Raw genomic sequence first — 56,511 nt, forward strand, 5'->3', positions numbered from 1 at the left:
GCGCGAGCACGAGCGCATCCTGGCCTCCTATGGCGGCGCCTATGACGATCCAAAACTCGCGACCCTGATCGGCAAGACCGTCGACCGCCTGGTTGCGGCCTCCGACCGCCCCGACCAGGCCTATCGTGTCACCATCCTCAATTCCGGCGCGGTCAATGCCTTCGCGCTGCCGACCGGGCAGCTCTACGTGACGCGCGGGCTGATCGCGCTCGCCAGCGACACCTCGGAACTGTCGTCCGTGCTCAGCCACGAGATGGCGCATGTGCTGGCCAAGCACGCCTCGATCCGGGAAGACCAGGCGCGGCAGGCGGCGGTGGTGACGCGCGTCGTCACCGACATGAGCAACGACCCGGATCTGACCGCGCTGGCGCTGGCAAAGACCAAGCTGACGATGGCGAGCTTCTCGCGGCAGCAGGAATTCGAGGCCGACGGCATTGGCGTCGGCATTGCGGCCCGCGCCCGTTTCGATCCCTACGGCGCGGCGCGTTTCCTCGCGGCGATGGAGCGTAATGCGGCGCTGAAGGCCGGCAAGACCTCGCTCGATCCCCGTACGCAGGACTTTCTGTCCTCGCATCCGGCAACGCCCGAGCGCGTGCAGAACGCGCAGGCCACCGCCCGGCAATATACTTCGCCGCAGGGCGGCGAGCGCGACCGCGAGACCTATCTCGCCGCCATCGACAATATCGTCTATGGCGAAGATCCCAGCGAAGGCTTTGTGCGCGGACGCCGCTTCCTGCATCCCAAGCTTGGCTTCACCTTCCAGGCGCCCGAGACGTTCACGCTGGATAACACCGCGCAGGCCGTGATCGGCGTACGCGAGGGCGGCACGCAGGCGATGCGCTTTGACGTGGTGCGCGTGCCGGCCGAACAATCGCTGTCCGATTACCTCAATTCCGGCTGGATGGAAGGCGTCGACAAGGGCTCGACCGAAGATCTCATGATCAACGGCTTCCCGGTAGCTTCAGCATCCGCGAACGGCGATCAGTGGCAGTTCAAGGTCTATGCGCTGCGTTACGGCAGCGACGTCTACCGCTTCATCTTCGCCGCCAAGCAGCGCAACACCGAAAGCGAGCGCAATGCGCGCGAGACCGTCAACTCATTCCGCCGCCTGACGCTGGAAGAAATCCAGGCCGCACGTCCGCTGCGCATCAAGGTCATCACCGTGCAGCCCGGCGACACCGTGGAATCGCTCTCCCACCGCATGTCCGGCGTCGACCGCCCGACCGAGCGCTTCCGCATCCTCAACGGCCTCGACCAGCACGCCCAGGTCAAGCCGCGCGACCGCGTAAAGATAGTGGTGGATTGAGGCGGCTTGAGGCGTTACCGCTCCAATCAGAAGGACGGCATCACGAGCCCCAGCGCGTTCGCAGAAACGGCCGATAAGTCCACCCAACGCCGGATCGTGCCATCGAACACATCGGCGCCGTAAAGCGAGCCGTCGCGCCCCTTCTGCAGGTCAACGATGCCGGCTATGCCCGAATCGACCACCTGGATGTTGGTGACCTGCCGGCTGGCGTTCAACGTGGCCGCGTAGATATTGCCATTAAGAACGTCGTCGAAGATCAAAGTGTTCAGATTATAGAAATCTCCTGCCGTGATCGCAGAGGCATTATCCGGGCTGCCGTGACTGCGCGACACGATGGGGAAAACGGCAGGTTCGTCCGTGGCATTGTTACGGTTGCCGTTGTTGTAGAAAGTGATTGCCTGCGGGAGGTCCTGGTAACTGCCGGTCCTGCCTGGGCCTTCTAGGTAGGGCCAATCGAAATTGGTTCCGGGTGGGCCGGTGTTGATCTCCTCCCAGCTGGTCCAACCGACATCTCCCGTGGCGTTTGCGATGTTACTCCATGTTCCGTTGATCAACTGCTGCCAGCGATACGTGATGGTCACGTTCGCCAATCCGTCCAGATCGGTAACGCCCGCTGTCAGCGTCTGCCCTGAACCGCCGTACCAGTGATGCTGGCTATGCCCACGTCGTTGACGTTGCCGACGGACGCAGTTGCGGGGCTGAAGGCTTGCTCTGCATTTCCCGCGGCATCGATGTAGCTCACGACGGCTCGGACGAGCGTGCCGACGTATGCCTGCTGCAGGCTTAGAGAGTCAGTGGCTGCCCCCGCGATCCCTGTCCAGGTCACGCCATTGTCGGTGCTCTGCTGCCACTGGTACGCGATGGGTGCTCCCGCCGGGATGCCATCGACGTCTGTGACGTTGACCGCCAGAGCTTGATTCTGAGTGGGTGTACCGCTGAGAGAAACGACACCTGCAGCCATAGCTGCACCATCGAGATTATGAATTGGGCATGAAAGACAGATCAGAATTAAAGACAGATCGGAATTGAAACGAGAAAAACAGACTAGCTGCATTCTGTGCGATTGGAAGCGGACGGCTGTGCCACAATTGATATATGACCGCGGCACTGACACAAATTGGCCCGCTGCTCAGACCCTTAAGGTCTGCGACAGGATAAGAGGTAGAGTGGTCGCATGCGATGCGCTTCGACGTGGTGCGCGTGCGCCGGCCGAACAATCGCTTTCCGATGACCTGAATCCGGCTGGATGGAAGGCGAAGCGAACTCGGGATCTCGACCCGCAGAACAAGAAGCATCAAGCCACGTTTCTCACCCTCCTCTGGAGGGGAGGGTCGGCTCACAGCGAGCGAAGCGAGATGTGAGGCGGGGTGGGGTGATCTCTCAACACGGGCAGCGCCCGATACGAAAGACTGTCATCCCACCTCGGTTCGCATTTCATGCGAACCGGTCCTCCATCCAGGGGAGGATAAGACGGTGAGCGCATCACGCACCGGTCCATCCGGCACTTGCTTAGCCTCACCTACTCAATCGTCACGCGCGCGCGCCAGCGCGCTTCGAACGTATTGTCGTCGTCGAGCATGCGCGCCTGCGCGTTCATCGGATCGGTGCGCATCTCTGTGACGACACTGCGCGTCTCCGGAGCAACGCTGACCGGGGTCGCTTCGGCTTTGGCTTGCGCCGGCGTCGGCGCCGCGGCGGGCCAGCGCAACGCTGATTTCGGGATCACGGCCTTGCCCGCGTACCAGCATTTGCGGCCATCGATCAGGCGCCAGGACCATTGTCCTTGCGCTCTTGCGGGCACGGAGGCGCGGCACTCCTTGGTCGGCGCGGCCGGCGCGCTGATCGGAAGAAGCGCGGCCGAGAGAGCTGCCACGACAACGGCGAAGAAGATGTACTGCCCTTTCATCGAATCCCCCTTGCGGTAGATCTAATGTCGGCCGGGACAATCTCCTTCGATTCTGGTCACAAGACGTCGAAAACTGGCCGTTTCCGGGTAAAGGAATGGAACTGGAACCCTCGCCGAAGAATCGAGTCCAGCAGCAGGCTGGAAGCTTCGGTCGTTCACGTCGCTGCTTCCTGTGAAGATGCATCGCGGCGGGTTCCGCTTGAGAAGTCACATTGCGTTTGCAGCAAATCTGCCCCGCTGGCGCGGACGCCGGGAACGGATTTCGGGCTCAAACGTCGACTGATCAGGCGACGGAGTTTCCTGCATGGAGAACTTTCTTCTTTTCGTCCTGTCGAGCAGCTTCTGCGCGCTTGTTGCAAGCGTGATTCTTTTGTTGCGATCGTTGCTGACCTTCCCGTGATGCACGTACGCGACATCATCATGCCAGCATGCCCGCATCCATAGCTTCTCGTTGCCGCGGGAGTTCGGCATGCAAGAAACATCACTTGAGTCGCCGACGAGCCGAGAACTGGATCTGATTGACCGATACTGGCAAGCTGCGAATTATCTTTCGGTTGGGCAAATTTATCTGCTGGGCAATGCCCTTCTTCGCGAGCCGCTTCGGGCCGAACACGTCAAGCCGCGCCTGCTAGGACATTGGGGCACTACGCCGGGGCTGAATTTCATTTATGCCCATCTCAATCGCTTAATCCGCGCTCACGATCTCAACATGATTTATGTCTGCGGCCCAGGCCACGGCGGGCCTGGCATGGTTGCGAACACCTATCTGGAAGGCAGCTACAGCGAAATCTATCCCGACATAACCGCTGACGCCGACGGAATTGCAAAACTGTTCCGGCAGTTTTCCTTTCCCGGCGGCATTCCGAGCCACGCTGCGCCCGAGACTCCCGGTTCGATCCACGAAGGCGGCGAACTGGGGTATGCGCTGGTCCACGCTTTTGGCGCAGCATTCGACAATCCGGACCTGATCGTCGCTTGCGTAGTCGGTGACGGCGAGGCCGAAACGGGCCCGCTCGCGGCATCCTGGCATTCCAACAAGTTCCTTGACCCCGTGCATGACGGCGCGGTCCTGCCGATCCTGCACCTCAACGGCTACAAGATCGCCAATCCCACCTTGCTGGGGCGAATGAGAGATGACGAACTACGAAATCTCTTCATAGGCTATGGTTATGAGCCGCTCTTCGTTGAAGGCGACGATCCGCGTGCGATGCATCAGTTGATGGCCGATGGGCTCGCCGTCGCGCTCGCCAGCATCCGTTCGATCCAGCAGAACGCGCGCAATCATACAGGCGGCTTTCACCGGCCAACATGGCCCATGATCGTGCTGCGCAGTCCTAAGGGCTGGACAGGACCGAAAGAGATTGATGGACTGAAAGTCGAAGGGTTTTGGCGCGCACATCAGGTGCCGATTGCCAATCCACGCGGCAATCCCGATCATCTGAAACTGCTTGAAGACTGGATGAGGAGCTACGAGCCTGAAAAGCTGTTCGATGTGAATGGCCGGCTCATGCCTGAGCTACAGGGGCTCGCGCCGACAGGCGAGCGCCGCATGGGAGCTAACCCCCACGCCAATGGCGGCCTGCTCAAACGCGAGCTCAAGCTGCCGGACTTCCGCTCATATGCCATCGACGTCCCCAGCCCCGGCAGTGTTGTCGCCGAAGCCACGCGGGAGCTGGGAAAGTTGCTGCGGGACGTCGTCAAGCTCAATGCGGATGCGCGCAATTTCCGGATCATGGGACCCGACGAAACTTCATCCAACCGGCTGGACGCGGTATTCGAGGCGACCGATCGCGTTTGGATGGAGGGAATCGAACCCGATGACGTCCACCTTGCCCATGACGGTCGTGTGATGGAGGTCTTAAGCGAGCATCTCTGCCAAGGCTGGCTTGAAGGCTACTTGCTCACCGGCCGACACGGCCTGTTCTCCTGCTATGAGGCCTTCATTCACATCGTCGATTCGATGTTCAACCAGCATGCCAAATGGCTGAAGGTCGCGCGCGCATTACCATGGAGACGCCCGATCGCTTCGCTGAATTATCTCCTCACTTCCCACGTCTGGCGCCAGGATCACAACGGCTTCAGCCATCAGGACCCCGGCTTTGTCGACCTCGTCACCAACAAGAAAGCCGATGTCGTCCGCGTTTATCTGCCTCCGGATGCCAATACGCTGCTCTGCGTCGCGGATCATTGCTTGCGTACCTACAATCGCATCAACGTGATCGTTGCCGGCAAGCAGTCCGCCCCGCAATGGCTGTCGATGCACGAAGCGATCGTCCACTGCGAAGCGGGCATCGGCATTTGGAAGTGGGCCGGGACGGAAACATCCACTGCCGATCCCGACGTGGTCATGGCCTGCGCCGGCGACGTTCCAACGCTGGAGACCCTGGCAGCGGTCGACCTGTTGCGCAAGGCGCTGCCGGAATTGAAGATCCGCGTTGTCAACGTGGTCGATCTGATGACGCTGCAGCCGAAGGAGCAACATCCGCACGGCCTCTCCGATCGCGATTTCGACACGCTCTTCACCCGCGATAAGCCGGTGATCTTCGCCTATCATGGCTACCCCTATCTGATCCACCGCCTGACCTATAAGCGCGCCAACCATGCCGGCATGCATGTGCGCGGCTATGCGGAAGAAGGCACGACCACGACGCCGTTCGACATGGTGGTATTGAACGAGCTCGATCGCTTCCATCTCGCGATGGAAGCAATCGAGCGAGTCCCGGGGCTCGGCACCGCGGCCGCCCAAATCAAGCAGGAATTCCGCGATGCGTTGATCGAGCATTCGCGCTACGTGCGCGAACGTGGTGAGGACATGCCGCAAGTGCGGCAGTGGGTGTGGCCGAACAGCGCGGCAGGCACGACGCCGCGCGAGGCGGGAGACTAGATCCTGCGTCCGCAGCGAAGGCGAGGGAGGCCCTCATGTCAGATGCCGTCCTGGTGCTCAACGCCGGCTCCTCCAGCATCAAGTTTGGCCTGTTTGACATCGCCTCGTCCGAACCGCAGTTGAAATGCAAGGGCCTGCTCGACGAGCAGGAGAAAGCACCGCGCCTGGTCGTGACCGACGCATCCGGCAAGCAGCTTTTCGAGAAACGCGGAAACACCGGCGAAGGCGAGGACCACGGCCTGTTCGCCGACATACTTGCCTGGACCGAGGACCATCTCGGCCGAGGCGGACTTGCCGGCGTGGGCCATCGCATCGTGCATGGCGGCCGCGACTTTTCGGGCCCGGTCGTGATCGACGACGAAACTCTCGCGGCGCTGGAAAGATTGACACCGCTGGCGCCCCTGCACCAGCCACGCTGCCTGGCGCCCTTCCGGGCGGTGAAATCGCTGCGGCCGAAGCTGACGCAGATCGCTTGCTTCGATACCGCTTTCCATCACGGCCTGACGCCGCCGGCGAGCCGCTTCGCGATTCCGCGACATTTTGAAGAGCGCGGCATCCGCCGCTACGGCTTTCATGGGCTTTCCTTCGAATATATCGCAAGCCGCCTTACCGCACTTGCACCGGAATGGGCCCAAAAACGCACAGTGGTGGCTCATCTCGGCAATGGGGCAAGCCTCTGCGCCCTGCATGAGGGAAGAAGCGTGGACACCACGATGGGTCTGACCCCGCTCGATGGTCTGGTGATGGGGACGCGCTGCGGGGCCATCGACCCCGGCGTGCTGCTGTTCTTCTTGCAGGAAGAAGGCATGTCGGCCGATGAGGTGCAGCATCTAGTGTACGAAAGATCCGGGCTTCTTGGCGTGTCTGGCGTGTCGGCCGACATGCGCGCGCTGCTGGCAAGCCGAGAGACTGCGGCGCGAGAAGCCATCGATCTATTCACCTTCCGCGTCGCGGGCAAAATCGCCGAGATGGCGAACACGCTCGCCGGACTTGATTGCTTGGTGTTCACCGGTGGCATTGGTGAGCACGCCTCCGAGATCCGGCAACAGATTTGCGATCGTCTCGCCTGGCTGGGTGTTCGCCTTGACGACGCTGCCAATGCAGGCGGAGAGCAAAGCATTGCAGCGGCGCACAGCAGCGTAGACGTACTGATCATCGCCACCAGCGAGGAGACGACTATTGCGCGGCAATGTCGCAGAGTTCTTAAGTCACAAGCGGAACTCTGACGCGGGGATCACGGTAGCCAGCGTGCGATCGTCATGGAGATTGCCGGGCAGCGACTTCACATGGGTGACGAACTGTCCGCCCCGGGCGAGGACAGTCGTGGTGGCGATGGAGGTTTTGACGCCGAACTCGTAAGACCGATAACAAACAAAAAGCCCGGTCTTGCGACCGGGCTTTTCGTTTCAATCCTTGGGATCCTTTCAGGCGGCTTCGTCCGCCACGGCCGCATCGTCGCCATCGGCATCGACATCAGCCTCGTCGGCTTCGGCATCGGCCTCGGTCGCTTCGGCCTTGGCGCCGCGGCGCGGGCTCTTGGCGAGCTGGCTTTCGATTTCCTTGACCGCTTCGGTCTCCGTCGAGTGCTGGACGACGGCGATCTCGCGCGACAGCCGATCGAGCGCCGCTTCATAGAGCTGGCGTTCAGAGTAGGACTGCTCGGGCTGCGATTCCGAACGGTAGAGATCGCGGACCACTTCGGCGATCGCGACGATGTCGCCCGAATTGATCTTCGCTTCGTACTCCTGCGCCCGGCGCGACCACATGGTCCGCTTGACGCGCGCACGGCCCTTCAGCGTCTCCAGCGCCTTCTTGACCAGCGCCGGCTCGGACAGCTTGCGCATGCCGACATTGGCGACCTTGGCGGTCGGCACGCGGAGCGTCATCTTGTCCTTCATGAAATTGATCACGAACAGCTCGAGCTTGGCGCCCGCGATCTCCTGCTCCTCGATCGCCAGGATCTGGCCGACACCGTGGGCGGGATAGACCACGAATTCGTTGGCCTTGAAGCCCTGACGCTGGGTCACGACCTTCTTCGGTTCCTCGACGCGCGGCGCGGCGGCAGCCGGCTTGTGGGCGGGAGCCTTCGGCGCAACGGCAGCCTTCGCAGGAGCGGCCTTCACAGTGGTCTTTGCGGGAGCCTTGGCAGCAACTTTCGCAGCAGAGGTCTTCGAACCCGACGCTTTCGCGGCGGTCTTGGCAGTCTTTTCTGGCATTGCGCTTCTTTTGTTCTTGGAGGACTTTGCAGCCGAAACCTTCTTGGCGTCCTTCATGGGCGCCTTGGCACGGCCCTTGGTTGCGCTGCGGCTGGCCGGAGCGGCTTTTTTAACGGTCTTGGAAGCACTCTTTTTACGCGTTTTCTGTGACACAGCCTGCGCGCGGAACTGCCACGCCCCTGTTCGATGTTTTTTACGGAAACCCACCGGGGCCAAGGATACGCATGGCCGGGATCGGCTTGTAATGTGCCCAATATAGCACATTTTCCGCAAAAATCAATGATTTACGGCCGGTTCCGGGCCTTTACGGGGCCGTTTCCGCCATAAGACCGCTAACAGGGTTAAATCCGAGAAGCCGGTTCGGTTCAGATTGGGGCCGAAGACAGGCTCAATGAGCCGCTAAGTTATCCACAACCTAATCACCGCTGCCGGGTTCCTTGGAAAAATATTTCTCGAACTTGCCTTCCACACCCTCCCATTCTTTCGCGTCCGGTGGTGCGTCCTTCTTCTGGGTGATGTTGGGCCAGCTCTTGGCGTACTCCGTGTTGACCTCGAGCCACTTCTCCAGCCCCGGCTCTGTGTCGGGCTTGATGGCGTCGGCGGGGCACTCGGGTTCACAGACGCCACAGTCGATGCACTCGTCGGGATGGATGACCAGCATGTTCTCGCCCTCGTAGAAGCAGTCGACGGGGCAGACCTCAACGCAGTCGGTGTATTTGCATTTGATACAGGCTTCAGTGACGACGTAAGTCATCCAGCGCTCCGAATAAGACTCCGAACAAGGCAGCGAAACGGATCAGATTTCCGGGGTTTGCGTAGCGCATGCGGTGCGCTGCCGCAAGGGAAGCAGCAAGCCTCTGCTAGCGGTTTTTCAGCCGGCTCGCGAGCCGTTTACGGCCATTTACTGCTTGCCACTGTGCAATTCGTCATAGAGCACGCGCGCGGCCACCGCATCGCCCCGCCGCTCGGAAAACGCTACCACCTTTAGGATGCGCACGCCGCGATCGAGCCCGATCGTCAGGACGTCGCCGACCTTCACCGAATGGCCCGGCGCCATTTCGCGCACGCCGTTGATGCGCACATGACCGGCCTCGACCAGCGCGGCGGCCGAGGTGCGGGCCTTCACCACCCGCGCGTGCCACAGCCATTTGTCGAGACGCTGCCGCTCCAATCAGTCCTCTTGATTATTCCTTGCGGCCGGCAAGCTGTTCCTTCAGCGCCGCCAGCTTTGCAAACGGCGAATTCGGATCGATCGGCCGATCGCGGTCGCGCGGGCTCGCGCTGGTTGCCCACTGACGGTGCGAGGGACCAGACTCGCGCTTGTCGCGGCCGCCCTTGTCGCGTCCGCCGAACTCACGGCCGCCGCGCTCGCGATCACCCTTGTCGCGGCCACCCTTGCGATCCTTATTGCGATCGAATTTCTCGCGGCGCTCCTCGCGGTCGCGGCCCTTGCCCTCGAAGCGCTCGCGCGGCGGGCGGTCCTGACGCACTTCCGCTGCTGGCGCGCCCTCCGCGGCCGGCGCGCTTGCTGCTTCGCCAGCTGCGCCCTCGCGCGGTTTTCTGAAATCGCCATGGCGTCGTCCGCGGCGATGACGCTGCGCGCCCTCGCCTTCGGCAGCCTGTGCGCCTTCGGCCGCGCGGCCGTGATGGCGCTGGCGATCGTGACGCGGGCGGCGCTCGTCGGGGCGGCCGCCGGGCCGCCAGACTTCGACGAGCTGCGGCTCGGCCGGCGTTTCGGCTTTTGCTTCAGTTTCGGGCTTGGCCTCAGTGCTCGCGGCTTCTGCGGGAGCAGCTTCGGCGGCAGCGCCTTCCGACGGCGCTTCGCTCGCGGTGGCGGGCTCGGCCGCAGCTTCCGCGGCGCTGACCGCTTCCGGCGTCTCTTGCTCCGGCGGCGCATCCATGATCGCAGCTTCGGCGGGCGTGATCTCGGGGGCTGCGGGCTCTTCGGCAGCCTGCGCGATAGGCGTGACATCAGGCAGCAGTGATGCCGATGACACCGGCTCGCTCACAACCGGCACGTCAGTGGCGACTTCCTCAGCCGGCGTCTCCGACGTTGCTTCAGCGCTCGCCTCGACCGGCGGCGTTTCGGCAGCGACTGTCTCGACCACTTCCACCGGCTTGGGCGGCAGCGGCGGACGGCGCTCCATGCGATAGCCGAGCGCGCGCAGGATCGAGGCGAAATCTTCGCCGGCCGATCCCGTCAGCGAGGTCATCGCCTGCGTCACCACAAAGCCGCGGCCGTCGAACGCGCCGGCGGGCTTCTCGCCCGGCGAAGTCTCGCGCCACGCCAAAGCGGGCCGAATGAGATCGGCGAGACGTTCCAGGATGTCGACGCGCACCGCGCGCTCACCGCACTGGCGATAGCCGAGCACGCGATAGGCATCGCGCGGCAGCGCCTTGTCGACCGGGAACGAGGTGCGGCCCGAGCTCGCCAGATGCTGCGCGCCCGACAGCGCCGACATGTCGACATTGTCCTGCTTCTCGGCCCAGAGCAGCGAAGCCAGCGCGCGCGCGGCGGGCTTGAGCAGCGCGGGGAAATAGATGTGGTAGGCGCCGAACCGCACGCCGTACTTTCGCAAGGTCGCGCGCGAGGTCTGGTCGAGATCCTTCATCTCGCTCGCGATCTTGCTGCGCTCCAAGACGCCGAGCGCCTCGACGAGCTGGAACGCGATGCCGCGTCCGATGCCGGTGATGTCCTCGGCCTTCGACAGCGCAAACAGCGGGCCCAGCAGTTTTTCGATATGCGTCTTCAGCCAGAGATCGAGCCGCGCCTGCACGGCTTCGCGCGGCGCGCCGGAGAGGCGCTCGTCGGAAATGATGCGGATGCGCGGATGCAGCGCATCGTCAGCGGCGACGAGTTTTGCCACGGCATCACCGGTCCAGCGGATGGTGCCCTCGGAGGTCAGCACGAACTGGTCGTCGGGGGCTGCGGCAAGTTTGCCCGCGCGCGCGTCGATCTCGCTGGCCAGCACCTGCTGCGCGGCCGCCTGCAACGCTTTCGCGTCAGAACCTGCCTCCGCCGCATCTGGCGCAAAGGTAAATCCATCGAGCCGGCCGATCGTATGGCCTTCAACAATCACTTCGCCGGTTTTGCCAATTTCCGTATTCAAAACTGAGTTCTCCCGCAGGCGGCGCATCAATACACTGGTCCGCCGGTCAACGAAACGCTCCGTTAAGCGTTCATGCAGCGCATCGGATAATTTATTTTCGATCTCCCGCGTCATCCCCTGCCAGTGGTCGGGGTCCGACAGCCAGTCCGGCCGGTTGGCGACGAAGGTCCAGGTGCGGATTTGCGCGATCCGGCCCGATAGCGTGTCAATATCGCCGGTAACGCGGTCGGCCTGGTCGACCTGGGCGGCGAACCATGCGTCCGGTATCCGACCTTTCTTCATCAGGAATGCATAAAGCGTGGTCACGAGCTCGGCATGGGCAGCCGGCGCGATCTTGCGGTAATCCGGGATCGCGCAGGCGTCCCAGAGCCGCTCCACGGCGGCGGCGCCGTGAGCCATCTCCCGCACATCGCCGTCGCGGGCGGCATGATCGAGCACGCGCTGATCTTCCGCAATCGGCGCGCGGGTCAGCGCGTCGTGGCCCGGCGGCAGCGCCAGCGAGACCTGCAAGCTCCCGAGCGAGGAGAAATCGAGCCTCGAATTGCGCCATTGCAGCATTTTGACGCTGTCGAAGGTGTGGTTTTGCAGCGCGTTCACCAGTTCCGGCTCGAACGGTGCACAGCGCCCGGTCGTACCAAACGTGCCGTTGCGGGTGGCGCGCCCGGCGCGGCCCGCGATCTGCGCGAATTCCGCCGGCGTCAGCCGCCTGAACTGATAGCCGTCATACTTGCGGTCGGAGGCGAAGGCGACGTGATCGACGTCGAGGTTGAGGCCCATTCCCACTGCATCAGTAGCGACGAGATAGTCGACGTCGCCGTTCTGGAACATCGCGACCTGCGCGTTGCGCGTGCGTGGTGAGAGCGAGCCGAGCACGACGGCGGCGCCGCCATGCTGGCGGCGGATCAATTCGGCAATCGCATAGACTTCATCGGCCGAGAACGCGACGATCGCGGTTCGTCTTGGCTGGCGCGTGATCTTGCGGTCTCCGGCGAATTCGAGCTGCGATAGCCTCGGACGCGTGATGATGGATGCGCCCGGCAACAGCCGCTCGATGATCGGGCGCATGGTGGCAGCGCCCAGCAGCAGCGTCTCGTCGCGGCCGCGGCGATGCAGGATGCGGTCGGTGAAGACATGCCCGCGCTCGAGATCCGCGGCGATCTGGATTTCATCGACAGCGAGAAACGACACGTCGAGATCGCGCGGCATCGCCTCGACGGTGGAAACCCAATAGCGCGGGTTCTTCGGCTTGATCTTCTCTTCGCCGGTGACGAGCGCGACGCTCTCGCTGCCCGCGCGATCCGCGATCTTGTTGTAGACCTCGCGCGCGAGCAGCCGTAGCGGCAGGCCGATCACGCCGGAGGAATGCGCCAGCATCCGCTCGATCGCCAGATGCGTCTTGCCGGTATTGGTCGGCCCGAGCACGGCAGTAACGCCCGCGCCGGGCGCGCGATCAATCGCGAACTTGGAAGGAGAGAAAGCCATTATGTGCAGGTGTTTCTTTTAAGCGCTGGCGTTCAAGCCGTCATTGCGAGAAGCCACCGGGTCGCGCGAATGCGCGCCCGATGACAGGCTTCGCGACGAAGCAATCCAGCCATCCGCTATGCCGCGCCATGGATTGCTTCGCTTCGCTCGCAATGACGGATGCCTTTATCTGGTCGTCCGGCGTCGATTCCGCCAAATTTGTTTCACTTTGCGACGGCGATGCGGTCGCGGCTTAAGCTCTGGAACGAGTCTGGAACGAATCGCGTCCGAATCGCTGACTCCTCCCGAGACCCGATACGTTCACCGCAACATCTCGCGCTGAAGCGCACGGGGCGGCACTAGATCAAGTTTGTAGCGGCTCCACAAGCGGCGGTTTCGGTCCTAATTTCTTAAAGACGTGAGTCGAATCAGAAGTGGCGAAGAGTCAACATGATTCATGGCGGTTGCAGTGACGGTAACTGGCACCGGCGTCACCGCGAACGACGCTGCGCTCCCTCCCCCCTTGCGGGGGAGGGCTGGGGAGAGGGGTAAACCACACAACGAGCTCTGCCCGTGAAACCCCTCTCCCCAACCCTCCCCCGCAAGGGGGGAGGGAGCGATAGAATCTTCGTCCCTCACGTAATCTTCACAACGTGCGTCGGCTCATGTCCCCGGTCATTCGCGGATCTCTCCTCACGCGCCGCTGCGCTCCCTCGCCCCGCTCTTCGCGGGGAGAGGGTTGGGGTGAGGGGCTGTCTCCGCGAGTCGTGCGCGTGGAGAGAACCCCTCATCCGGCGCTTCGCGCCACCTTCTCCCGCAAGGGGAGAAGGGACTAAGCCTCAATTCGTCTTCGCCACCCTTGGCGGCGCCGCTGACGTCACGAACGATGTCGCCTCCAGCATCGCTAAGCCCAGCGGGGTTGGGATGGTCATGCGGAAGGGAACCAGGATGCGGGTTCCCGCGATCGGCACGAAGGTGACTTCGATCCGCCGCTCGGCAACGAGATATTTGATGACGGGTCGATCGGGGATGTAGCCCGCGACCGGCGTGAAATAGATGGCGCAGACCAGCGCCGGCCCGTGATAGCCGCGATCGGCCTTCACCGTTTCCATCCGCTTGTAATCGAGCTTGAGGTCGTAGCGCATCCGGCCATCGAAGATCCCCGCCCCGGTGCGGCAGGAATCCGGCGAAAGCAATTCGCCGTTACCCGGCACACGCAGCAGCGAGCCGGTCATGGGATCGAGCACGCCCTTGCGGTGCGCGTCGGTAACGGGAATGCGGTCGGGATCGACAGGCGGAGCCGGATCGATCGAAAAATCCTTCACACCGCCGTTTGCCAACGAAATCCGGATGGTCTCGGATTTCTTCTGCGTGGTGGTGGTCGCGGTATAGTTGCTTGCCACCAGCGCGCCGTTCACGATGCGGCCCACGCTCGCGCCGGAGCCAGAGCCGCCCGAAAACGCTTTGAGCAGCCCCGCGGTGCCGCCTTGCGCGGAGGCGGCAAAGGTGTCGTCGCCGATTTCGATGGTCCAGGCGCCCTTGCCGACCGCAATGCCCGCCAGCGTCGCCTCATATTGCGCATCCAGCCGCCCCTGCGCGGAAGCCTCATCCGGCGCGAGCGCCAAGAGCGCTCCGGCGCACAGGCCGAAGACGAGCCCAAGCCTTGAAGTGACGGCAGAGGAAGAAACGGCGCGAGGCGTGGTCACCAATGAAAAGTCCCGGGATCGGCGCGTGCTGATGTTCATTTAGGCAGAAATATCCGGCAAACAACGCGTGTTTTCGCGAAAACGACGCCTCACCCCGACCTCTCCTGGCTTCCCGCCGGTTGCGGGATGGCTGGGGGCCGGTTCTTTTTCGAAAGCCATGGTGTCGGCGCGGATTGCGCCCTTTATATGGTCCCCTAAGTGGCTGGAACCCCTCGCAAACCAGCCATTCCGGCCGAGATTACCGGGCCAACAACCTTGACCCCGCGGCCGTCTCCCCCTATACACCCGCGGTTCCTGGAAATGGACGCGATTTTGGACCCCCGCGCGAGGCCCGCGAGAAGCGGCTCGGCACTGGCGGGGATGGAAGAGGATTTTCGAAATGTCCCGGCGCTGCGAACTGACGGCCAAGGGCCCCCAGGTGGGCCACAAGGTGAGCCACTCCAACATCAAGACCAAGCGGCGCTTCCTGCCGAACCTTTCCAACGTCACCTTCATCTCGGACGCGCTCGGCCGCAACGTGCGCCTGCGCGTCTCGACCAACGCGCTCAAGAGCGTCGACCACAATGGCGGCCTCGATGCCTACCTGCTCAAGGCCAAGGCCGACCTGCTCTCCCCCCGCGCGCTGGAATTGAAGCGCGCGATCGAGAAGAAGGTCGGCAAGCCCGCGCCTGTGCAGAAGGCGAGCTGAGCAAAGCTTAGATCGGCGGATCGGAGTTCGAAGCGGCCGGGTCGATGACCCGGCCGTTTTGTTTGAGCATTACCGCTCCCTCCGTCATGGCCGGGCTTATCTCAGCCATCCACGTCTTTCTGTCTTGCACACACCGTATTTCCACGGGGAAACGCGCAGACACGCTTGTCCACGTCCTGCGGTTGCGATTGTATGACCGTAAGCTGGGGGCTGATTTCATGCGTAATCTGGGAATCGTAGCGCTTTGCGCTGCGTTGGGCGGCTGCGTTTCAACCGGCGAAACCGTCGCGTTTCGTCCTTCCAATCCACAACAGCAGGCGATGATGCGCGACGGGCGACCCGCGCTCGTCTCGCGTCAAAAAAATTCGCTGGTGCTGGTGCGTCCAGCGGCGCGTCAACTGCAGGCGAATGGGCGGCCGGTATTCGTCGTTGGCATCAACAACATCGGCAAACAGCCGACAGATTTTCGCGTCGGCCAGGTGGAGGCCGTCCAGCACGTCGGCGGCTCCGACTTCGCAATGCAGATCGTCACGTTCGAAATGCTGCAGCAGGAAGAGAAGAACCGACAGGTCGCTCGCGCCGTGCTTGCTGGCGTTGCCGGCGCCGCGAACGCCTACAGCGCCTCGCAAGCGGGCCACGGGACCTACACAACACCCAGCGGCCGCACGGGCACGTTCTACAGTCCGACAGCCGCCGTAATCGCACAGAACAACGGCCGCCATTCAGAACGAGGCGATGTTCGCCGCGGTCGTCGAAACGGGACAACGCAACATGGCCATGCTTGAGCAGACGGTCATCAAGGACAACACGCTCATGCCCGGTGAATGGTATGGCGGGCAGTTGCACCTTGCGCCGCCGACGGATCAGGCTGGCGGGAAGAAGAGCTATACGATTGTTATTACCGTCGGACAGGATCGGCACGTGGTGGATGTGAATCAGGGACCGGCGGGGACATAAATTCATGTCTCCGGCGCCCTCGCCGGCTTGCCAGTCGGAATGTTTTTAAGCGCCAGCGGCTAGCTGACGCGGGCGGCCCTCGAGTCTAGCCGTCCGGCGAAAGGGCTTGGATATTTTGTTGTGGAGAGATCCTCCCTCATCTTACAACTTGAAGGAGAGTAATAAAATATCCGCATAGGTGATGAGAGGAAACAATGGATAGCCCGTCCAAGGATCTCCTGCCGATAAAATGGAAGGGGCGCTTGATTACTCCTCATAAGGCGGTAACAGCTCCAGTTATTGGAGCTCGGAACGTTCTGACAAATAGTCCTTGGACCTACGTTGCGCTTTGGCTGAAAAGGGGACGTAAGGATAAGGCTCTACTTTACTGGCAGCAGGCACAGGAATTCTACAAGGTCTCTCTCGGATTGCCGCCGCAATCCGCTCCCCTCTTACTCTACTACGCATTCCTGAATGCCACGAAGGCGCTGCTGTCGGCCAAAGGAATTGTCTTCAACGAGCGCCACGGTGTTTCCGAGCACAGCTCTCAAGGAACGAGTGCGTCGCTGAACCACCTCGGAATACGAGTGCAGCAACACGGCGTGCTGCCTAGCTTGTCAGCGTATTATGGAGAAGCTGAGCCTGCGAGAACTCACACACTTCAAGAGCTATTCTTCAATATGGTCTTCATTCACCGAACTTACTGCCTTACTTATACATCGCAGCAAGAAATGTTCATCCCGATTGCAAATTGCGGATTTGTAGTAGACAGATCATCAAAGCGAATTTACTTCCGCGCTGACGTCACAAAGAACATTCCAATCGGGATAGCAGCAAAGCGATTGCCCGATCAGTTCGTTGCGGACTCAAAATTTGGCCCGCGAGCCATTCGGTCAAATGCCTATGTCAGCTCTCCGCGCTCCGGCAGACTTAGCCAGATCGCGTTGAGCGCCATCGTGGACTTGAACCGTCGTCTACGACGCGAACTTGTATTCATAAATGGCTCTGAACCGCTTTGGTACATCAAGTCAATAACGAGAGGACCCGCGCGCATCGAACGTCAACTCCCGACACTCATTCTAGGTACGATGCATAGGCTGAGCGAGATCAGCCGGTACAACCCGCCACAGATGGCCTCTCTGCTGGCCGGACAAAAGAACTGGCTACTCAGCGAATTCATCCAGATGTCCGCCGATCAGTTTGTCGACGAAATTGCGTCGGAACTCACTGGCCTTCAATTCCTCATTCCTAATATACGGGCAGCGGTTTGATGAAAATCTACATCGCATGCGCACTTACGCACGTTCCGCGATCACTATTTGACGAACACGTTGCCTTCATCCACCAGCTTGCAAAAGCGCTGCGCGAAGACGATCCGAATGCAGATATCAAATATGCGCTCGTCAATAGCGACCCTCAACTCAGCACCAAACCTGCCGCCGAACGAGCCCGCCTCTGCTACGTGTGGGATCGAGCAATGGTGGAAGAGGCGGATCTTGTAATTGCCGAGGCCAGCTTTCCTTCGACAGGGCTCGGCATCGAAATGCAGTTGGCGGAATCAAACGGTACACCGATTATCCTGTGCTTCCGAGACTTCGGAGCGAATAAAGTTAGGTCGCAGGCCTACGAAAACCCTGATCATAGCCGCCACGAACTGCAGGTTGGCGAAGGGTTTGTGACTCTCATGGCTTTGGGGATTCCCACTATCTTTCGGACGATTCAATATTGTGGGCCACAGGACGGAATTGCACTGGTTCTTGATGCTGTAAATTCCTTGAGGCAGGCCTGACCGGTCCAGCCACGGTTTAGAGCGCGTGTGACGAGGAAGCGCCAATGGCTTCGTTTGAACAGGACATTCTGATCCTTTGTAAGACCTACCCATCACCAAGCGGAAAATATGTTGAAACATCATGTGTCGCAGGGATGAACCGAAGCGGCAAGTTGATCCGACTCTTTCCTGTACCCTTCCGCCTAATCGATGGCGCACAGCAGTTTAAGAAGTGGCAATGGGTGAACGCTCGAATAGATCGAGCCATTGGCGACCGTCGACCCGAAAGCCATAAGCTATTTGTGGACACAGTGAAGTTTGACGGCGCCCCACTGCCAACAAGCAATGCGTGGCGGGCACGCCTCGAAGCTTTGAGTAAGCTCAAAATCTTCTCAGATTTTGCGGAACTTGATGCCGACAGAGTTGCGAACGGAACCACGCTCGGCCTTGTTCGACCAGCACGAATACTCGATCTAGAGATTACCGCCGCCTCTAAACCAGACTGGACAGAGGAGGAAAAGGCGAAGCTGCTTCAAAGCCAACGTCAAGGCGGATTGTTTGACGATACCGATGCGAAGGCACTAACGACGCTACGGAAACTTCCTTTCGATTTCCACTACCGTTACGAATGCAACGGTAGCTCAACCGCCCGAATGTACAGACACAAGGTCGTCGATTGGGAAGCGGGAGCGCTATATTGGAATTGCTTACCATAGATACAACGACGGGTGGGAGCGTCCATTCCGGCAGAAGCTAGAAACATCTCTGCCGGCGGCCGACTTGATGTTCCTTATGGGAACAATCCACAGATTCCCCGAGCAGTGGTTGATTGTTAGTCTGATATATCCACCTAAGCCGCCGATCGTAGATCCCGATCCACAACTGACATTTTCGCTGTGAGATGAACGACTCGGGCGCCAACAATCGGCGCTGCTGCTCTCGCCACGAAAGTTCGGTGACAGTAATTATAGTCGGCCTCAAAGCATATGAGGCAAGACCGCGAGTGCGCTGCGATAGACGCAATGTGTGCGACTGACACTTTCTGATCAGCGATGTAAGCGAGGAAGGCACTGGTATAAGCGGCCCAGTCTCCGTCAGATTTGTAGCGATCGCGGACTGGCTTTGGGCAACCCATCTCTACAGCGTGGACATACTGCATGCCGGCACGCGTCAGGCTTCGCGCGAGCGCATTCTTGGATAATCCCGGCTTCCGCGAAATCGGATTTGCTCGCACGTCTATGACGGTTTCCACGTCGGCGGATCGAAGCCTCGCAATGAATGCGTCGACGCTTAATCCCTCATAGCCAAATGTTAAAATTTCCCGCTGCACCGTGAACTGCCTCAACTCAAAACCGCAGTAACCAGTAGATTGGATGACGGTTAATTCTTTGCGTATTCGGAAACTCCCCTCGGGGCAACAGTGTTGTATCTTTCAACCGTCGGACATTTCGCCTCGTCTTCATCAAAAATCCGCTATACTCGCCAAGGTAGCACCCCTGCTCCGGCGAGTCCCCCATGCGCAACATCATCATCTGCTGCGACGGCACCGGCAACGAGATCTCCGAGAACATCTCAAATGTGCTCAAGCTCTATCGCTGTCTGCGCAAGACGGAGAAGACGCAGCCGCGGCAGCTGGTGTTTTACGATCCGGGGGTCGGCACGCTGGAGCGGCCGGACCCGTGGCACAAGTTCAAGCAGGATTTCAACGCCATCCTCGGGCTGGCCACAGGCTATGGGCTCGATGACAACGTGCTCGCGGCGTATTCCTTCCTGGTCCACCATTACCAGACGGGCGACCAGATCTATCTCTTCGGCTTTTCCCGCGGCGCCTACACCGTGCGGGTGCTGGCGGGGCTGATCCACAAGATCGGGCTGATTTCGCCCGAGCAGGTCAATCTCGCCGGAAGCGGCCTGATCGCCTACAAGCAGTTCTCCTCGGATGAAGCGCCGAAGCTGCGCGCCGATCACAAGCTGCTCACCGACAGCGGCGACGCCGGGGGGCCGCTGCCGCAGACCGCCTTCGACAACGCCGCGCAGTTCGCGCGCATCACCTCTTCGCGGTGGCCCACCATCCGCTTCGTCGGCGTCTGGGATACGGTCGCCAGCGTGATCGTGCCGCGGCCCGATCGCTTCTATTGGCCGAGCCTGGAGGAGCTCGCGTTCACGATTGCGAATCCGAGCGTGCAGACGTTCCGGCAGGCGATCTCGATCGACGAGCGGCGCTCCATGTTCCGCCTCAAGAAGTGGGACGACCCGCAGACCTTCAAGCACAACCGCTTCAACGACATTCATGCCGAGCCGCAGGACATTCTGCAGGTGTGGTTCGCCGGCGTGCATGCCGATATCGGCGGCGGCTATCCGGAAAGGGAAAGCGGGCTTTCCAAATATCCGCTGCTCTGGATGATCGACGAAGCGGTGAAATGCGGGATCAAGGTCAACCAGGCCACCGTCAACCAGCTCGCCTGGGGCATCCAGCGCAAGGGCAGCCCGTTTTCCTACGTCAAGCCCGACATCCGCGGCGATCTCCACGACTCGCTGAAGGGCGCGTGGTGGCTCCTCGAATATCTGCCGAAGCGCGCGAAGTACAGGGAATGGCCGGCGCGGCAGATCTATTTCGGCTATTACATTCCGGATGGCGAGCCGCGCTTCATTCCGGATGGTGCTGTTATCCACGAGAGTGCGCTCCAGCGCATGGAGGCGATGCCGAGCTACCGCCCGGTGAATTTTCCGAAGCACTACGAGAAGTTCCCGATGCCCGTGCCGCCGGCGCATGCGAGTGCGGATGAGCCGGAGGAAGCGGTGGCGGGGGATTGAGGCGGTGAGCGTTGGCGTATTTGCGCACACCGCTGCCGCAAAGGCAGTCTCTTGCGGGGGAGGGAACGCACCATTCGCGCTGAAGCGATCGCGTCTTTCCTGCAAATTCATGCATGTGCTGGAATTGCCGAGACTGAACGCATTGAATCTCGGATCAGCGCCCCCGAAAGGTCAGCGCTTCTGCCGTAGTTCTCCGGCCGCGAACATAGTTCCGCCTTCTCCGCCGCGTTAAAAACGCCAGTACAGGGCAGCTGGTTAGAAATACGATTGACGTGCAGCTGCATGCTCATCCGGGAAACCTCGCGGGCTCAAGAAGCAATGCGTTCCGTTGAGTGTTAGCCCGCCGTAGCGCAGATGCGCGGATCGCTCTCACGCGAATGCCATTGCAGTTTGATACGGAGCATCAAATGAATTCCGTGCCGGACGATAGGCTCGCGATCGCGAGCTTGGAGGAGCACCTTTCGAGCCTGACACGCGAAGCGGGAGTCAGTCCTTCGGACCCGCCAGCCAGCATGAAGAGGTCTCCCGCCACGCTGGCAACGATTCAGGCGGGGTGGCGCTATCTGGTTTTCGTCGGTTGTCTGTTGGCAGCATTCATTGGTATCGCTTCCTGGTGGTGGCCATCCTCCGCTGATACGGCAATGATGGCTCCCTCAGACCCGACACCTCTGACACGCACCGCGCCGGAGCCCGTCGCGCCGACTGCCGTTGCCCTGCAGTCGGAGTTGTCGCAGCAGCTCGAGCCGATGGCGCGGGATCTCGCTGCCTTGAGCCAGACGGTCGAACAGCTCAAGGCGAGGCAAGAACAATTGATCAGCGACAATGAAAATCTGGCGAGCCAACTCAAGGCGAGCCGAGAGGAGACGGCACACAACAACAATATCATCGATCAGCTCAAGGCCGACCAGAGCCAGATGGCGCGCGAAAGCCTGGCGCTCGCCGAGCGGCTCAACGCAAGCGAGGGGCAACTCGCCCGCGTCATCGCCAACGCGTCAGAGCCAAAGGCGATGCCCGAAGCGCCACCAATGGTGAGCCCCGAAGAGCCAAAGGTAAGCCCCGAAGGTCCAAAGGTGGTGCCCGGCATACCGCTGCCGCGTCCGCGGCAGCCGGCCAATGTCGCCCAGACGCAAAGGCCAGCACCAACCGCGGAGCGTTCGCCAGCCAGGAAACCGCAACCGTTATTGGCATGGCCATGGTCAGTTCGCTAAGGCGGATATCGACATTCCATAGAAACTGACGTTGCTAGCTCTTCCCCTGCGCAAAGTGGTGAAGCGTCAAACATGCACACCCTTGCCGCTCGGGCAGTGGGATCCCTCCCCCCTTGCGGGGGAGGGCTGGGGAGAGGGGTAAGCCACGAGCACAGGCCGAAGAAATTTGGCGACGACTGGTTCAGCGAAGTTCTCAGCCAAACAACGCGCACCTCCGATGCGGCCACCCCTCTCCCTAGCCCTCCCCCGCAAGGGGGGAGGGAACGCACCTTTTTCGCGGAAGCAGTAGTGACTGTTCGCACCGACGTGACTGCACACCGAAACGCCACCAAAAGCCGTTGCGCCAAAACGCGAAATTCACCAGCCCTTTCAACCTGATTTGCCCCGTCCAGATCGCGCGGCAAAAATAAATCGCTTCTCTTTTTCCGCAAATCAGTTCCATCTTGCGCGCGTCCCGCCTCAATGAAGAGGGGCGTACGCGTCGTCACGATACGTGGAGTGCGGGATGCGGTGGACGCGAAAGCGCGGCGCGCGCGAGGCGTTGCAGGGCGGCCGTCAGGCCGTGAGCAGCTAATCAGCGCAGGACGAGCGGCGCATTTTGCGTACGGCAAAACCGTGTGGTTCTGGCACCCGTGGCTGGTGTCAAGCCGGCGGAGGTTTGCAAAGCTCAACCGGGCTTTCGCCAGACCTCAATCCGCCGGCGACGGAGACCAGAAGGAATTCGGCTCCGGGAAGAGCTCGGCATAAGCCGTCAAACCACTGCGCAGGGAATGCCGGGCTGACCCGGCTGTACCTGTATGCTCGTGTGCGCACCACCTAGCGCTATTTGCACACGAGACCGCGGGTGTCAGCCGACACCCGGCATTCCCTGCGCCCTCTCTTCTTGAGATGGGCGAGCAGATTCGTCGAAAACTCGGACGCCATGCGCCGCGAGAAGGAGAAGCCATGTCTCTTTGTATGCGGTGCGCACACCGTCACCGCACAGGCAGTCGGCTCCCTCCCCCCTTGCGGGGGAGGGCTGGGGAGAGGGGTAAGCCACGCGCACAGGCGGAACAGATTTGGCGACAGCTAGCTCAGCGAAGTGCCCAGTCAAACAATTCACACCTCCGATGCCGCCACCCCTCTCCCTAACCCTCCCCCGCAAGGGGGGAGGGAACGCACCATTCGCGCGGCGAGCAACGATCGAACCAATGAACGGTCCTGAAGGGTCAGCATGCTTGGATGCTCCACTCGGCCACTGGCCCACCACCTCCGTAATCCTGCGGCCCCATTCTCGCCGCGGCGCGACCCAAATGGTTTACGAATCGTTCAACTCTGCTTCCTATTCTCACCTATCTGCTGCCAGAACCGGCCTGAAACGCTCAGGACGAGCGATGTTGGAACGATCGATCACCGCTGAGGTCGAGGCGGCCATCAAGGCCGGCTCGGCGGAAAAACATCTGGATACGCTGAGGCAGGTCACCGACCTGTTTCTGCTGTCCGCCGAAAGCTATTCCGACGAACAGATCGAGCTGTTCGGCGATGTGCTCGAACGTCTGATCCGCACTATCGAGCTGCGCGCGCTCGCCGACGTCGCCGCGCGCATTGCGCTGGCCGAAACCTCGACCCAGCTTGCCTCCGTCAAGCAGGCGCCGCCGGCCGTGATCCGGCGCCTGGCAAACAATGACGAGATCACGATTGCGCGTCCCGTGCTGACCGAATCGGCGCGGCTTTCGGCCGAGGATCTCGTTGAACTGGCGCAGACCAAGGGCGAGCAGCACCTGCTCGCGATCTCCGGGCGCTGGTGGCTGACCGAGATTGTCACCGATGCGCTTCTGAAGCGGCACTATCCCTCCGTCAGCCGGCGGCTCGTCACAAATCCCGGCGCGCGGATGTCGGCGAGCGGCTTTGCCATGGTGCTGAAGCAGGCGGAGAGCGATCCGGATCTCGCGGTCGAGACCGGCGTTCGCGTCGACCTGCCCGCCGCTCAGCGCCTTGAGCTCCTGAAGAACGCAACGGAGGCCGTGCGCAGGCGGCTGCTCTCGCGCGCGCCGCCGCATCTGTTCGAGGAAATAAGAAGCGCGATCGCCGCGGCCGCCAACGGCGCCAGCCGCGAAATGTCGCGCACGCGCGATTTTGCCGCCGCGCGCCGCTTTGTCGCCTCGCTCGCCAAGCACGGCAAGCTCAACGAGCCGGAGCTACTCTTGTTCGCGAAAGAGCGGAAATATGCCGAGACGGTCGCGGCGCTCGCCGAATTATCCGGCTCGAGCATCGAGGTGATCCGCCCCGTGATGCAGAGCCTGCGCGACGACGGCGTCTTGATCCCCTGCCGCGTCGCCGGGTTGAACTGGGACACTGTCGCCGCCGTGCTCGATAGCCGCTTTGCCTCAGGCAGCATGGGCCGGCATGAGCTTGCGAAGGCAAAAGAGCAGTACGCCAAGCTTAGCCTCGAAAACGCCCGCCGCCTCCTCCGCTTCTGGCAAGTCCGCGCCGCGGACGCCAAGCCACAGCGGCATTGAGGGACATGTAGCCCGGATGAGCGGAGCGACATCCGGGGCAGATGCCCCCGCATGTCGCTCCGCTCATGCGGGCTACGAAGCTCGCTGCATCAGCCGTCATTGCGAGCGCAGCGAAGCAATCCATCCATCCGTTATGCCGAGATGTGGATTGCTTCGCTTCGCTCGCAATGACGGGGCTAGATCACGCCGCCTTCGTCAGATCGGCGTCGAGGTGCGTCAGGCGCGGCATCACCTCCTGCTTCAGGAGGCGCAGCGAATTGTGCCAGGCCTCGGGCTTGTGCTTGTAGTCGAAGCCGAACACGAGCAGCGTGCCGAAGCCGCCGACCTCGTGATAGATCTTCTCGATCTTCTCGGTGACGGTCGCGGGCGAGCCGACGATCCAGTTGTTGCGGGCGCAGTATTCGACCGTGACGTCGGAGTCTGCGATGTCAGGCGTGGCCTTGAGATAGTCCTTGAAACCGAAATGGCCGAGCAAGGGCAAGAAATATTCGCGCATCATGCGGCCCATCATGTCGCCGACGGAGAGCCGCCACGCCTCCTCGTCGGTGTCGGCGATGAAGACCTCGCGCACCAGGCGCCAGTCGCTGCGCTTCGGCTTGCGTCCGGTTTTCGCCGCGCCGATCTCGACCGATTCCCAGTGGCTGCCGACATAGGCCGGGTTGAGGTTGAGACTCATCGGGATGTAGCCGCGCTCGCCCGCGAGCTTGAGCGTATCCGAGCTCTTGGAGAGGCCGGCGACGCCGATCGGCGGATGCGGCGCCTGCAACGGCTTGATATGGGGTTTGAGGAAATCGAACATCGTGTCCGGCTTGCTCACGGTCCAGAACTTGCCGGTGTGGGTCCAGGGCGCATCCTCGGTCCACATTTTCAGGATGATCTCGAGCGCCTCGCGCGTCATGTCGCGGTTCTGGCCGGACATGCCGTCAACGTTGAACATCGCCCAGTCGCTCGGCAGGCCGCTGGCCGCGACGCCGAAGTTGAGACGTCCGCCAGAGAGATGGTCGAGCATGGCGACGCGGTTGGCGAGTTCGGCCGGGTGGTGATAGGGCAAGAGGAAGCCGCCGGGGCCAAGGCGGATATTCTTAGTCTGCAAGAACGCCTGCGCGAGAATCAGGTCGGGCGAGGGATGCGGCTCCCAGGGCGCGGTGTGGTGCTCGCCGATCCAGGCTTCCTGATAGCCGAGCTCATCGAGCCAGCGCAGCGTCTGCAGGTCCCAGTCGTGACCCTCTTTCAATCCGCACTCCGGCGGATGGGACGGCATCGTGAAATATCCGATCTCCATGGGGCGTCCTCGCTGTATGTTGTTATTGAAAGCGCGTCTATCGCGCGCAAGCGAGAGCATAGCACGCCCTGCGTGCGGCCGAGTTATGACGAAACGGATGGGCAGAGGTCAGGATTTGAGATCGTCATTGCGAGCGAAGCGAAGCAATCCATCCATCCGCTATGCCGTGACATGGATTGCTTCGCTCCGCTCGCAATGACGGGGATAGAGCGGAACGCTTGCGGCACTTCTCTTGAGGTGGACAAGGCTGAGGTGCAACGTACGTCGCTACCTCGTCCCGAACGTCGTCGCGCCGAACAGCGCCTTCTGCGTCGAGGGCTGCGAGCGCCAGTATTGCGGCGGCGCGAACACTTCGCCGCCGAGTTCGGCCGCGGCGTGCCAGCCCCAGCGCGGGTCGTAGAGCATGGCGCGCGCGAGCGCGACCATGTCCGCCTTGCCGGAGGCGATGATCTCCTCGGCTTGCCTCGCTTCCGTGATCAGGCCGACGGCGATGGTGGGGAGCCCGGTCGCCTCGCGGATCGCCTGCGCGAACGGCACCTGGTAGCCGGGGCCGAGCGGAATCTTCTGCAGCGGCGAGACGCCGCCCGAGGAGGCGTCGATCCAGTCGACGCCGTGCTTTTTCAGCTCCTGCGCAAACTCGATGGTCTGCGCCAGATCCCAGCCGCCCTCGACCCAGTCGGTCGAGGAGACGCGCAATCCCACTGGCTTATTGGGCGGAAACGCCGCGCGCACCGCGTCGAACACTTCGAGTGGAAAGCGCATGCGATTCTGCAAGGAGCCGCCATATTGATCTGTGCGCTGGTTCGATATCGGCGACAGGAATTGGTGCAGGAGATAGCCATGCGCCGAGTGCACTTCGATCGCGTCGATGCCGAGCCGCTCGGCGCGCTTCGCGGCAGCAGCAAATGCCTCGCGTACGCGCGCCAAGCCTGCCGCATCGAACGCAACCGGCGGCGGCTCGCCCTCCTTGTGCGGGATCGCCGAGGGCCCTTCCGGCCGCCAGCCGCCTTCGGCCACCGGGATCAATTGTCCGCCATCCCAAGGCGTGTGGCTCGATGCCTTGCGGCCGGCATGGGCGAGCTGCATCATCACGGCGGCCTTCGAACGCTTGCGCACAGAGGCAAGGATCGGCCTCAGGGCAGCTTCGGTGGCGTCGTTGTAGAGGCCGAGACAGCCCGGCGTGATGCGCCCCGTCGCCTCCACCGCGGTCGCCTCGATGCAGAAGACGGCCGCGCCCGACAGCGCCAGCGAATTGATGTGGGTGAAGTGCCAGTCATTGGCCTCGCCATTGACAGCGGAATACTGGCACATCGGCGCCACCATGATGCGGTTGGCAAGGTTGAGGCCGCGCAGCGTGATCGGGGTAAACAGAGCGCTCATGAAAAGGAGATCCGGACCGGAGGAAAAGCGACCCGCAATGCTAGCGAGCCGCTCTCCCCTCCTCAACCCGCCGGGAATGCAACCCTCCCCCTACGGCTTGATGCCAGCGGCCTTGATCAGCGCGAGATAGGCCGCCGTCTCGCCCCTGACGAACTCGTCCATCTCGGCCGGCCTCATCGGCATCGGTTCGACGGCAAGCTTCTTCAGGCTCGCCTGCGTCGCCGGATCGCCCAGTACCTTCATTCCGACCGCATGCAGTTTCTCGACGACGTCGCGCGGCGTCTTGGCCGGCACGAACACGCCGTACCAGCTCACGCTGTCGGCACCCTTCAATCCGATTTCCGATGGCGTCGGCACATCGGGCAGATCAGCGGCGCGGGCCGGCTCGACACCAGCAGAGCCTTCACCTGGCCTTCGCGGATCAGCGGCAAAGCAGTCGCGAGCGGACAGAAATAGAGGTCAATTCGCCCGCCGATGATGTCGGTGATCACCTCCGGTCCACCACGATAGGGCACATGCGTTGCCTCGATGCCGGCGGAGAGGCGGAATTTCTCGGCGGCGATATGCACCGCGCTGCCGATACCGACCGAGCCAAACGAAATCGATCCCGGTTTGGCCTTCGCGTCCGCGATGAAATCATGGATGGTTCTCCACGGACGCTCCTTCGGCACGATCATGACCATCGCACTGGAGCCGATCATCAGCACCGAGGAGAGATCCTTGGTCGCATCGAAAGTGAGGTTCGGGAAAATCGCCGGCGCGATCGCCAGTGCCGAGGAATGGGCGAGAATGCTGTATCCGTCAGGATCGGCCTTCGCGACCAATCCGGTGCCGAGCGTGCCGCCGGCGCCTGCGCGATTTTCGATCACGATCGGCTGGCCGAGTTCGGACGAGAGACGTTCGAACACCAGGCGCGGCACCACGTCGGTGGCGCTGCCCGCGCCGAACGGAATGGTCGCCTTGAACAGCCGCGACGGCCAGGTTTCGGCATGCGAGGCAGCGGCCGCAAAAAGGCTGGACAGGACGCAGAGGGCACGAAAACACTTGTACATTGAAAGCTCCGGTTTCATCGGCCGGAGCGTTGCAAGAACCGTTCCGTTATCCGTCGAGTTTTCCGACACGGAGGGCCGGGGATCCGAAAGCGGTCGCCTTGGATCGCCGCCGCCTCTCCTGGCAAAATCACTCCACCAGCGTGAACTGCAGCAGCAGATTGCGCTGGATCATCGAGAAATTGTCGTCGGAGACGAGCGTCAACACCGTGTCGCCCTCCGGTGTGACATGGGCGTCGATGCCTTCCATGTTGTCGACCTCGTGGCCGAGATCGGCATTAAAGATTGCGGGACCGTCGATCAGCGCGCCGGGGGCGATGGAGGCAAGCGCGACGCGGCGGATGCGGATGCCGACGCCGCCGAGCCAGGAGAATTTGCGTTCCAGCAGCAACAGCCCGCCGGACGGCAGCAGCACCGCATCGCTGATGTCGAAGCCATCGGTGCGGCGGATCGCGAACTGCCCGGGCGACTTGCCACCGATCAGAAAGCCGAGAATGTTGCCCTGCGCGTCGAGCCCGCGCTCGGAGAACGCGATCAGCGTTCCTGCCAGAGATTGGTTGCCCTTCGGCACCATCACGAGCGCCTCGATGCCCTTGTTGTTGGGCAGCTTGCGCGTCGCTGGTGGCAGCGCAACCAGTTCGCTGCGGGCGTGCGTGAAACCTTTGGTGAAATCGAAGCGCAGCACCTGATGAACGCGCTCGAGACCGACATAGACGAGCGCGCCATCGAGCGCGAGCGCCTCGGTGTCGTACCAGCCGCGCGAGGTGATCGGTTTGCCGTCGGGGCCAAGTATCGGCGAGGCCTCGACGTCGTCGAGCCCGACCATCTCGCGGCCCTTGTAGACGATGCGCCCGGTGAACCAGCCGGCCTTGTCGCTGATCGCGATGAAGCGCTCGCCCTTGGCGTCCAGCCGCAGGCCGGACAATCCGCCGAAGCCGCGAAACCGCGAGGTCAGCATGAGTCCGCTGCGGTATTCGAGTTCGCCAAACCGCATCCGCGACCGGTCACGAGTATCGAACGAGGGCAGCGGCCGGGCATTGACCTCGATCGAGACCGGCGCGGTGACCGAAAATTCGTCGGGAATGGTCTGCTTGGTCGGCCGTTGGACCGCCGTCTGCGCCAGCGCCGCTCCAGGCACGGCCGCCACCGAAAGCCCCGCCGCTGCACATTTCAAAAAGCGGCGGCGGGAGAGGTTAGTGATCCTCATGGTGAGACGCGGCGAAGACGCCACTCCTCCCGAGTGAGCGCTCCCGCGCTCATCCGACGACGGAGACGATTTTCGCAGCCGGTCATCACATCACGGCTACGAGTGCAACCGGCGCGGCCGACGATGGCCCGTAGAGGGAGCGGCGCCGTGGGTCTCGCTGAACAGTTCGGCGAGCTTCTCGGTGATGGCGCCACCGAGTTCCTCGGCATCGACGATGGTAACGGCGCGGCGATAGTAGCGCGTGACGTCGTGACCAATGCCGATCGCGATCAGTTCGACCGGCGAGCGGGTCTCGATCTCCTCGATGATGTGGCGCAGGTGCCGTTCGAGGTAGTTGCCGGGATTGACCGACAGCGTGGAATCGTCGACCGGCGCGCCGTCCGAAATCATCATCAGGATCTTGCGCTGCTCGGCACGGCCGAGCAGCCGCTTGTGGGCCCAGTCCAGCGCCTCGCCGTCGATGTTCTCCTTCAGGAGGCCCTCGCGCATCATCAAGCCGAGATTCTTGCGCGAGCGCCGCCAGGGCGCGTCGGCAGACTTGTAGATGATGTGCCTGAGATCATTCAGTCGGCCGGGATTGGCCGGCTTGCCGGCGGCGAGCCACGCCTCGCGGGACTGACCGCCCTTCCAGGCGCGGGTGGTGAAGCCCAGAATCTCGACCTTGACGCCGCAACGTTCCAGCGTGCGCGCAAGAATGTCGGCACAGGTCGCCGCCACCGTGATCGGGCGGCCGCGCATCGAACCGGAATTGTCGAGCAGCAGCGTCACCACCGTGTCGCGGAAAGTCGCTTCCTTCTCATGCATGAAGGACAGCGGGTGATAGGGATCGGTGACAACGCGCGAGAGCCGCGCAGGATCGAGGATACCTTCCTCGAGATCGAACTCCCAGGCACGATTCTGCTGTGCCATCAGCCGGCGCTGCAGCCGGTTGGCGAGCCGCGCCACAATGCCCTGCAGGTGCGCGAGCTGCTTGTCGAGATAGGAACGCAGGCGCTCCAGCTCGTCATGGTCGCAGAGATCTTCGGCGGCGATGACCTCGTCGAATTTCGGCGCGAAGGCGTGATATTCCGGTCCACGCGGCTCGTTGGCGCCGCGGATGTTCGGCCGAGTCGCCTCGCCTGGGGTCTCGTCATCGCCGAGTTCGCCGTCCTCGAATGTGTCAGACGTGGATGCCTGCGCGCTCTCCATCGCGCTTTCGGACATTTCGTCGGTGGAGGCCTGCGCCTGGTCGGCGCTCATCTCCTGCGCGGCGTCGGAATCGGGCGAGCCTTCGGACCCGGACTGATCGCTCTCGCCGTCCTGATTCTCGTCGTCGTTTTCGTCGTCATCGGCATCCGCGTCGCGGTCATCGCCGAGATCGAGTGCCGACAGCAGGTCGTGCACGAGATCGCCGAACTTCGCCTGATCCTCGGTGACGCGGCTGAGCTTGTCAAGCCTGGTGCCGATCTTGTCTTCCAGCAGGGGACGCCAGAGGTCGACCATCTTCTTGGCCGCGGTGGGCGGTGCGAGCCCCGTCAGCCGTTCGCGCACCAGCATCGCCAAAGCATCCGACAGCGGCGCATCGGCGCGGTCGGTGATCTCGTCATACTTGCCGCGATGGAAATGATCGTCGAGCATCGCGGTGAGGTTTTTCGCAACGCCCGCCATCCGGCGCGAGCCGATCGCCTCAACGCGCGCCTGCTCCACCGCCTCGAACACGCCGCGCGCCTGCGGATTTCCCGGCATCAGTTTGCGATGCACCTTGGGATCGTGACAGGCGAGCTTAAGCGCGATCGAATCGGCGTGGCCGCGCACAATCGCTGCGTCGCGCTTGGTCATCTTGCGGGCGGGCTCCGGCAGCCGCGCCTTGCCGGGCGCAAGACCGGGACGCTCGGCTGCGAACGTCACGTCCAGCTCCGGCGCCTTCGCGATCGCTCGCAGGCAGGAAGTCACTGCACGCTTGAACGGCTCGGTCGGGGCTTCCTTGGATCCGGTACGGAATTTGGAGTTGGATGTGCTCATAGCGCTTTCGTAAACCAGTGCCGCGTCACGCCGCCGGGATAGCCTTCGATGGAGCCGAATTCCTCATAACCGCACGCGCGGTAGAAGCCCGGCGCCTGAAAACTCATCGTGTCCACATATGATCGCGTCGCCCCAAACTTTCTTGCCTCGCCCCTCAATCGCCTTGATCAGTCTCGTCCCGTAGTCCTTGCCGCGAAGCTTCTGCTCCATCCAGAATAGCTGAATGAACAGCACCGTGGTCCAGACCTCTCCGACAATCCCGCCGACGATTTTGTCGCCTTCGCGCAGCGAGATGGCAAAGCGTTTGTACTTCTGCTTCCCCATCGTTTCGGTATTGTAACCGATCAATCCGCCGAGCACCGCCTTCTTGGTCTTTCCAATGGTGCGCTCGACGGAGATTTTCGCCATGGGCTAGCTGAGCGCCACGTTGACCGCCGACTCCGGCAGCTCCGCATTGAAGCAGCGCTGATAGAATTCGGCCACCAGCGGCCGTTCCAGCTCGTCGCACTTGTTGAGGAAGGTGATGCGGAACGCAAAGCCGATATCGCCGAAGATCTCGGAGTTCTCGGCCCAGGTGATCACCGTGCGCGGGCTCATCACCGTCGAAAGGTCGCCATTGGCGAAGGCGTTACGGGTGAGATCGGCGAGCCGCACCATCTTGTTGACGATGTCGCGGCCTTCCTGCGTGCGGTAGTGGCGTGCCTTGGAAAGCACGATCTCGACTTCCTCGTCATGCGCCAGATAGTTCAGCGTGGTGACGATCGACCAGCGGTCCATCTGGCCCTGATTGATCTGCTGCGTGCCGTGATAGAGGCCCGAGGTGTCGCCGAGGCCCACCGTGTTGGCGGTCGCGAACAGGCGAAATGCCGGGTGCGGCTTGATTACCTTGTTCTGATCGAGCAGCGTCAGGCGGCCGGAGACTTCCAGCACGCGCTGGATCACGAACATCACGTCGGGGCGGCCGGCGTCGTACTCGTCGAACACCAGCGCGATATTATGCTGCAGCGCCCAGGGCAGAATGCCGTCGCGGAATTCGGTGACCTGCTTGCCGTCCTTGATGACGATCGAATCCTTGCCGACGAGATCGATACGGCTGATGTGGCTGTCGAGGTTGACGCGCACGCAGGGCCAGTTCAGGCGCGCCGCGACCTGCTCGATATGGGTCGATTTACCTGTGCCGTGATAGCCGGTGACCATGACGCGGCGGTTCTTGGCGAAACCGGCGAGGATCGCCAGCGTGGTGGCGCGATCGAAGCGGTAATCCGAATCGACTTCCGGCACGTGCGGGTCGACCTCGGAATAGGCCGGCACCTCGAGATCGCTGTCGATACCGAAGACCTGCCGGACCGACACCTTCATATCGGGCAATCCGACAGGCTCCGTAACTTTGCTGATGGTGGCGGTCGTCATCAATCCTCCGAGGTCCCGGGCAATCCCGAAACCAGATCTGTTGAATGGCTGCGGATGGGGGCTTATGCAAATCTAGCAGAGAGCAACGGCCGGCAGAAGCCCGCGGCACAATCAAAGTTCCGTTGCCTTTTCATTGAGATAGGCACTGTATCAGGTTTTTGGAGGGCTGCTCTGCGAATCACGGCGCACTTTTTGCCGGGTTTAATCACCCCCCACCGGGCTCTAAATCGGAGATTGGCCGGCACTTTCAGCCTCTGCCCTGGCTTGGTAGCTGTGGGCAGGCCCCCCTACCGGACCCACGGTTGTGACTTCATTCCTCGATCCCCTCATTGCGTTCGTCTCGGCCCATCCGTGGCTGGCTTATCTGACGCTATTTCTTGCGGCCCTGCTGGAAGCCATCCCTGTCGCAGGCGCGCTGCTGCCGGGCTCGACTATTATCCTTGCGCTGAGCGCGCTGGTGCCCGGCGGCGAACTGAAGCTGTGGGGCGTGCTGGCGGCGGCGATCGCTGGGGCCGTGCTCGGCGACGGCTCGGCGTTCTGGGCCGGCCATCGCTCGCAACGCGAAATCCTCAATGCCTGGCCGATGTCGAGATATCCCGGCGTGATGGCGCAGAGCGAGGCGTTCTTCCAGCGCTGGGGAACGCTGGCCGTGTTGTTCGCGCGCTTTGTGCCGCCGATCCGCGCCTTCGTACCGGTCACAGCCGGGGCGCTCGGGATGCCGCCCATGCTTTTCTTCGGCGTCAATATCCCGGCGGTACTCGCCTGGGCGTTGGCGCATGTACTGCCGGGCGTGTTCGCGGTCTCGGCGCTGCACCACTACGCCGGCCTGCCGCATCACGAGCACGTTGGGAAACATCTTTGGATTTTGGCCGTGTTCGCGGCGGCGATCATCGCGCTCGGGATCTGGACGCTCCGCCGCCGTCAGGCGCGGACGGGGCTGCGGCCCGGTGCAGGCCCAACATAGCGCGCGCGGGGCCGGATCAGCCGGCCGTGGCGCAATTGCTCGCAGGCATGCGCGATCCACCCCACCGTTCGCGCCATCGCGAACAACACCAGTTCATGGCCGGGCGGCAGGCCGAGCGTGTGCACGAGCACGGCAAGAGCATAGTCGATATTGACGAACTCCCCGGTCGCCTCCGCGATCCGCTCCGGGATTTCATGGGTGAATTTGCGATCGGCGCCCGAACGCGCCAGCGCTTCCAACAACGCCCGCGCGCGGGGATCGCCATACTTGTAAACCCCGTGACCGAAACCGGCGAAGCGCTCGCCGAGTGCAACGCGCTCGCGGATGACGGGGGCGACCTCGCTATTGGCGAGCGTCTTCAATAACTGCGCCGCCAACACGCCGGCACCGCCATGCTTCGGGCCCTTCAGCGCGACGAGACCGGCGATCACAGCGTCGTAGAGATTCAAACCGGTCGAAGCTGCGCAGCGCACCGTGAACGTCGAGGCATTCAGTTCGTGATCCGCCAGCAGCACCAGCGCGCGGCGGATCAGATCCGGCGCGTGCTTGTTGTCGGGTGCCCAAGCGCGGGCAATCTGTGAATGCAGCGGTTTTGCCGATGACTTCGCATTCAGCATGGTCGCAACAACCAACCGCACGATCCGGCCGCCGACCATCGCTCGTCCATCGGGCGCCCGGGTGAAGGCGCGCGGGTCAGCGGCGGCCGCCAGCGCCAGCACCGCGATGGCGCGATCGATCGCATTGGCCTTGCGCGTGGCCTCGGCGACCGCTCGCATCTCGTCTGAGACGATCGGGCAATTGTCCTGATCGAAAGGATCGACGCCGGTGACGTCCCACAGCAGCGTCGCGGCATGTTCGAGCGTGTCGCGCTCGGCGAGATCGATGCAGTTGACGCCGCGATAGATCGCGCCGGCCTCGGTGATGGTCCCGACCGCCGAATCCATCACCGGCAGTTCGGTATCGAAATTGCGCAGGCCGCGCGGCTCCGGCGAGGGCGCGCGGCGCTCCTTCAACATGCGGACATCCTCGGCACGGTAGCGATGGCTGCGGGAATCCTCCGACGGCTCGGAGCGGATCAGGCCGCGGCTGACATAGGCGTAAAGCGTGGCCTGCGAGATCGCGAGTTCGGCGGAAGCCTCGCGGGCTGAGAGGTAAAGGCCAGCGGATTTTTTCATATTGATTTACATAATCAAGATTGATCAAGCTGTCGAGAGGTCCGACCTTTGCCGGCAAGCAAAGGAGAGCCACCATGAACGTGCAGATTTCCAAGACCCCGATCGGCCTCGACGGCATTCCGGCCGCCGAAACCGTGCTCAGCCATGTCGATGGCGAGCGCGGCGAACTGATCATCGCCGGCGAGCGGGTCGGCGAGCTCGCCCGCAAGACCGGTTTCGAGGGCGTGACCGCCCGGCTGTGGAGCGGTGGAACCGGCCAGCCGATTGGCGAAGCCGCGGTACGCGCCGCGCTCGGCACCGGCCGGGAACGCGCCTTCGCCCGACTGCCCGACCTCCTCGGCATCACGCGCGGCCTGTCGATCACCGACGGCTTTCGCGCAGCGATCGCCGGCCTGCGCGCTGAAGCGGGACTTGCGCATGAGGCCACGATCGTCGGCGCGTTTCCGGTCATCGCCGGCGCGCTGGTGCAGCGGATGAAAGGCAACGGCCCGGTCGCGCCCGATCCGACCACAAGCCACGCCGCCGATACGCTGTCGATGATGCTCGGCCGCAAGCCGGATGCGCGGGAAGCCGCAGCGCTCGACGCCTATTTCGTCACGGTGTGCGACCACGGCATGAATGCATCGACCTTCGCGACGCGCGTGGTGGCCTCGACGCAGGCCAATCTGTTTGCCGCTGTCACCGCCGGCTATTGCGCGCTGACTGGACCGCTGCATGGCGGCGCGCCGGAGCCGGTGCTTGAAATGCTCGACGCGATCGGCTCAACCGAGCGCATCAAGCCGTGGGTCGACAGCGCGCTGGCCCGTGGCGAGCGGCTGATGGGTTTCGGCCATCGCATCTATCGCGTCCGCGATCCGCGCGCTGATGTGCTTAAGGACGCGATCGAGCGGCTCGCGGCTGACGGCACTGATCTGCCGTTCGCCGGCGAGGTTGAGGCCTATATCCGCAGCGCCTTGCGGAAGAAAAATCCGGACCGCCCGCTCGATACCAATGTGGAGTTCTTCACCGCGATCCTGCTCGACGCGCTGAAAATCCCACGCCAAGCGTTTACGCCGATCTTTGCGGTGGCACGCGCCGCAGGCTGGACCGCGCATGCCCGTGAGCAGCAGCGCGGCGGCCGACTGATCCGACCGAGCTCGGCGTATATTGGCCCGATGCCGGCGTGAGAAGGGCTGACAGCGGAGCCAACACTCCGCTGTCGTCCCTGCGAACGCAGGAACCATAACCACAAGAGTTTGCGATTGCGGGAAAGCCGTCGACCAGCTCGGCCAAATTAGGGGCCGCGGCGTATGGGCTCCTGCGTTCGCAGGGGCGACGATGAAGCGCTTACGCGCGTACCACCGTCTTCAGATAATTATACGCCTTGATGATCTCGATCAGGCGGTCCTCGGTTGAGCGGTCGCCGCCATTGGCATCGGGATGGTGCTGTTTGACCAGCGCCTTGTACTTGGCCTTGACGTCGTCAAGGGTCGCTTCGGCGGTAAGCCCCATCACCTGCAGCGCCTTGCGCTCGGCATTCATCACCTTGCGCGTTTCGGTCTTGGCCTGCGCATCCGGACCGGGCCGCCAGCGGCCGCGGCCGTTGAGCTCGGAGAACATGCTGAACGGATCGGCGGCGCCGTCAAAATCCTCGGCGCTCGGCGCCTTGCCCTTCTTGCCGGCGGTGTTGGCGCCCATCTTCCAGGTCGGGCGATGGCCGGTCAGCGCATCCTTCTGGTAGCGCGCGACGGCCTCGGCATTCATGCCCTGGAAGAAATTGTAGGACTGGTTGTATTCGCGGACATGGTTGAGACAGAAGTGCCAGTACTCGCGCGAATTCTGCCGGCCCTTGGGCGCGCGGTGCGGCCCCTTGTTCTGGCAACCGGCCCACTCGCACATGGCGGACTCTTCATTCGCACGCGCCTGCGCCTTCGCGCTGACCTTGTTGGGCTTGATGCGAATGGAATCGAAGAACTTGGATGAATCGATCGGCATAGCTGACTTTGACTACGCAATGCGCAAGGCTTCAAGTCTTGACATTGCGAATACCTCTGTTCGGATGCGCATTGACGGAAAGCAGGCACAGAGTTATCTGCCGCCATCATGAGCACCAGGGATACTATCATAAACAAGTTGCGTGAAGCTTTCCTGCCGGAAAGCCTCGACGTCGCGGACGAATCACATCTGCATGAAGGCCATGCCGGCCACAGGCCGGGCGGCGAAACGCATTTCAGGGTCTATATCGTATCTCCGGCCTTCGAAGGGAAGAGCCGGATCGAACGACATCGCATGGTAAATGCAACGCTCGCGGCGGAACTTGAGGGCTCCGTCCATGCGGTGGCCATCAAGGCGCAGACGCCTGGAGAAACCGCCGGCCGGTAACTCCCAACAACCTGCCGCAAGAATATGAGCGTCCGATGACGATGTCGCAGAAGCTCGTAATTTTGGCAGGTCTGCCAGGTTCCGGGAAAAGCACGCTGGCGGAAGGCCTCTCCCGACATTTTTCGCTGCCGCTGTTTTCCATCGATCCGATCGAGGCGGCGATGTGGCGCGGCGGCCTGCCGCGGGATCAAACGGGAATCGCGGCCTATGCCGTCGCTCAGGCCCTGGCAGAGGAGCATCTCCGGTTGGGGCAATCCGTCGTGATCGACGCCGTCAATCCGGTGGAAGCGCCGCGCGCCGCGTGGCGAAACCTCGCCGCGAAATATCACGCGGACTTCTCGGTCATCGAATGCGTTTGCATGGATGAGGCGACGCATCGCCGGCGCATCGAAGCGCGAATGCGCGGCATCGAAGGGATGATCGAGATCACCTGGGCCGAGGTCGAGAAGCGGCGCACCGGCTATGAAGCATGGACCGATCCACGGCTGACGCTGGATACGTCGGCTCATCCGCCCGAACGGCTGCTCGCGGAAGCCATCGAATATCTGGCATGAGACTGTTCGCCAGCTTCCTGTGAAGATCGCTGGAGATGGTAGAACCGCTTTCGCAACTATGAGACTATCGCCAACGCGATGGATGCGGTTCCGTCAAAAATGGGGTCGTGGCACCATCGCAGGTCGAAGGAGTCGTCCGATGCGATATTGGGCACACTTCAGATGGGCCGCTACCGTAGTGCTGCTGGTTGCGGTTTCCTCAACTAGGGCGCCGGCGCTGGACCTGCCAAGCCCTTTTGTCCAGGAAGTCCTGATCAAGAGCATTCTCGTGACGCTGAACGATGCGGTGGCCTCGGATAATTTCACCGTGTTCCACGCCAAGATTTCAAAGCCGTTCCGCGATCAGTTTCCTCCGGAGAAGCTGCGCGCCGTCTTCAAGGACCTGGTCGAGAAGCACGCCGTGTTCGACGCGATCGTCGCACGGCCCGTGATTCCGGAGGAGGACGCCAGGATCGACGAGAAAGGCGTGCTCCGTCTAAAAGGGCGTTTCGATACCACGCCGAAGAAGGTGAAGTACCAGCTCGGCTTCATTCCCTCCGACGGCCAATGGAAGCTCTCTGGCGTCACCATCGATATTGAATAGCTGATGCCGTTGCAGCGCTGAGGTTCAGAACGCTGTCCCTGCCCGCCTCGGCTTCGGATCCTCCACCTCGGACTCGCGCGGCAGCGGCGTGATCTTGAGCGCCGTGATCCGGTTACGCTCACGGCGCAGCACGCGGAAGCGAGAGCCGTGGAAGGTGAAGCTCTGGCCGCGCTCGGGGATCGAACGCGCCTCGTGAATCACCAGGCCGGCAACGGTGGTCGCCTCCTCGTCGGGCAGGTGCCAGTTCATGGCGCGGTTGAGATCGCGGATCGGCACGGAGCCGTCGACCACCACGGAGCCGTCGGCCTGGACGCGGACGCCGGCGACCGCGACGTCGTGCTCGTCGGAGATATCGCCGACGATCTCCTCCAACACGTCTTCCAGCGTAACCATGCCTTCGACCTCGCCATACTCGTCGACGACGAGTGCGAAGTGAGTCTTGCGGCGACGGAACGCCTTGAGCTGTTCCGACAAGGGCCGCATCTCCGGCACGAACCAGGGCGGGCGCATGATCGCCGAAACGTTGATGTGCGAGGTATCGCCGTTGGAAGCACGGATCGCGCGCAAGAGATCCTTGGCGTGCAGCACGCCGATGATGTTCTCCGGCTTGTCGCGCCACAACGGGATACGGGTGTATTCTGTGGCCAGCACCTCGCCGACCAGTTCGTCCGGCGGCAGGTCGGCATTGATCATCACCATCGCGGTGCGATGAACCATGACGTCGGATACCGCCAGGTCGCCAAAGCGGAAGACATTTTGAATGTATTCGGCCTCACCGCTTTCGATTCCGCCGTGCACGGCCGATTCTTCCACCAGCCCTTCGATCTCGGAATCGGTGAGAATTTCGTGCTGTGAGGATTCCTGTACGCCGAACATGCTCAGGATCCCGCGCGAGGCTGTATTGAGCAGCCAGTTCAGCGGATAGAACACCAGATAGGACAGGTAGAGCGGATAGGCGATCCATTGCGAAACTGGTGTCGGCTGGCGGATGGCAAACGTCTTCGGCACCTGCTCGCCGATTACGATGTGCAGCGAGGAGAACACCAAAAACCCCGCCAGGAACGACACGAAGTGCAGGGTGCGTTCCGACATGCCAAGCGGGACGAGCAGCGGCTCGAGCAGCGCCGAAACCGTGGGTTCGCCAACCCAGCCGAGACCAAGCGAGGCCATGGTGATGCCGAGTTGGCAGCAGGCCAGATAGGCCTCGATATTGCCCATCATGTTCTGCAGCAGATGCGCGCCGAAGCGGTCCTGTTCGACCATCACCTTAATGCGAAACCCGCGGCTCTTGACCAGGGCAAATTCGGCGGCCACGTAAAATGCGTTCGCGGCGAGCAAAAAGATCGCGAGCAGCAGGTTGAACGCGGTCGAACTCATGCATTCCTCGTGGCGGCGCCAGCCCCGCGCGGCGCCTGCGCCAAGCTGCGTCCGGACAATCCCGTTCTCATCCCGTCAGCTTCTGCTGCAGGAAATCGCGCACCAGCGCCGGCTCGACATCGTTAGCGACCACCGCGCGGCCGATCGCCTGCAGCAGGATGAAGGTCAGCCTGCCGCGCTTGACCTTTTTATCCTGGGCCATCAGCGCCATCAGGGCATCGGCATCCGCCAGCCCTTCCTGGGCGAAGCCCGCGATGTCCTGCAGATGGGTCGGCAGGCCGACGGAAGCAAGGTGGTGCTCGACGCGCGCGGCGTCGGCCGCGGAGATCATGCCGAGCCTCGCCGAAAATTCTGCCGCCAGCACCATGCCGATGGCGACGCCCTCGCCGTGGAACAGGCGGTCGGAGAAGCCGGTCGCTGCTTCCAGCGCATGGCCGAAGGTGTGGCCGAGATTGAGCAGCGCGCGTTCGCCATTCTCACGCTCGTCGCGGGACACGATGGCGGCCTTGGCGCGGCAGGAGGTCGCGATCGCGTGCTCGCGTGCCGCGCCACCGGAGAATATGTCAGCATGGTTGGCTTCGAGCCAGGTGAAGAAAGCCTGATCACCGAGCACGCCATATTTGGCGACTTCGGCATAGCCGGCACGGAACTGGCGCGGCGACAGCGTGTCGAGCACGGAGGTATCGGCGATCACGAGTACCGGCTGATGGAAGGCGCCGAGCAAATTCTTGCCCTGTGGCGAGTTGATGCCGGTCTTGCCGCCGACCGAGGAATCCACCTGCGCCAGGAGTGAGGTCGGCACCTGCACGAAATCGACGCCGCGGCGCAGGATCGCCGCCGCGAAGCCGGCGAGATCGCCGACCACGCCGCCGCCGAGCGCGATCACTAGATCGTTGCGCTCTATCTTTGCCGCAATCAGCGCCTCGGAGACCTTTTCGAGACCTGCATAGGTCTTCGATATCTCGCCTTCCTCGACGATGACGCGTGACGTCGGGATGGAAGCTTCCGCCAGCGAACGCTCGGTTGGCTCCAGCCAATGCTTGGCCACGGTGCGGTCGGTGACGATGGCGGTCCGTACGCCGGGGCGCAGCGCGGCTACGCGCTGCCCAAGCGACTGCAGCACGCCGCGGCCGATGACGATGTCATAGGCGCGGTCACCGAGCGCGACGTCGACCGTGATGGCGGAGGAATGTTTTAGGGGCGCAGTCATGGCGTAATGCTGATCCCGTCGGTTGTCGGCTGGGCAGAAGGGCTGCCTACGCACAGCCGGGCGCGCAGGGCATCGATACATTCGTCGACGATGCGGTCGTGCGGCACGTCGCGCGAGGCAATCGTCAGATCGGCGGTCCGATAGACCGGTTCGCGCGCTTCGAGCAGGCGGCTCACGGTCCCAACGGGATCCTCGGTCTGCAGCAGCGGCCGGTCGGCACGGCGCTTGACGCGCTTCATGATGACGTCGATGTCGGCCTTGAGCCAGAGCGAGATCGCCTTGTCGCGGATGCGACTACGGGTCTCCTCGCGCATGAAGGCGCCGCCGCCGGTGGCGATCACGGCCGGTCCGCTATCCAGGAGCCGCGCGATCACCCGCGCCTCGCCGTCCCGGAAATAGGGCTCGCCATGGGTCGCAAAGATTTCCGGGATGGTCATGCCGGCGTGAGCCACCTCGATTTCGATATCGGCGTCGAGAAATCGCAGGCCGAGCCGGGCCGCCAGCCGGCGGCCGATGGTGGACTTGCCGGCCCCCATCATGCCGACCAGCACGACCGAACGCCTTTCCAGCGCCGACGTGATGTCGGCGTCCTGGGTCGGGCTCGTGTGCGCCGGTGCGGCGGTCTCGGACATCAAAAACCCCAAGGGTTTTGCGGGATTTGCCCGCGCTGTGACACCTATACTACCCCCTTTGACGCCGTTGCCAGAGGCTCTTGCCAGGGGAAGAGGAACATGTTGGATGATTTCATTGGTTAATTCGGCCGCCCCTGAGCCCCTATGCCCAGTTTGTTCCGCTTTCTGACGGTCGTCGGCATCATCGCCGGGGTGATCTACGGCATCATCTTTGCGCTGGCGAATTTCGTCACCCCGAAGCCCCGGGAAATGACGGTGACCATCCCCGCAGACAAGTTCCTCAAGAAATAGCCGCTATCGTCTGATTGGTGGGAGGGCGAACTCGGGGAGAGGCTCTCGCCGACGGGGATGTCGAGGGCAATGCGTTCCAATAAGACGGCCAAAGACGAGAAACTGATCAGCCTGTTCCTCGACATGCTCGCAGCGGAACAGGGAGCGGGCGTCAACACGCTCGACGCCTATCGCCGCGACCTCACGGATCTTTCCGACTTTCTCGGCCGCAAGGGGCAAGGCTTTACCAGCGCGGGAACAGACGTGCTGCGCGACTACCTTGCCGATCTCGATACCCGCGGCTTCAAATCCTCCAGCGTGGCGCGCCGGCTGTCGGCGATGCGGCATTTGTTCCGCTTCCTGCTGAACGAGCGTATCCGCGACGACGATCCTGCCGCGATCCTGTCCGGCCCCAAGCGCGGCCGCGGCTTGCCGAAGGTGCTGTCGATCGCCGATGTCGACCGCATGCTGACGCGGGCCAAGGAACTAACCGAAGCCGAGAGCGCCTCGCCGCAGCAGCGGCTGCGCGCGATGCGGCTCTATTGCCTTCTCGAAGTGCTTTACGCCACCGGCCTGCGCGTCTCGGAATTGGTGGCATTGCCGCTGTCGGCCGCGCGGCGCGACGCCCGCATGATCATGGTGCGCGGCAAGGGCAACAAAGAGCGCCTGGTGCCACTCAACGACGCCTCGCGGCAGGCGATGGCCGATTATCTCGCCGCAATGGAGGCGCTGCGGCCCGAGAAAAAGAAGAGCGTCACCAGCTCGAAATGGCTGTTTCCGTCCTTCGGCGAGAGCGGCCATCTGACGCGGCAGCATTTTGCCCGCGACCTGAAGGAACTGGCGGCGGCATCCGGCCTTGCGCCGCGGCTGGTCTCACCGCACGTGCTGCGCCATGCCTTTGCCAGCCACCTTCTGCATAACGGCGCGGACCTGCGCATCGTGCAGACGCTGCTCGGGCACACCGACATCTCGACCACGCAGATCTACACCCACGTCGTTGAGGAACGGCTGAAGAGCCTGGTGCGCGACCTGCACCCATTGGCGGAGAAGTAACTTCGTCGCAACACCCGCCTTGACTTCCGCGTCATCTCCCCCGAAACAGCCGTCTCCCGCCTCGCGGCCTTGTTTGGCGCGCTTTCGGCAAGCCGGCTCGTTCGGACCGAGATTCGCGCTAAATCATTGAAGATGCGTGCCTTCCTGGGGCGAATCGAAAACCGCTTCGCCCGAGAATGCGTTGTTACCTATATTGTCTTGATGCCGGATCAGATGCGCAGCTATCTCGACTTCGAAAAACCCGTCGCCGAACTTGAGGCCAAGGTCGATGAACTGCGCGCGCTCGCGGCGTCCGGCAGCGACATCGGCGACGAGATTTCGCGGATCGAGGACAAGGCGCAGCAGGCGCTGGCCGACCTCTATGCCAATCTGACGCCCTGGCAGAAGACGCTGGTGGCGCGTCATCCGCAGCGCCCGCACTTCACCGATTTCGTCGGCGCACTCATCACAGAATTCACCCCGATGGCCGGCGACCGCAAATTCGCCGACGACGAGGCATTGATGGGTGGCTTCGGCCGCTTCCGCGGCGAGAGCATCTGCGTGATCGGCCAGGAAAAGGGCGCCACCACCGACAGCCGCATCAAGCACAATTTCGGCATGGCCCGCCCCGAAGGCTACCGCAAGGCGGTACGGCTGATGGAAATGGCGGATCGTTTCGGCATTCCCGTGCTGTCGCTTGTCGATTCCGCCGGCGCCTATCCCGGCATCGGCGCCGAGGAGCGCGGGGTCGCGGAAGCGATCGCGCGCTCGACCGATACGTGCCTCTCGCTCGGCGTGCCCAATGTCGCGATCATCACCGGCGAAGGCATGTCGGGCGGCGCCATCGCCATCACGACCGCCAATCGCGTATTGATGCTGGAGCACGCGATCTACAGCGTGATCTCGCCGGAAGCGGCCTCCTCGATCCTATGGCGGGACGGCAGCAAGGCCCAGGAAGTCGCCACCAACATGAAGATCACGGCGCAGGACATGCTGCGATTTGGCGTGATCGACCGGATCCTCAACGAGCCCCCGGGTGGTGCCCATCGCGACCCCGCCGCCATAATTGCCGCCACCGGCGACGCGATCGCCGAGGCGTTCAACGACTTCCGCAATCTCGATGCGGACGCCATCCGCAAGCAGCGGCGGCAGAAATTCCTCGATATCGGCCGTAAACTCGGCTGATTGCGCATTTGCCGGCATGTTCGTCGAGGCCGGGCACCCCAGTCGTTAACGATCGGTGAACGCCTTTATTTCGGCAAATCACGGGGCCGTGGCCCTAATTAAGCCCCGTCCGCCTCTTTAAACTGCTGTTGACCATCCCTGCTGCTGCAGCCGCTGGACGGTCCCGTTCGGGTTGCGACGCAGGAGGGCAATGGCTAATATTTTAAACAATGGCTTCAGGGCATGTTCGCTATGACTTGGGGTGCGACAATGCCCGGTGGGTGTGGAGCTTAGACTTTGACTAATCGCTCGCTGGTTCGCGCGCTTCTCACGTCGGCTGCCCTTTTGGGCGCGGGCATATTGATGGCCGGCTGCAACAGCGACCAGATCTCGCTCGCCAACAATGCCAAGGCCAACCAGCCCGTCCCGCCCAAGCTAGTCGCCGATATGGCGGCGAAGGACATGGATCTGCAGTCGCCGATTCTGGTCCGGCTGTTCAAGCAGGAAGCTGAACTCGAGATCTGGAAGCAGGATCGTTCCGGCCGCTTCGCGCTCCTCAAGACCTATCCGATCTGCCGCTGGTCGGGCGACCTCGGGCCCAAGATCCGCGAAGGCGACCGCCAGGCGCCGGAAGGCTTCTATTCGATCTCGCCGGCGCAGATGAACCCGCAGTCGGCCTACTACCTCTCCTTCAACACCGGCTATCCCAACGCGTTCGACAAGGCGCTGGGCCGTACCGGCTCGCAGTTGATGGTGCATGGCGACTGCTCCTCGCGCGGCTGCTACGCGATGACCGACGAGCAGATGGCGGAAATCTATTCGCTAGGTCGCGAATCCTTCTTCGGCGGCCAGAAGTCGTTCCAGTTGCAGGCCTATCCGTTCCGGATGACGCCGGCCAACTTGGCCAAGCACCGCAACAATCCGAACATGCCGTTCTGGAAAATGATCAAGGAAGGCAATGATCATTTCGAGGTGACGAAGCAGGAGCCGAAGGTCGATTTCTGCGAGAAGAAATACGTGTTCGATGCCGCCAAGCCGCCGAACGCGACGCGTGACCTGGTGTTCGATGCTGCGGCGAAGTGCCCGGCCTATGTCATCCCCGACGAAATCGCCGACGCCGTGCGCGATAAGCAGGCGACAGATCTCGCCGAGACCGCGCGACTGATCGCCAAGGGTACGCCGGTGGCGCGGACCAACACCGGCATCGACGGCGGCATGCACCGGATATTCGCCGCGCGTGTGCCCGAAGCCAGCACCGGTCTTTCCGATCCCGGCGACGGCTCGTCTCTGTCGTTGATGGCTCGCGCCCCCGGCACCATTCCGTCCCACGTCAATCCACCGAGGGCGCCAGCCGAAAGCAAGACACCCTCCGAAAACCTGTTGATGGGTTCGCCTGAACAGCCGAAGCTGGCCGCAGCGCCGGCTTCCGCCCCCGCCCCGACCCGCGTCGCCAATGCGGCGCCGGCGGCGCAGGACGAAGGCTTCTTCTCCAATCTTGCCCGCAAGGTCGGCCTCGGCGGCACCGCCGATGCCACCGCCAGCACGCCGCCGTCCAAGCCGAAGGCACCCGAGGCCAAGCAGCCAGCGCGTCCCGATACGTCCGCAGCGAAGGCCACGCCGCCGAAGCCGGAAGCCAAGCACGCTGCGAGCCGCCCGCCGCTGAAGCCGTCAGTGTCGGATGCAGCGGCCGCCGCTACGCCGGCTGCGAAGGATAATCAGGTCTCCGGCTCCGCACCGATCGTGTCGTCGAATTCGTTCGACAGCCGCTTCGGGGCGGTGAAGTAAGGGCGCAACGGCGGCGAGCCAGCCCGCCACCAAGCCAAACCGGTATTTGGTTTCCGGTCGGCACCGCGCGAAGACGCCCCTCCACTCTGAAGCGGCTGTCAGACCTCATCCTTCGCGCGTCAAGGCGAATGGCACTAGCGGGGCCTCGTGGTTCTCCCGGCGATACGAAGCATCGTCCGGAAACGGCGCGGAGCCTGTTATCGGGCCGCGCTACGCGCGGACCCGTTGGCGCCGCCTCACCATCCGGGGTTAGCGAAGTTCACGCGTACTTGCCGTGGCAGTGCTTGAACTTCTTGCCGCTGCCGCAGGGGCAATCCTCGTTGCGGCCGACCTTGCCCCAACTTGCGGGGTTTTTCGGATCGCGATCGGCCGCGGTGACATGAGGCACCAGCGAGGCGCTGGCGAAGGCCAACTCGTCCTCGCCGGTATTCGGATCGAACTTGTGCGCCTCCATCGCCGGCAGCACTGGCTGCTGCTCTTCTGGCGGCACGATCTCGACGCGGATCAGTTGCGCGGTGACCGCTTCGCGAAGATGCGCGCCCATGGTCTCGAACAGATTGAAGGCTTCCAGCTTGTATTCCTGCAGCGGATCGCGCTGGCCGTAGCCGCGCAGGCCGATCACCTGGCGCAGATGGTCGAGCATGATCAGATGCTCGCGCCAGAGATGATCCAACGTCTGCAGGAGAATAGTTTTCTCGACGTAACGCATCACGTCGGGGCCCCATTGCGCGACCTTGGCCGCCATGCGCTCATCGACGTGCTTCTCGATGCGGGCCAGCAGTTCCTCGTCGGCGATGCCCTCTTCCTTGGCCCATTCGTCGACCGGAAGATCGACGTCGAGCACGCGCTTCAACTCTTCCTTCAGGCCCGCAGTATCCCACTGCTCGGCATAGGCATGCTCGGGGATGTGCTTGGCGACTACGTCGTCGATGAAGGCGTGGCGCATGTCGGTCACGGTCTCGGCGACGCTCTCGTCCTTCATCAGGTCGATGCGCTGGTCGAAGATCGCCTTGCGCTGGTCGTTCTGGACGTTGTCGAACTTGAGCAGGTTCTTGCGGATGTCGAAGTTGCGAGCCTCGACCTTCTGCTGCGCCTTTTCCAGTGCCTTGTTGATCCAGGGATGGATGATGGCCTCGCCCTCTTTGAGGCCGAGCCGCTGCAGCATGGTGTCGAGCCGGTCGGAGCCGAAGATCCGCATCAGGTCGTCTTCCAGCGACAGGAAGAACTTTGAGCGCCCCGGATCGCCCTGACGGCCGGAACGGCCGCGGAGCTGATTGTCGATGCGGCGGGATTCGTGGCGTTCGGAGCCGATGATGTAGAGCCCGCCAGGCTTGGCCACGGTCTTGGCCGGCTTCGAGCCCTTGGCTGGCTCGACCTCCACCGCTTCCTCCGCCTTCAGCACGATCTCGCGGAAGCGCTCGATGTCGGCCTTGATCTGCTCGATCTTCTTGGCCTTCTCGGCCTCATCGGTGATGTTGGCGGTCTCCTGCTGGATCCGCATATCGAGCGAGCCGCCGAGCTTGATGTCGGTGCCGCGGCCGGCCATGTTGGTCGCGATCGTGATCGCGCCGGGAACGCCGGCTTCGGCGACGATATAGGCTTCCTGTTCGTGGAAGCGCGCGTTCAAGACTGCGAACAGCTTGGCCGGCTTGCCGGCGCGCGCCGCGGCATAGAGCTTCTCCAGCGCGACATCGTTGCCGAAGTCGATCTGTTTGTAGCCGTGCTTCTTCAGATATTCGGCCAGCACTTCCGACTTTTCGATCGATGCGGTGCCGACCAGCACCGGCTGCAGCCGCTTATTGGCGCGCTCGATCTCGGCCAGGATCGCGGCGTATTTCTCGCCCTGGGTGCGGTAGACCTCGTCGTCCTCGTCGAGACGCGCCACCGGCACGTTGGTCGGGATTTCCACGACCTCAAGCTTGTAGATGTCGAACAATTCGTCGGCTTCGGTCGCGGCCGTACCGGTCATGCCCGACAGCTTTTCGTACATGCGGAAATAATTCTGGAACGTGATCGACGCCAGCGTCTGGTTTTCCGGCTGGACCTGGACGTGCTCCTTGGCTTCCAGCGCCTGGTGCAGGCCTTCGGAATAGCGCCGGCCCGGCATCATGCGTCCCGTGAACTCGTCGATGATGATGACTTCGCCATCGCGGACGATGTAGTCCTTGTCGCGGGTGAACAGCGAGTGCGCCCGCAGCGCCTGGTTGACGTGGTGCACGACCGAGACGTTCTCGACGTCGTAGAGCGACTCGCCCTTGAGCTGGCCGGCATCGCGCAGCAGCGTCTCGATCTTCTCCATGCCGCCTTCGGTCAGCGTCACCGTGCGCTGCTTCTCGTCGACCTCGTAGTCGGTCTTCTTCTCCAGCTTCGGCATGAAGGTGTCGATGGTGTTGTAGAAGTCCGAGCGGTCGTCGAGCGGACCGGAGATGATCAGCGGCGTGCGCGCTTCATCGATCAGGATCGAGTCGACTTCGTCGACGATCGCGTAATAGTGCCCGCGCTGGACCATGTCCTCCAGACGGTACTTCATGTTGTCGCGCAGATAGTCGAAGCCGTATTCGTTGTTGGTCCCGTAAGTGATGTCGCAGCCGTAGGCGGCCTTGCGCTCGGAATCGTCAAGGCCATGCACGATCACGCCGGTGCTCATTCCGAGGAAGGAATAGATCTGGCCCATCCAGGCGGAGTCGCGGCGGGCGAGGTAATCGTTGACGGTGACGACATGGACGCCGCGGCCGGCGAGCGCGTTCAGATAGACCGCGAGCGTTGCGACCAGCGTCTTGCCTTCGCCGGTCTTCATCTCGGCGATGTCGCCCTCGTGCAGCACCATGCCGCCGATCAGCTGGACGTCGAAATGCCGCTGGCCGAGAGTGCGCTTGGCGGCCTCGCGAACGGTGGCGAAGGCCGGCACCAGGATATCGTCGAGCGTCTTGCCTTCAGCGAGCTGCTGGCGGAACTCGGCGGTGCGCGCTTTCAGCGCCTCGTCGGAGAGCGCGGCGACCTCGGGCTCAAGCGCGTTGATCGCATTGACGCGGGACTGGTATCCCCTCACCCGCCGGTCGTTGGCGGAGCCGAAAAACTTGCGGGCGAGCGCGCCTATCATGCCAATTCCTGCCTTTGCCGTTACTTGCGTTGCAAGCCGTGACGTGGTCCACCAAGTTGCCTATCAACTCACCGTGACGCATCGCGGCAAATACCCCGTTCCGGGGCTCATCCGCCTAATGAGTGGGAATTAAGCAATCCAAGGTTCAACGGCAAAAAACGCAGTAAAATAAGCGCTATCGCCGCCGTACGATCCGGCACAGATATGGCTGGGTCGGGACCTTGTCAACGTTCGTCCATCTGTCAAGGAATTCATCATTTTGACAGACTTTTCGCGTTGCCAAGGCCGCTTGATTGGGCGAGTGTCCCGCCGCCTTTGGCGCCCCTTCCTTCAAGACAAGGACTTTCCATGACCACCTCGTTCCCGGAAACGAAAACCGGCCTGCGCTTCGGCACGGCCATGCGGGTTTCTTTGGCCGCCACGGCCTGTCTGGCTGCGATCCTGACCGCCAGCCTGCCGGTTCGCGCCCAGGACAACCCCGTTCTCGCCAAGGTTAACGGTGCGGAGATCCGCCAAAGCGACGTGGCACTCGCGGAAGAGGAGCTCGGCCCCAGCCTCGCGCAGATGGACCCCGCGACCAAGAAGGACAATGTGCTGGCCTTCCTGATCGACCTGAAGATCGTCGCCAAGGCCGCCGAGGACAAGAAGCTCGAGAATTCCGAAGACTTCAAAAAGCGGCTGGCGTTCACGCGCAGCCGGCTTTTGATGGACAGCCTGCTCGCCACCGAGGGCAAGGCTGCGACCACCGAAGAGGCCATGAAGAAGGTCTATGAGGAGGCCGCCAAGCAGATCACCGGCGAAATGGAAGTCCATGCCCGTCACATCCTGGTCGAGACCGAGGACGAGGCCAAGGCGATCGCCGAAGAGCTGAAGAAGGGCGCCGACTTCGCCGAGCTGGCGAAGAAGAAGTCCAAGGATCCGGGCGCTTCCGATGGCGGCGATCTCGGCTTCTTCACCAAGGAGCAGATGGTGCCGGAATTCTCCGCGGTCGCGTTCACGCTCGAGCCCGGCAAAATCTCCGATCCCGTCAAGTCGCAGTTCGGCTGGCACCTCATCAAGGTTGAGGAAAAGCGCGCCCGCAAGGCGCCCGAGTTCGAGCAGGTCAAGGCGCAGATCGAGACCTATGTGACGCGCAAGGCGCAGGCCGAATACGTCGCCAAGCTGCGCGAGGCCGCCAAGGTCGAGCGCATGGACAAGCCGGCGGAAGCTGCGAAGAGCGATGCCAAGCCGGATGCCGCCAAGCCTGGCGATTCCAAGATGGCGCCCGCGAAGAAGTAAAAAATCGCTGTCACTTCTGCGAGACCAATAGTATTTACCATCGTCATGGCCGGGCCGAAGCGCCCGGCCATTCCATGTCTGGGCCATGCTGACCGGCCCCTGAAGACGTGGATGGCCGGCGCAAGTCGGGCCTGGATTGATCTGGTCGAATAAGGTGCTCGCATGTCCACCACCGTTTCCCCCCTCGCCCCGACCGATGTGCCGGAGATGCCCGCGATTGCGGGTGTGAAACTCGCGACCGCCGCCGCCGGCATCCGCTACAAGGGGCGTACCGACGTGCTGCTCGCCGTGATGGACAAGGGCACCACGGTCGCCGGCGTCTTCACCAAGTCGAAATGCCCGTCCGCACCCGTTGAATGGTGCCGTGCCAAGCTCGGCCGGGGCGGATCTTCTAAGGGAGGATTTGCCCGCGCGCTGGTGGTGAATTCCGGCAACGCTAACGCGTTCACCGGCAAGACCGGCCGGCAGGCGACGGCGCTGACGGCGGCGATTGCATCCAAGGCTGTCAGTTGCAGCGCCAACGAGGTGTTCCTTGCCTCCACCGGCGTGATCGGCGAACCGCTCGACGCCACCAAGTTCGACGGCGTGCTGGCGACGCTGGCGGACACCGCCGCGCCTGACGATTGGATGGCGGCCGCGAAGGCCATCATGACGACAGACACTTTCCCGAAGGTCGCGACCGCCACCGTGAAGCTTGGCAAAACCAAGGTGACCATCAACGGCATGGCCAAGGGCGCCGGCATGATCGCGCCCGACATGGCGACCATGCTGTCCTTCGTGTTCACCGATGCGCCGCTCTCATCTTCCGTACTGCAGGCGCTGCTCAAAAGCGGCGTCGACGATACCTTCAACGCCATCACGATCGATAGCGATACGTCGACGTCGGACACGCTGCTGGCCTTCGCCACCGGCACGGCTGCGGCCGATGGCGCGCCGAAGATCAGCCGGGCCAGCGATCCCAGGCTGAAGGCGTTCGCCAAGGCGTTCCATGGTGTGCTGGCTAATTTGGCCGAACAGGTCGCCCGCGACGGCGAAGGCGCGCGCAAGCTGGTCGAGGTGATCGTCGAAGGCGCGACCACGAAAACCTCGGCGCGCAAGATCGCGATGTCGATCGCGAATTCACCGCTGGTGAAAACGGCGATTGCGGGCGAAGACGCCAATTGGGGCCGCGTGGTAATGGCGGTCGGCAAGGCCGGCGAACCCGCCAACCGCGACAAGCTCTCGATCTCGTTCAACGGCATCCGAGTCGCCAAGAGCGGCGCGCGCGATCCGTCCTACAACGAAGCCGAGGTTTCCGAGGTGATGAAAAGCCCGAAGATCCAGATCAAGGTTGGACTCGGCCTCGGCAAGGGCCGCGACCGTGTGCTGACCTGCGACCTCACCAAGGAATATGTCGCGATCAACGGCGACTATCGCTCGTAAGCGAGATAGCGGCGCATGGCTGACATCAAGCTCACTCTCGTCGTCGCCTGCGCCCTCATCGACGTCGACAAGCGCGTGCTGATCGCGCAACGGCCCGAGGGCAAGGCGCTAGCGGGCCTCTGGGAATTTCCCGGCGGCAAGGTCGAGCCCGGCGAACGACCGGAGCAGACGCTGATCCGCGAACTGCATGAGGAACTCGGCATCGATGTCAGCGAGCCCTGCCTGGCGCCGCTGACCTTTGCCAGCTACGCCTACGACAGCTTTCATCTGTTGATGCCGCTCTACATCTGCCGGCGCTGGGAAGGCATGGTTGTTGCCCGCGAGGGCCAGCAACTGGCCTGGGTCCGCGCCAACAAGCTGCGCGACTATCCGATGCCGCCCGCGGATATTCCGCTGATCCCGCATCTGATTGATTTGTTGATGTGAGCTGGCGCATGCCACTGTCATGCCCGGACTTGATCCGGGCATCCATCAACTTCAAAGAGTCTTCCAGCGCAGCGGCTCTTCGGCGGCACGTACAGCCCGGATACAAAATCGCGAAAACAACCCCATGCAAAGTAGAATGGGGCCCTGCTCGCGGCTTCCGCCAAGGGAATTGCGCGTCAATTACGCTTCGCCCGCTGCACTGCCGCCTCGAGACTTGCTTTCGCCGAGCCCGGCCGCAGCGGTTTCTGCTGGCTCTCATGCGGCGCCCAGCCGGACAGCCAGATCACATCGAAAGTCGCGCGGATGCGACCATCAGGATCGGCAAACCGCTCGCCGTAGATCTGCGCCATCCGTAGCATGGTGGCGCGGCGGGTCGGCGTGCGCCGGCGCTCGACCAGAATATTGCTTGCACCCATCCGCCGGAGATCGGCCATCAGCGCAAACGCGTTGTCGTAGCGCACCACGACGCGATCGACGTCTGTCACGGGCAGCGCAAGGCCCGCGCGCTGCAGGAGGCCGCCGATGTCGCGCAGATCCGCAAACGGCGCGACGCGCGGCGACACGCCGCCCTCGCATTCAGCTTCCGCCGCGGCAAAGGATTGCCTGAGTTCGGTCAGCGTATCGCCGCCGATCATCGCCGCCAGCAAGAGCCCGTCCGGCCTCAACGCGCGGCGGATTTGCGCAAGAACGCCGGGCAGATCGTTGACGAACTGAAGGGCGAGCGCGGAGGCGGCGAGATCGAGCGATTCCGGCTGTAATGGTAGAACTTCCGATGCAGCGACATCGATGCGTTCGATCGATTGGAAACGATTGATCAGCGGCTTTTGCAGGAGTTCGCCCGGCGTCCAGATATCAGCCACATTGGCAAAACCGCGCGTCACCGCCTGCAACCGCTCTTCAAAATCCTCCCTGACACGATCGAGCAAAAACGTCACCGGCCCGCCACGCCGCGCGCGATCGAGCCGCGCGCGCAAGAGCGCTCGGTCGAACAGAATGGGTGCGCTTGTCGGGTTCGAAGCCATGCGGGGTTGGTACGCCGCCTGCCTATCTCTGGCAATGCCGCGCTTGAGCCGCAGGTGGCACAGCATTAGCCTCGCGCCATGGACGCCGAGACATCACCATCACGCTCCATCTATAGCCATCTCCGCGGCGCGCTCGGCGCCTGCCGCGATATGTTGGCGCATCTGCCGCGGCTTGCGCTCGACATCGCGCTGCCGACGCAGTGCGTCTCCTGCCGTGAGCCGGTCGATGGCGAGGGCGTCTGCGCTTCGTGCTGGGCGAGACTGTCGTTCATCGCGCCGCCTTACTGCCCGCGGCTCGGCATACCTTTTGTGTATGATCCCGGTCCGGAATTGCTGTCGATGGAGGCGATCGCGAGCCCGCCGGCCTATCAGCGCGCCCGCGCCGCGGTGCGCTACGACGACGTCGCCCGCACGCTGGTTCATTCGCTGAAATACCAGGACCGCACCGATCTGGCGCCCGCGATGGGCCGTTGGATGGCCCGCGCCGGCAAGGAGTTGCTCGAGGAAGCCGACGTGCTGGTGCCGGTTCCTCTGCATTGGCGGCGCGGGTGGAGCCGCCGCTACAACCAGTCCGGCGCGCTGGCACGGGTGATTTCGCGGCAAAGCGGCGTGAAACTGGCCGCCGAGGCGCTCCGCCGCATCCGTTCCACCGAGCAGCAGATCGGGCTGTCCCGGCCACAGCGCGCCGCGAATGTTCAAGGCGCATTCAAGGTCGCCCCCGAGCGCAGCCATGACATTGCCGGCCGCCGTGTCATCGTGGTTGATGATGTCTTGACATCAGGCGCCACGGCGGATGCGTGCGCCCGCGCCCTGCTCCGCGCCAAGGCTGCGCAGGTCGACGTGCTGGTATTCGCGCGGGTTGTGGACAGCCACCGGGCTCCCATATAATTCAAAGACTTGTCAAATCAGAGCGCATGATGACTGCTGCTGTTGAAATCTATACCCGCCCGGGCTGCGGCTATTGCACCGCAGCCAAATCGCTGCTGACGCGCAAGAATGCCGCGTTCACCGAGTTCAACGTGGCGACCGACGCGTCCTATCGCGACGAGATGTACGACCGCGCCGGACACGGCTCTACCTTCCCCCAGATATTCATCGGCACGACCCATGTCGGCGGCTGTGATGAGCTTTATGCGCTGGATCGCGCGGGCAAGCTCGACGGCCTGCTGGCGGGAGAAAAGGCCTCCTCATGAGCGCTGGCGCGACCTTTACCGCGGCCATGGTGCAGATGCGCACCGGGCTGTTACCCGAGCCGAGCCTTGAGCAGGGCATCAGCCTGATCCGCGAAGCGGCGGCGCAGGGCGCCGACTATGTGCTCACGCCCGAGGTGAGCAACATGATGCAGCTGAACCGCAAGGCGCTGTTCGAGCATCTCGCATCAGAGGAAGACGATCTCTCGCTGAAAGCCTATCGCGCGCTGGCCGCGGAACTGAAGATCCATCTCCATATCGGCTCGCTGGCGCTGCGCTTTTCGCCGGAGCGCGCTGTCAACCGTTCGTTCCTGATCGGGCCCGATGGCAATCTGCTCGCGAGCTACGACAAGATCCATATGTTCGATATCGATCTGCCCGGCGGCGAGAGCTATCGCGAGTCCGCCAACTACCAGCCGGGTGAGACGGCGGTGATTTCAGACCTGCCGTGGGGTCGGATCGGGCTGACGATCTGCTATGACGTCCGTTTCCCCGCCCTCTATCGGGCGCTGGCGGAGGCCGGCGCATCATTCCTCACGGTCCCCTCGGCCTTCACGAAGAAGACCGGCGAAGCGCATTGGCACACGCTGCTGCGCGCCCGAGCCATCGAGAACGGCTGCTTCGTGTTCGCGGCAGCACAGGCCGGCATGCATGAGAACCAGCGCGAGACCTACGGGCATTCGCTGATCATCGGACCTTGGGGCCAAATTCTCGCCGAGGGCGGCGTCGAGCCCGGCGTGTTCCTCGCCGAGATCGATACCTCGAAGGTCGAGGCGGCCCGCAGAAGCGTGCCGTCGCTGCAGCATGGCAGGCGCTTCGGCATCGCCGACCCCAAGGCCGGCCCCGAGCATCTGCATCTCGTCCGGGGTTCGGCATGATCCGCTACAACCTTCGCTGCGAGAAAGGCCATGCTTTCGAAAGCTGGTTTCAGAGCTCCGCGGCTTATGAAAGCCAGGAAAAGCGCAAGCTGGTGAGTTGCCCTTCCTGTGGCTCGGTCAAGGTCGAGCGTGCGATCATGGCCCCGCAGATCGTGAGCAAGAAGGGCCGCGAAGCTGCGCCCGCTCGGGGTGCTGCCGATGCCGCGGGAGCAGAATCGACACCGCTCCTGATGGCGCAGGAGCGCGAGCTGCGCGCCAAGCTGAAGGAACTGCGCGATCACATCATAAAGAATGCCGACAATGTCGGCGAACGCTTCCCCAACGAGGCGCGAAAGATGCACTACGGCGATATCGAGCATCGCCCGATCTACGGCGAAGCCTCCCCGGAAGAAGCGCGCGCGCTGATCGATGAAGGCGTCGAGGTCTCGCCGCTGCCGGTGCTGCCGGACGATCGGAATTAAAGTGCCCACTCTCTCGTCATTGCGAGGGGCGAAGCGACGAAGCAATCCATCTTCGTGCTTGCTGCGCTATGGATTGCTTCGCTTCGCTCGCAATGACGGTTGGAGCTAAGTTCGAATCACACCGCCACCAGCAGCGCCACGCCCACCACGATCAGCACAATTCCCGAGAGTTCACGCGCCGACATTGGCTGCTTGAACGAATAATACGACACCGCCTGCGCGAACAGCACCTCAACGAGCGCCAGCGTGCGCACGTTCGCCGCCGCCGTCAGCGCGAACGCCAGAAACCAGAATTGCGAGGCGAATGCGCCCATGAAGCCTGCGAGCATCGAGGGTTGCCACAGCCCCAGGATTTTCTTCAGCACGTCGGGAGCGCGGGACAAGAGATAGACCGTCAGTACCAGCGTCTGCACGAATAGTCCGAACACCAGCGTGTAGGATGCAGCCGTGACAAAGGAGACGCCGGGCACCGTGATGATCGCGCCGCGAAAGCCGATAGCTGACAGCGCGAAGCAGCCAGCGGCGACGAGGCCAATGATGGTTGGCTTGATTTCGGCAAAGCCTCTCTCACCGCCCGGCCGCAGCGCGGTGATGACGACGCCGACCGTCGCGATCAGAATGGCAACCACCTTCAGCAAGGTCAGATGATCGCTGAGGAATATGAAGCCGAAGATCGCGGTCTGGATCGCCTCGGTCTTGAGGTAGGCCGTGGTCACGACGAAGGAGCGGTCGTTCATTGCCAGCAGCATGAGCCCGGTGGCGACGATCTGGCTGAGCGCGCCAAGCAATAGCCACGG

Annotated in this window: 51 protein-coding genes and 1 pseudogene (2 of these 52 running past the window's edge); 28 read left to right on the plus strand and 24 right to left on the minus strand. The window is 62.7% G+C overall.

The window, feature by feature from the left end; all coding sequences use genetic code 11:
- Positions 1-1,306, plus strand: partial view of a M48 family metalloprotease gene (locus J6524_RS29220; protein ID WP_225677257.1) — the 3' portion only. 182 nt of this gene lie to the left of the window's left edge; only the last 1,306 of its 1,488 coding nucleotides appear in the window; its start codon lies off the left edge, out of view; the stop codon is at positions 1,304-1,306.
- A 26-nt stretch (positions 1,307-1,332) separates the two neighbouring features.
- On the opposite strand, the gene J6524_RS29225 is transcribed toward J6524_RS29220, so the two are convergent.
- The 3 genes from J6524_RS29225 to J6524_RS29235 form a co-directional block, all read right to left on the minus strand.
- Positions 1,333-1,887 carry a PQQ-dependent sugar dehydrogenase family protein gene (locus tag J6524_RS29225; RefSeq protein WP_225677104.1) on the minus strand — a complete coding sequence of 185 codons (555 nt, stop codon included), beginning with the start codon at positions 1,885-1,887 and terminating at the stop codon, positions 1,333-1,335.
- Positions 1,888-1,922: 35 nt separating this feature from the next.
- The gene (locus J6524_RS29230) at positions 1,923-2,360 is read right to left on the minus strand and encodes a DUF8696 domain-containing protein (RefSeq protein WP_225677106.1); all 438 of its coding nucleotides are present in this window, start codon (positions 2,358-2,360) and stop codon (positions 1,923-1,925) included.
- 465 nt (positions 2,361-2,825) lie between these two features.
- Positions 2,826-3,212 (minus strand): hypothetical protein, encoded by a 387-nt coding sequence (locus J6524_RS29235; protein ID WP_225677108.1) that lies wholly within the window; start codon positions 3,210-3,212, stop codon positions 2,826-2,828.
- Between the two features lie 469 nt (positions 3,213-3,681).
- Here J6524_RS29235 and J6524_RS29240 point away from each other — a divergent pair, with 469 nt between their 5' ends.
- Positions 3,682-6,096, plus strand: a complete 2,415-nt coding sequence (locus tag J6524_RS29240) for a phosphoketolase family protein (protein ID WP_225677110.1) — start codon at positions 3,682-3,684, stop codon at positions 6,094-6,096.
- Between the two features lie 35 nt (positions 6,097-6,131).
- Complete coding sequence (locus tag J6524_RS29245; protein WP_225677113.1) at positions 6,132-7,322, plus strand: acetate/propionate family kinase; 1,191 nt, start codon at positions 6,132-6,134, stop codon at positions 7,320-7,322.
- Between the two features lie 198 nt (positions 7,323-7,520).
- Here the strand turns inward: J6524_RS29245 and J6524_RS29255 are convergent, their stop codons facing one another.
- The 5 genes from J6524_RS29255 to J6524_RS29275 all read right to left on the minus strand — a co-directional run bounded on the left by J6524_RS29255 (position 7,521) and on the right by J6524_RS29275 (position 14,628).
- Positions 7,521-8,312 carry a CarD family transcriptional regulator gene (locus J6524_RS29255; RefSeq protein ID WP_225677115.1) on the minus strand — a complete coding sequence of 264 codons (792 nt, stop codon included), beginning with the start codon at positions 8,310-8,312 and terminating at the stop codon, positions 7,521-7,523.
- A 415-nt stretch (positions 8,313-8,727) separates the two neighbouring features.
- Positions 8,728-9,066: a ferredoxin FdxA gene (fdxA, locus tag J6524_RS29260; RefSeq protein ID WP_225677117.1), complete on the minus strand. Its 339-nt coding sequence runs from the start codon at positions 9,064-9,066 to the stop codon at positions 8,728-8,730.
- A 147-nt stretch (positions 9,067-9,213) separates the two neighbouring features.
- The gene (locus tag J6524_RS29265; protein WP_225677119.1) at positions 9,214-9,483 is read right to left on the minus strand and encodes an RNA-binding S4 domain-containing protein; all 270 of its coding nucleotides are present in this window, start codon (positions 9,481-9,483) and stop codon (positions 9,214-9,216) included.
- A 13-nt stretch (positions 9,484-9,496) separates the two neighbouring features.
- The gene (locus J6524_RS29270) at positions 9,497-12,904 is read right to left on the minus strand and encodes a helicase-related protein (protein ID WP_225677121.1); all 3,408 of its coding nucleotides are present in this window, start codon (positions 12,902-12,904) and stop codon (positions 9,497-9,499) included.
- 818 nt (positions 12,905-13,722) lie between these two features.
- Entirely contained in the window at positions 13,723-14,628 is a 906-nt protein-coding gene (locus J6524_RS29275) for a DUF3108 domain-containing protein (protein ID WP_376712092.1), read from the minus strand.
- Positions 14,629-14,968: 340 nt separating this feature from the next.
- Here J6524_RS29275 and rpmB point away from each other — a divergent pair, with 340 nt between their 5' ends.
- The 6 genes from rpmB to J6524_RS29305 all read left to right on the plus strand — a co-directional run bounded on the left by rpmB (position 14,969) and on the right by J6524_RS29305 (position 18,697).
- Positions 14,969-15,277, plus strand: a complete 309-nt coding sequence (gene rpmB / locus J6524_RS29280) for a 50S ribosomal protein L28 (protein WP_225677125.1) — start codon at positions 14,969-14,971, stop codon at positions 15,275-15,277.
- Positions 15,278-15,321: 44 nt separating this feature from the next.
- The gene (locus tag J6524_RS29285; RefSeq protein WP_225677127.1) at positions 15,322-16,062 is read left to right on the plus strand and encodes a hypothetical protein; all 741 of its coding nucleotides are present in this window, start codon (positions 15,322-15,324) and stop codon (positions 16,060-16,062) included.
- Entirely contained in the window at positions 16,049-16,234 is a 186-nt protein-coding gene (locus J6524_RS29290; RefSeq protein ID WP_225677129.1) for a hypothetical protein, read from the plus strand. Before J6524_RS29285 ends, J6524_RS29290 begins: the two co-directional genes overlap by 14 nt.
- Positions 16,235-16,428: 194 nt before the next feature.
- Positions 16,429-17,484: a YaaC family protein gene (locus tag J6524_RS29295; RefSeq protein ID WP_225677131.1), complete on the plus strand. Its 1,056-nt coding sequence runs from the start codon at positions 16,429-16,431 to the stop codon at positions 17,482-17,484.
- Positions 17,484-18,002 (plus strand): hypothetical protein, encoded by a 519-nt coding sequence (locus tag J6524_RS29300; protein WP_225677132.1) that lies wholly within the window; start codon positions 17,484-17,486, stop codon positions 18,000-18,002. Before J6524_RS29295 ends, J6524_RS29300 begins: the two co-directional genes overlap by 1 nt.
- A gap of 44 nt (positions 18,003-18,046) precedes the next feature.
- Positions 18,047-18,697, plus strand: coding sequence for a DUF8758 domain-containing protein (locus tag J6524_RS29305; RefSeq protein WP_225677134.1), 651 nt, complete (start codon positions 18,047-18,049; stop codon positions 18,695-18,697).
- A 134-nt stretch (positions 18,698-18,831) separates the two neighbouring features.
- Here J6524_RS29305 and J6524_RS38055 read toward each other — a convergent pair whose 3' ends face one another.
- Positions 18,832-19,311, minus strand: coding sequence for a DUF488 domain-containing protein (locus tag J6524_RS38055; RefSeq protein ID WP_225677136.1), 480 nt, complete (start codon positions 19,309-19,311; stop codon positions 18,832-18,834).
- 185 nt (positions 19,312-19,496) lie between these two features.
- On the opposite strand from J6524_RS38055, the gene J6524_RS29315 reads away from it, so the two are divergent.
- From J6524_RS29315 to J6524_RS29325, 3 genes are all read left to right on the plus strand, one after another.
- A complete protein-coding gene (locus tag J6524_RS29315) occupies positions 19,497-20,795 on the plus strand; it encodes a T6SS phospholipase effector Tle1-like catalytic domain-containing protein (RefSeq protein ID WP_225677138.1) in 1,299 nt (432 codons plus the stop codon).
- Between the two features lie 407 nt (positions 20,796-21,202).
- Complete coding sequence (locus J6524_RS29320; protein ID WP_225677140.1) at positions 21,203-22,003, plus strand: hypothetical protein; 801 nt, start codon at positions 21,203-21,205, stop codon at positions 22,001-22,003.
- A gap of 1,373 nt (positions 22,004-23,376) precedes the next feature.
- Entirely contained in the window at positions 23,377-24,501 is a 1,125-nt protein-coding gene (locus J6524_RS29325; RefSeq protein WP_225677142.1) for a DUF2336 domain-containing protein, read from the plus strand.
- Between the two features lie 181 nt (positions 24,502-24,682).
- Here the strand turns inward: J6524_RS29325 and J6524_RS29330 are convergent, their stop codons facing one another.
- The 7 genes and pseudogenes from J6524_RS29330 to cobS all read right to left on the minus strand — a co-directional run bounded on the left by J6524_RS29330 (position 24,683) and on the right by cobS (position 32,830).
- Entirely contained in the window at positions 24,683-25,783 is a 1,101-nt protein-coding gene (locus J6524_RS29330) for an LLM class flavin-dependent oxidoreductase (RefSeq protein WP_225677144.1), read from the minus strand.
- A gap of 267 nt (positions 25,784-26,050) precedes the next feature.
- The gene (locus J6524_RS29335) at positions 26,051-27,163 is read right to left on the minus strand and encodes an NADH:flavin oxidoreductase/NADH oxidase (protein ID WP_225677146.1); all 1,113 of its coding nucleotides are present in this window, start codon (positions 27,161-27,163) and stop codon (positions 26,051-26,053) included.
- A 90-nt stretch (positions 27,164-27,253) separates the two neighbouring features.
- Positions 27,254-28,233 (minus strand): annotated as a pseudogene (locus J6524_RS29340) (Bug family tripartite tricarboxylate transporter substrate binding protein).
- 109 nt (positions 28,234-28,342) lie between these two features.
- Positions 28,343-29,419 carry an esterase-like activity of phytase family protein gene (locus J6524_RS29345; protein ID WP_225677148.1) on the minus strand — a complete coding sequence of 359 codons (1,077 nt, stop codon included), beginning with the start codon at positions 29,417-29,419 and terminating at the stop codon, positions 28,343-28,345.
- A 96-nt stretch (positions 29,420-29,515) separates the two neighbouring features.
- Positions 29,516-31,420: a cobaltochelatase subunit CobT gene (gene cobT / locus J6524_RS29350; RefSeq protein ID WP_225677150.1), complete on the minus strand. Its 1,905-nt coding sequence runs from the start codon at positions 31,418-31,420 to the stop codon at positions 29,516-29,518.
- A 63-nt stretch (positions 31,421-31,483) separates the two neighbouring features.
- Positions 31,484-31,828, minus strand: a complete 345-nt coding sequence (locus tag J6524_RS29355; RefSeq protein ID WP_225677152.1) for a GNAT family N-acetyltransferase — start codon at positions 31,826-31,828, stop codon at positions 31,484-31,486.
- Positions 31,829-31,831: 3 nt separating this feature from the next.
- Positions 31,832-32,830, minus strand: a complete 999-nt coding sequence (gene cobS, locus J6524_RS29360) for a cobaltochelatase subunit CobS (protein WP_225677154.1) — start codon at positions 32,828-32,830, stop codon at positions 31,832-31,834.
- A gap of 304 nt (positions 32,831-33,134) precedes the next feature.
- Between cobS and J6524_RS29365 the strand changes: the two genes are divergently transcribed.
- Positions 33,135-33,794: a DedA family protein gene (locus J6524_RS29365; protein WP_225677156.1), complete on the plus strand. Its 660-nt coding sequence runs from the start codon at positions 33,135-33,137 to the stop codon at positions 33,792-33,794.
- Here J6524_RS29365 and J6524_RS29370 read toward each other — a convergent pair.
- On the minus strand, positions 33,752-34,969 hold the full coding sequence (locus J6524_RS29370) for a citrate synthase family protein (RefSeq protein ID WP_225677158.1): 1,218 nt from the start codon (positions 34,967-34,969) through the stop codon (positions 33,752-33,754). The genes J6524_RS29365 and J6524_RS29370 overlap by 43 nt on opposite strands.
- A gap of 74 nt (positions 34,970-35,043) precedes the next feature.
- Between J6524_RS29370 and J6524_RS29375 the strand changes: the two genes are divergently transcribed.
- A complete protein-coding gene (locus J6524_RS29375) occupies positions 35,044-36,135 on the plus strand; it encodes a citrate synthase/methylcitrate synthase (protein ID WP_225677160.1) in 1,092 nt (363 codons plus the stop codon).
- Between the two features lie 160 nt (positions 36,136-36,295).
- On the opposite strand, the gene J6524_RS29380 is transcribed toward J6524_RS29375, so the two are convergent.
- On the minus strand, positions 36,296-36,943 hold the full coding sequence (locus J6524_RS29380; RefSeq protein ID WP_225677162.1) for a J domain-containing protein: 648 nt from the start codon (positions 36,941-36,943) through the stop codon (positions 36,296-36,298).
- A 108-nt stretch (positions 36,944-37,051) separates the two neighbouring features.
- On the opposite strand from J6524_RS29380, the gene J6524_RS29385 reads away from it, so the two are divergent.
- The 3 genes from J6524_RS29385 to J6524_RS29395 all read left to right on the plus strand — a co-directional run bounded on the left by J6524_RS29385 (position 37,052) and on the right by J6524_RS29395 (position 38,467).
- Complete coding sequence (locus J6524_RS29385) at positions 37,052-37,330, plus strand: BolA family protein (protein ID WP_225677164.1); 279 nt, start codon at positions 37,052-37,054, stop codon at positions 37,328-37,330.
- A gap of 35 nt (positions 37,331-37,365) precedes the next feature.
- The gene (locus J6524_RS29390; protein ID WP_225677166.1) at positions 37,366-37,884 is read left to right on the plus strand and encodes a P-loop nucleotide/nucleoside kinase family protein; all 519 of its coding nucleotides are present in this window, start codon (positions 37,366-37,368) and stop codon (positions 37,882-37,884) included.
- Between the two features lie 139 nt (positions 37,885-38,023).
- Positions 38,024-38,467: a hypothetical protein gene (locus J6524_RS29395; protein WP_225677168.1), complete on the plus strand. Its 444-nt coding sequence runs from the start codon at positions 38,024-38,026 to the stop codon at positions 38,465-38,467.
- A gap of 24 nt (positions 38,468-38,491) precedes the next feature.
- Here the strand turns inward: J6524_RS29395 and J6524_RS29400 are convergent, their stop codons facing one another.
- The 3 genes from J6524_RS29400 to J6524_RS29410 all read right to left on the minus strand — a co-directional run bounded on the left by J6524_RS29400 (position 38,492) and on the right by J6524_RS29410 (position 41,686).
- On the minus strand, positions 38,492-39,844 hold the full coding sequence (locus J6524_RS29400) for a hemolysin family protein (RefSeq protein ID WP_225677170.1): 1,353 nt from the start codon (positions 39,842-39,844) through the stop codon (positions 38,492-38,494).
- Positions 39,845-39,911: 67 nt separating this feature from the next.
- The gene (gene aroB / locus J6524_RS29405; RefSeq protein WP_225677172.1) at positions 39,912-41,054 is read right to left on the minus strand and encodes a 3-dehydroquinate synthase; all 1,143 of its coding nucleotides are present in this window, start codon (positions 41,052-41,054) and stop codon (positions 39,912-39,914) included.
- Positions 41,051-41,686, minus strand: a complete 636-nt coding sequence (locus J6524_RS29410; RefSeq protein WP_225677174.1) for a shikimate kinase — start codon at positions 41,684-41,686, stop codon at positions 41,051-41,053. The genes aroB and J6524_RS29410 overlap by 4 nt, the downstream gene beginning before the upstream one ends.
- 144 nt (positions 41,687-41,830) lie before the next feature.
- Here J6524_RS29410 and J6524_RS29415 point away from each other — a divergent pair, with 144 nt between their 5' ends.
- The 4 genes from J6524_RS29415 to J6524_RS29430 all read left to right on the plus strand — a co-directional run bounded on the left by J6524_RS29415 (position 41,831) and on the right by J6524_RS29430 (position 45,937).
- A complete protein-coding gene (locus J6524_RS29415) occupies positions 41,831-41,977 on the plus strand; it encodes a histidine kinase (protein ID WP_225677176.1) in 147 nt (48 codons plus the stop codon).
- A 69-nt stretch (positions 41,978-42,046) separates the two neighbouring features.
- Positions 42,047-43,009, plus strand: a complete 963-nt coding sequence (gene xerD / locus J6524_RS29420) for a site-specific tyrosine recombinase XerD (protein WP_225677178.1) — start codon at positions 42,047-42,049, stop codon at positions 43,007-43,009.
- Positions 43,010-43,210: 201 nt separating this feature from the next.
- On the plus strand, positions 43,211-44,173 hold the full coding sequence (locus J6524_RS29425) for an acetyl-CoA carboxylase carboxyltransferase subunit alpha (protein ID WP_225677259.1): 963 nt from the start codon (positions 43,211-43,213) through the stop codon (positions 44,171-44,173).
- Positions 44,174-44,449: 276 nt separating this feature from the next.
- On the plus strand, positions 44,450-45,937 hold the full coding sequence (locus J6524_RS29430) for a L,D-transpeptidase family protein (RefSeq protein WP_225677180.1): 1,488 nt from the start codon (positions 44,450-44,452) through the stop codon (positions 45,935-45,937).
- Between the two features lie 259 nt (positions 45,938-46,196).
- Here the strand turns inward: J6524_RS29430 and secA are convergent, their stop codons facing one another.
- A complete protein-coding gene (gene secA / locus J6524_RS29435; protein WP_225677182.1) occupies positions 46,197-49,037 on the minus strand; it encodes a preprotein translocase subunit SecA in 2,841 nt (946 codons plus the stop codon).
- Positions 49,038-49,385: 348 nt separating this feature from the next.
- Here secA and J6524_RS29440 point away from each other — a divergent pair, with 348 nt between their 5' ends.
- The 3 genes from J6524_RS29440 to J6524_RS29450 all read left to right on the plus strand — a co-directional run bounded on the left by J6524_RS29440 (position 49,386) and on the right by J6524_RS29450 (position 52,163).
- Complete coding sequence (locus J6524_RS29440) at positions 49,386-50,315, plus strand: peptidylprolyl isomerase (RefSeq protein ID WP_225677183.1); 930 nt, start codon at positions 49,386-49,388, stop codon at positions 50,313-50,315.
- Between the two features lie 162 nt (positions 50,316-50,477).
- Positions 50,478-51,737 carry a bifunctional glutamate N-acetyltransferase/amino-acid acetyltransferase ArgJ gene (argJ, locus tag J6524_RS29445; protein WP_225677185.1) on the plus strand — a complete coding sequence of 420 codons (1,260 nt, stop codon included), beginning with the start codon at positions 50,478-50,480 and terminating at the stop codon, positions 51,735-51,737.
- Between the two features lie 15 nt (positions 51,738-51,752).
- On the plus strand, positions 51,753-52,163 hold the full coding sequence (locus tag J6524_RS29450; RefSeq protein ID WP_225677187.1) for a (deoxy)nucleoside triphosphate pyrophosphohydrolase: 411 nt from the start codon (positions 51,753-51,755) through the stop codon (positions 52,161-52,163).
- 176 nt (positions 52,164-52,339) lie between these two features.
- Here the strand turns inward: J6524_RS29450 and J6524_RS29455 are convergent, their stop codons facing one another.
- Positions 52,340-53,185 (minus strand): methyltransferase domain-containing protein, encoded by an 846-nt coding sequence (locus J6524_RS29455; RefSeq protein WP_225677189.1) that lies wholly within the window; start codon positions 53,183-53,185, stop codon positions 52,340-52,342.
- A gap of 78 nt (positions 53,186-53,263) precedes the next feature.
- Here J6524_RS29455 and J6524_RS29460 point away from each other — a divergent pair, with 78 nt between their 5' ends.
- The 4 genes from J6524_RS29460 to J6524_RS29475 are packed head-to-tail and all read left to right on the plus strand — an operon-like array spanning position 53,264 to position 55,714.
- A complete protein-coding gene (locus J6524_RS29460) occupies positions 53,264-54,073 on the plus strand; it encodes a ComF family protein (protein ID WP_225677191.1) in 810 nt (269 codons plus the stop codon).
- 29 nt (positions 54,074-54,102) lie between these two features.
- A complete protein-coding gene (gene grxC / locus J6524_RS29465) occupies positions 54,103-54,378 on the plus strand; it encodes a glutaredoxin 3 (RefSeq protein WP_225677193.1) in 276 nt (91 codons plus the stop codon).
- A complete protein-coding gene (locus J6524_RS29470) occupies positions 54,375-55,253 on the plus strand; it encodes a carbon-nitrogen hydrolase family protein (RefSeq protein ID WP_225677194.1) in 879 nt (292 codons plus the stop codon). Before grxC ends, J6524_RS29470 begins: the two co-directional genes overlap by 4 nt.
- Positions 55,250-55,714 carry a DUF1178 family protein gene (locus J6524_RS29475; RefSeq protein WP_225677197.1) on the plus strand — a complete coding sequence of 155 codons (465 nt, stop codon included), beginning with the start codon at positions 55,250-55,252 and terminating at the stop codon, positions 55,712-55,714. The genes J6524_RS29470 and J6524_RS29475 overlap by 4 nt, the downstream gene beginning before the upstream one ends.
- A 116-nt stretch (positions 55,715-55,830) precedes the next feature.
- On the opposite strand, the gene J6524_RS29480 is transcribed toward J6524_RS29475, so the two are convergent.
- Positions 55,831-56,511 carry the 3' portion of an EamA family transporter gene (locus J6524_RS29480; protein WP_225677200.1) on the minus strand. 219 nt of this gene lie beyond the right edge of the window, so only the last 681 of its 900 coding nucleotides appear in the window; its start codon lies off the right edge, out of view; its stop codon occupies positions 55,831-55,833.

The sequence above is a fragment of the Bradyrhizobium hereditatis genome (assembly GCF_020329435.1).
Taxonomy (GTDB): Bacteria; Pseudomonadota; Alphaproteobacteria; order Rhizobiales; family Xanthobacteraceae; genus Bradyrhizobium; species Bradyrhizobium hereditatis.

What these genes read in the sequence shown, in the direction of transcription:
- J6524_RS29285 (WP_225677127.1), top strand. Translation starts at nt 15,322, where the DNA reads ATGACCCGGCCGTTTTGTTTGAGCATTACCGCTCCCTCCGTCATGGCC.
- J6524_RS29320 (WP_225677140.1), top strand. Translation starts at nt 21,203, where the DNA reads ATGAATTCCGTGCCGGACGATAGGCTCGCGATCGCGAGCTTGGAGGAG.
- J6524_RS29380 (WP_225677162.1), bottom strand. Translation starts at nt 36,943, where the DNA reads ATGCCGATCGATTCATCCAAGTTCTTCGATTCCATTCGCATCAAGCCC.
- J6524_RS29475 (WP_225677197.1), top strand. Translation starts at nt 55,250, where the DNA reads ATGATCCGCTACAACCTTCGCTGCGAGAAAGGCCATGCTTTCGAAAGC.
- cobT (WP_225677150.1), bottom strand. Translation starts at nt 31,420, where the DNA reads ATGAGCACATCCAACTCCAAATTCCGTACCGGATCCAAGGAAGCCCCG.
- J6524_RS29450 (WP_225677187.1), top strand. Translation starts at nt 51,753, where the DNA reads ATGGCTGACATCAAGCTCACTCTCGTCGTCGCCTGCGCCCTCATCGAC.
- xerD (WP_225677178.1), top strand. Translation starts at nt 42,047, where the DNA reads ATGCGTTCCAATAAGACGGCCAAAGACGAGAAACTGATCAGCCTGTTC.
- J6524_RS29455 (WP_225677189.1), bottom strand. Translation starts at nt 53,185, where the DNA reads ATGGCTTCGAACCCGACAAGCGCACCCATTCTGTTCGACCGAGCGCTC.
- J6524_RS29345 (WP_225677148.1), bottom strand. Translation starts at nt 29,419, where the DNA reads ATGAGGATCACTAACCTCTCCCGCCGCCGCTTTTTGAAATGTGCAGCG.
- J6524_RS29440 (WP_225677183.1), top strand. Translation starts at nt 49,386, where the DNA reads ATGACCACCTCGTTCCCGGAAACGAAAACCGGCCTGCGCTTCGGCACG.
- J6524_RS29230 (WP_225677106.1), bottom strand. Translation starts at nt 2,360, where the DNA reads ATGCAGCTAGTCTGTTTTTCTCGTTTCAATTCCGATCTGTCTTTAATT.
- J6524_RS29240 (WP_225677110.1), top strand. Translation starts at nt 3,682, where the DNA reads ATGCAAGAAACATCACTTGAGTCGCCGACGAGCCGAGAACTGGATCTG.
- J6524_RS29355 (WP_225677152.1), bottom strand. Translation starts at nt 31,828, where the DNA reads ATGGCGAAAATCTCCGTCGAGCGCACCATTGGAAAGACCAAGAAGGCG.
- grxC (WP_225677193.1), top strand. Translation starts at nt 54,103, where the DNA reads ATGACTGCTGCTGTTGAAATCTATACCCGCCCGGGCTGCGGCTATTGC.
- J6524_RS29385 (WP_225677164.1), top strand. Translation starts at nt 37,052, where the DNA reads ATGAGCACCAGGGATACTATCATAAACAAGTTGCGTGAAGCTTTCCTG.
- rpmB (WP_225677125.1), top strand. Translation starts at nt 14,969, where the DNA reads ATGTCCCGGCGCTGCGAACTGACGGCCAAGGGCCCCCAGGTGGGCCAC.
- J6524_RS29330 (WP_225677144.1), bottom strand. Translation starts at nt 25,783, where the DNA reads ATGGAGATCGGATATTTCACGATGCCGTCCCATCCGCCGGAGTGCGGA.
- J6524_RS29235 (WP_225677108.1), bottom strand. Translation starts at nt 3,212, where the DNA reads ATGAAAGGGCAGTACATCTTCTTCGCCGTTGTCGTGGCAGCTCTCTCG.
- J6524_RS29325 (WP_225677142.1), top strand. Translation starts at nt 23,377, where the DNA reads ATGTTGGAACGATCGATCACCGCTGAGGTCGAGGCGGCCATCAAGGCC.
- J6524_RS29395 (WP_225677168.1), top strand. Translation starts at nt 38,024, where the DNA reads ATGCGATATTGGGCACACTTCAGATGGGCCGCTACCGTAGTGCTGCTG.
- J6524_RS29410 (WP_225677174.1), bottom strand. Translation starts at nt 41,686, where the DNA reads ATGTCCGAGACCGCCGCACCGGCGCACACGAGCCCGACCCAGGACGCC.
- J6524_RS29255 (WP_225677115.1), bottom strand. Translation starts at nt 8,312, where the DNA reads ATGCCAGAAAAGACTGCCAAGACCGCCGCGAAAGCGTCGGGTTCGAAG.
- J6524_RS29335 (WP_225677146.1), bottom strand. Translation starts at nt 27,163, where the DNA reads ATGAGCGCTCTGTTTACCCCGATCACGCTGCGCGGCCTCAACCTTGCC.
- fdxA (WP_225677117.1), bottom strand. Translation starts at nt 9,066, where the DNA reads ATGACTTACGTCGTCACTGAAGCCTGTATCAAATGCAAATACACCGAC.
- J6524_RS29295 (WP_225677131.1), top strand. Translation starts at nt 16,429, where the DNA reads ATGGATAGCCCGTCCAAGGATCTCCTGCCGATAAAATGGAAGGGGCGC.
- secA (WP_225677182.1), bottom strand. Translation starts at nt 49,037, where the DNA reads ATGATAGGCGCGCTCGCCCGCAAGTTTTTCGGCTCCGCCAACGACCGG.
- J6524_RS29275 (WP_376712092.1), bottom strand. Translation starts at nt 14,628, where the DNA reads ATGAACATCAGCACGCGCCGATCCCGGGACTTTTCATTGGTGACCACG.
- J6524_RS29375 (WP_225677160.1), top strand. Translation starts at nt 35,044, where the DNA reads ATGAACGTGCAGATTTCCAAGACCCCGATCGGCCTCGACGGCATTCCG.
- J6524_RS29470 (WP_225677194.1), top strand. Translation starts at nt 54,375, where the DNA reads ATGAGCGCTGGCGCGACCTTTACCGCGGCCATGGTGCAGATGCGCACC.
- J6524_RS29300 (WP_225677132.1), top strand. Translation starts at nt 17,484, where the DNA reads ATGAAAATCTACATCGCATGCGCACTTACGCACGTTCCGCGATCACTA.
- J6524_RS29270 (WP_225677121.1), bottom strand. Translation starts at nt 12,904, where the DNA reads ATGGCTTTCTCTCCTTCCAAGTTCGCGATTGATCGCGCGCCCGGCGCG.
- J6524_RS29390 (WP_225677166.1), top strand. Translation starts at nt 37,366, where the DNA reads ATGACGATGTCGCAGAAGCTCGTAATTTTGGCAGGTCTGCCAGGTTCC.
- J6524_RS29400 (WP_225677170.1), bottom strand. Translation starts at nt 39,844, where the DNA reads ATGAGTTCGACCGCGTTCAACCTGCTGCTCGCGATCTTTTTGCTCGCC.
- aroB (WP_225677172.1), bottom strand. Translation starts at nt 41,054, where the DNA reads ATGACTGCGCCCCTAAAACATTCCTCCGCCATCACGGTCGACGTCGCG.
- J6524_RS29415 (WP_225677176.1), top strand. Translation starts at nt 41,831, where the DNA reads ATGCCCAGTTTGTTCCGCTTTCTGACGGTCGTCGGCATCATCGCCGGG.
- cobS (WP_225677154.1), bottom strand. Translation starts at nt 32,830, where the DNA reads ATGACGACCGCCACCATCAGCAAAGTTACGGAGCCTGTCGGATTGCCC.
- J6524_RS29370 (WP_225677158.1), bottom strand. Translation starts at nt 34,969, where the DNA reads ATGAAAAAATCCGCTGGCCTTTACCTCTCAGCCCGCGAGGCTTCCGCC.
- J6524_RS29315 (WP_225677138.1), top strand. Translation starts at nt 19,497, where the DNA reads ATGCGCAACATCATCATCTGCTGCGACGGCACCGGCAACGAGATCTCC.
- J6524_RS29305 (WP_225677134.1), top strand. Translation starts at nt 18,047, where the DNA reads ATGGCTTCGTTTGAACAGGACATTCTGATCCTTTGTAAGACCTACCCA.
- argJ (WP_225677185.1), top strand. Translation starts at nt 50,478, where the DNA reads ATGTCCACCACCGTTTCCCCCCTCGCCCCGACCGATGTGCCGGAGATG.
- J6524_RS29425 (WP_225677259.1), top strand. Translation starts at nt 43,211, where the DNA reads ATGCCGGATCAGATGCGCAGCTATCTCGACTTCGAAAAACCCGTCGCC.
- J6524_RS29290 (WP_225677129.1), top strand. Translation starts at nt 16,049, where the DNA reads ATGGCCATGCTTGAGCAGACGGTCATCAAGGACAACACGCTCATGCCC.
- J6524_RS29245 (WP_225677113.1), top strand. Translation starts at nt 6,132, where the DNA reads ATGTCAGATGCCGTCCTGGTGCTCAACGCCGGCTCCTCCAGCATCAAG.
- J6524_RS29460 (WP_225677191.1), top strand. Translation starts at nt 53,264, where the DNA reads ATGGACGCCGAGACATCACCATCACGCTCCATCTATAGCCATCTCCGC.